This is a genomic window from Acinetobacter sp. ANC_7655 (assembly GCF_056784015.1).
The window spans coordinates 57,672-115,342 of the sequence record NZ_JBWYJB010000003.1; the positions used below are offsets into that span (position 1 = coordinate 57,672).

Sequence of the window (57,671 nt, forward strand, 5' to 3'; positions counted from 1 at the left end):
ATATCCGTGTGCGCTCTATCGTTGGACGATTCTTAGAGCACACACGTGTGTATTATTTTGGAAATGCAGGGCAACCACGACTGTATTGTTCAAGCGCAGACTGGATGGATCGTAATTTATTTAATCGTGTTGAAGTTTGTTTCCCTGTTGAGGATCCAACTTTGAGAAAGCACATTTATCAACATGGTTTATTGAATTATATGAAAGATAATCAACAAGCTTGGTTGTTAAATGGTGATGGAACTTGGTCACGTGCGCAATGCGATGAAGGTGAGACTCCTCATAATGCGCAACATAAATTGCTTGAACTCTTTAAATCTTAAATGATTTTTATAAAAAAAGGAGCCAAATGGCTCCTTTTTTGTGATGACTTATTAGCAAATATCAGCAGTAATGCGCTGTAGAATTTGTAAAAGGACATCAAATTCGCTTTGCAATGGCGTACTTTTACGCGTCACTAATGACAGAATGCGTGAAGGGGCATTCTCAATTGGTCGGATCACCAATTGATCATTATTTTTCAGCATATGTGTATTTACCGCAATCTGAGGTAGTAATGTAAAGCCCAGATTAGAACTCACCATTTCAACCAAGGTTGGTAATGAGCTCGCTTTAAGGCGATGATCATTCTTGCGTTCACCGATAGGGCATACACTTAAAGTATGGTCTCTTAAGCAATGACCTTCTTCAAGCAACATGAGGTGTGTCAAATCAAGGTCTTCTAGAGATTTAGTTTGCGCCGTTTTGTGGTCAGCTTTGTTTGCAACTAAGTACAAACTCTCTTTCGCAACTTCAGCGACTTTTAAGCCACGTGTGTCGAATGGGAGCGCTAACATGATCATGTCTAAATTGCCATGTTCTAGCTTTTCAACCAAATGTTCACTCTGTGCTTCATGAAGATGTAGTTGAATTTTAGGCAGCTCTTTATGAACTTCTTCTAACAATTGCGACAAAATAAATGGTGCAATCGTTGGAATAATTCCTAAATGAAGATCACCAGTAAGTGGTTCGCTCATCTCACGGCTCAGTCGCATGAGATCTTGAGCATCAGCAAGAAGGACACGTGCTCGTGCAACCACTTGCTCACCGAGAGGGGTTAAACGTACATTTTGGCGATCACGTTCAACGAGAACGCCACCCAATAAACGCTCGAGCTCCATAATCCCGCCAGAAAGCGTAGACTGAGTAACGAATGAGCGACGTGCTGCTTCTGTAAAATGCAACGTCTCAGACAGAGTCACGAGATATGACAGCTGTCTTAGGGATGGTAATGCAGCCATAGTGTCCTAGTGTTTATCATTTAAAATGTTTTGCAAACAAACCACTCAGTTGTGGGATGAAATGCGCAGGAATATCATGCCCCATTCCTTCGATTAATTCAAACTTTGCGCCTGATATTGCTTTTGATACTGCCTTGCCGTGGCTAAAAGGGAGTAGACGATCCTTTGAGCCATGTACAACCAGTGTTGGCTTTTGAATTTGCTTATCGATAGAAACTAATGAGCCTGTACATAATATTGCTAAAAACTGTTGAAGTACACCCGCTGGATGATAACTACGCTTATATAATTTACGCGCGTTTTGAATAACTTCCAATTGATTGACGTAACCAGGTGAACCAATCGTCTGAATGACTTTAATACTATGATTTACAATACCATCTTCATCATTCGATGCAGGGCGACCAATAAGACTAAATAATTGTTTTGGAAATGGTGGCGGAAGAAATGGCTGATTATTACTGGTAAATAATAATCCTAGTTTATCCACTTTTTCTGGATATTTTGCTGCCAATATCTGAGCGATCATTCCCCCCATTGATGCACCAATAATATGCGCTTTTTCAAGACCTAATCGTTCAATGAGTAACGCTACATCTTCAGCCATATCATATAAATTGTAAGGAGAGCCTTGATTTCCTAGACCAAAAGCAAATCGACCCATAAGTTTAAATGTATTGAGGCGAGGTCCCTTGTGCTTAATTTTTGTTGAGAGGCCAATATCTCGGTTATCGAAACGAATGACTCTGAAACCTTGGTCTATTAAAGATTTGCAAAAAAAATCTGGCCAAAAAAGCATCTGCGCACCCAGTCCCATGATGAGAATAATCGTAGGATGTTCAGCCTTGCCTCCAACTTCAATATGAAGGTCGATCCCATTGCCTAGACTCACTTTACTTTCTTGCATGAATGGAGCATAAGGTGAAACTTGATATTCTAGTGCGTTATTCATTTTTATTGTGTCCAAACTAAAAGGGTACTTTCATTTGAAAATACCCTAAATCTTTGAATAATTAAACGGCAGCTGGAATTAAATCTGGGACCAGTTTGGTCAATGTTAAACGTTGCTTCGCTGCTGTTGGTCCAAGTAGCACAAATCCACGAAGCGTTGATTCTTGGTCAAGTGCTTTAGCAATCATTCCGTCATCGAGTTCTTCAGTTTCCCAAGTTGCCTCCACACCTTGAGGTACAGGTAATACAGTCAGTGGTGCAGCAGGAGTTTTCACTGCAACTGGCATCGCTGGATAATGAACTTGTGTATTTTCACCAGACAATGTTTTAGCTAAAGCACGTGCTTGTTGCATAATTGGCATGACATACGGAAGCAGTAAACCATTTACTTCTGCACAATCACCTAATGCATAAATATCGGTTTTATTGGTTTCCATTAAAGTGTTAGTCACAATCCCACGGCTGGTATGGATTCCTGCTTCTTGAGCAACTGATGTATTGGGTTGCAGGCCAACAGCAGAAAGAACAACGTCAGCTGTAAAGCTCTGTCCATTTGCAAGCGTTACGGTATAGCTTTCGTCTGAGTTTTTAATTACCCGATCTACGGTGGTGCTTAATGCAAACTGAATACCTGTTTCTTCAAGATTTTGCTGGAAAGCATGTGCAACGTGTTCTGGTAGAAGGCGACCCAAAGGTTGTGGGGCAAGATCAATCACAGTCGCTTGATGACCAGTGTTCTGTAAATCGTTGGCAAACTCACACCCAATGAGGCCTGCACCTAAAATGACAACACGCTTGTCTTGTTTAATGTCGAGCTTAGAGCGAAATTCACGATAATCAATCAGTGAGTTAACTACATGAATATCATCAGCACCATCACCTGAAATGGCTAAACGAATAGGGTTAGCACCTACAGCTAATATTAATTTGCTGTATATAAGGTTTTCAACTTGTCCATTTTTTGTGTAGGTCAATTGATGTTGATCTGCAGAAATTGAAGTGACAGTCGCATGATGAATAATTTGCATATTCAATTGCGCAGACATTTTCTCAGCATCACCTAAGGCAATTTGTTCTGGCGCTTTTTTACCAACAAGTGCATTAGATAAAGTTGGTTTTGCATAGTTCACCGCATCATCTGAGCAAATCATAACAAGTGCTTGTTCAGCATTCAGTTTGCGAAACTCTCGCGCTAATGTGTAACCTGCCATGCCAGAGCCAACAATGATGATCGGTTGCATAGTACTCTCCAATACTGATAATTTTTTTAGTAAATAAGAAAAAAGACCATATCAAAATGGTCTTTAAAGGAAATCTGAATTAAATTTCAATCATTTCAAAATCTGCTTTTGATACGCCGCAATCTGGGCAAGTCCAATCATCTGGAATATCTTCCCATTTAGTGCCTGCAGCAATACCATCTTGTGGCCAGCCTTCTGCTTCGTCATAAATCCATCCACAAACGATGCATTGATATTTTTTCATTTGATTCTCCAAAAATACTGACAATTCCATTTATTGGTGTCAGCCAAAATCTTTCTCACACCTAGACTCAAGTGATATGAATTTTTATCGTTCATATTCAAGCAAATTTTTACGCAGTTCGAGGTGGAAAGTAAAGTAAATAACGGAGTTTAGCTGACTAAAAGCGAAGCTGAATGGCAGATTAGGACAAAACGCATGCTAATTATGCTAATGCATGATAAGACTGAGCATTAAATCTTTGAAATATTTGCCAAAATTATATGTATTATGATTTAAAAAAAATTGTCAGACTTTTGTCGCGTATTGATTTACCAGCTATTCATATAAAATTTATACTGTTTGTGTTTTATACTTGTTATTTAATTAAAAAATGGTTTATTAAAAATCAATAAGTTATATTGGTTGGTATTTTTTCTTAGCTTATGTTTGCTATATTTTTTGTCAATAATTCGTTAAAATTTACGCATTCTTTTGTCTAATTTTTATCTCCTATGTCTACTTCTTTGTCTACATCATTGTGGTCACACATTCGTACGGTCCAAGATTTTCCAAAACCAGGAATTTGTTTCTTTGATTTAACTCCTTTGTTCATGCAGAGCATTGCACCTTTAACTGACGCCTTAATCGAAAGTATTCCTGCGGAGCAATTGGCAGAGGTAGAGAGTTTCGTTGCGGTTGAAGCACGTGGGTTTGTTTTGGCGAGTTTGTTGGCGCAACGTACTGGTAAGGGGTTGTTGTTGGTTCGTAAAGCTGGAAAATTACCACCACCAGTAATTGGTGTGGGCTATAGCCTTGAGTATGGCATGGACCGTTTAGAAATGTCTGCGGATGTACAGGCTCAAAAAGTGATTATTGTTGATGATGTATTGGCCACAGGTGGTACATTAAAAGCAGTTAAGCAATTGATGGATAAATGTCAGCACACTGTTTTAGGGGCGAGTATTTTCCTTGATTTGCCAGACTTACACGCGGATTTAGGAATGAATATTTGGTCTGTTTTGGACGATAAATCAAAACCTCAAATTTAAGTCGAAAAGCCTTGTGATTCACAAGGCTTTTTTAATGTGATTGATGATTTGAGTGGCTGACTAATCCGATCAGGTAATTCAGGCGATCAGGGTTTTCCAGTTGATGACGGCCACCAATAATACTTTCAACGTACATGTATGGCTCTAATAAGTCAGAGGTACTATGCATATCAATCAGTTCATCACCGAGTTCGATATAAGCGATTTGAGATGAGGTTTTGGATTGAAGCTCCTCAATTGTAATCGCTGGATAATCAGGATCAAAAGATGGCATTAGGCTCGGATTTGCAATCACAGCAGGAAGTTGAAATCGATTTGACATCTTTAATGCCCAGTAACCACCTAGACTATGTCCTACTAAAATGTCTGGTTTAATTTTCTCGATCATATCGATATAAAAACGTTCAACAGCAGCGTATTTTAAATTTCGATAATCAACATTAATGCAATATTTATTTTTAGAAAGAATTGCCTGAAACTTGGTAGATTCTCTTGAAGAATCTAATCCATGCATAAACAATACTTTAGGGTCTTGAGTGTTCATAAGTCATCATTAAATCCATTCTATTTTTTATGATTGTTGAAAGTATACTTTTCCACAATTTATAGGATGATTGTAGAGTGCTGTATTCAAAGTACAACTTAGCTTTTGGTCTAAGAAATGTTCAGACCTAGACTTTAGTGGATGAAATTAAGCGTTTTTCAAATGGCTGATTATTTTCTAATGCTCAAGTACTTTGAATTCTGCTATGCTATGCAACTTCTTTTTTAAATAAAATTACGAGGCAGAGATGACGCAACAAAACGCTCAATCGACTTCTGAACAAGCCATTTCCGAAAACGATTTAATCGCACAGCGTCATGCCAAGTTAAAACAGATTCAAGATAAGGCTCAAGAGCAGGGTACGAGCCCTTGGCCAAACACGTTTAAGCGTGAACATTATGCACAAGACCTTCAGGATCAGTTTGCTGATAAATCAAAAGAAGAAATTGAAGGCAGTGAAAAAGTTTATGTCAAAGTTGCGGGTCGGGTGATGTTGAACCGCGGTTCGTTCATGGTGATCCAAGACATGACCGGCCGTATTCAGCTTTATGTTGCACGTAAAGAATTATCTGCAGAGACTTTAGACACCATTAAAGGTCTTGATTTAGGTGATATTATTGCCGTTGAAGGTTACATTGGACGTTCAGGCAAAGGTGATCTTTATGTGCATATTGAACATTTTGAACTCCTCACTAAATCACTCCGTCCTCTTCCAGACAAGTTCCACGGTTTAACAGATACAGAAGTAAAATATCGTAAACGTTATCTTGATTTGATCGTGAACGAAGAAACGCGTAAGACTTTTGAAATTCGAGCAAAAGTAGTTGCTGGTATTCGTAACTTCTTGACTGAAAAACGTTATATGGAAGTTGAAACGCCAATGATGCATGTGATTCCAGGTGGTGCTTCTGCGCGTCCATTTGAAACGCATCACAATGCCTTAGACATGCCATTATTCTTACGTATTGCACCAGAACTTTACTTAAAGCGTTTGGTTGTAGGTGGTTTTGAACGTGTGTTTGAGATTAACCGTAACTTCCGTAATGAAGGTGTGTCTACACGTCACAACCCAGAATTCACCATGATCGAATTCTACCAAGCTTATGCAGACTACAAAGACTTGATGGAACTGACAGAGCAAATGCTAGAAAAACTAGCAATTGATATCTTAGGTTCGACAGATGTACCTTATGGCGAAGAAGTGTATAGCTTCAAAGGTCCATTCAAGAAAATCTCAATGTTTGATGCAATTCTTGAACATAACCCACAATTTACACCTGAAAATGTAAATGATCGCGAGTTCTTAGCTGAGTTTGTTAAGAATGAACTTAAAGAGCAAGTGAAGCCAGGTTTTGGTCTAGGTAAGCTTCAAACGATTGTATTTGAGGAAACTGTTGAAACGAAACTTCGTCAACCGACCTTCATTACTGAATATCCTGCGGAAACCTCTCCATTGGCACGTCGTAACGATGACAACCCGCACATTACTGACCGTTTTGAATTCTTCATTGGTGGTCGTGAGCTTGCAAATGGCTTCTCAGAGTTAAATGACCCAATTGACCAGGCTGAGCGTTTCCAAGCACAGGTAGCTGAAAAAGATGCGGGTGATGATGAAGCAATGCACTATGATGCCGACTTCGTTGAGGCGCTTGAATATGGATTACCTCCTACAGCAGGTGAAGGGATTGGTATTGATCGTCTGGTAATGCTATTTGCCAATGCGCCAAGTATTCGCGATGTGATCTTATTCCCACATATGCGTCACAAAAATGCGTAATAGTGAAATTAAAAAAGCCCTTCTTTGAAGGGCTTTTTTAATTTTTCTTAACATAAAATTAAATTTAAATGTTTTTTAGTGTGAGTGTATTTTGAGGTTTTAATTACAAAATATTTAATTAAGGTGATAAAAAATATAGAAAATTATCATTAAAGCTAATCTGTTTAACTAGCTGTATGTTTATCAAAATATTTATACAGTGTTATTAAATGTATCTAATTAAATACTTAATGTAAAGTTAATGGATTTATAAATTAAAAATTCAAATAATCAATAAGATATAATCCTAAATTGATTTGTGATGAACCCGAATAGACTTATAAAAATCCTATCATCGAGCTTACTATTTTCTAGTCCATTGGTGTTTGCCAATGGCATTCTCCTCAACGATGAAAACCTAAGAAATGATTTAAATTGGCTGAATCAACAAGGTGTGATTCAAATAAGCACCTCGACATGGCCGCTAAGTGGTGATGAAGTCCAACGTGCCCTCAACAATACTAAAATTAACTCCATTGAACAACAAAAGGTTATTCAGGAAGTCGAAAGAGCGATTAAGCAGCAAAATGAAACATTAAAAGTGGATGTTTTCGCGGAGAGTGATCAAAAGAAAATCCCACAATCTTTTGCCGATCATCAAAAAGCACAATATGCGCTTGGTGCAGAGTTAAATCTTGGGGGGCAAAATTGGGATGCGAAGCTCAAAGTTAGAGGTGAAAAAGACCCTCAGATAGACAATGGGCAAGACGTTAACCTAGAAGGCTCATATCTTGCGGGTAAACTTTGGAATCAATGGCTCATTGCTGGTCAGATTCCAACCTACTGGGGACCTGGACACGATGGTAGTTTGATACGTGGAGATGCAAGTCGACCAGTATATGGTTTCACTCTACAGCGTGCTGAACAGTCTGCTTTTGATCATAAATGGCTATCATGGATCGGGCCTTGGCAATACCAAGCTTTTGGCGGCCAGTTAGATGATTATAAAGCAGTTCCTGATGCTAAAATTATTGGTTTACGTTTGACCGCACAACCACTACCTTATTTAGAGTTCGGTGCATCACGCATTATTCAATGGGGTGGTGAAGGTCGCCCTGAGGATTTAGGAACTCTCTGGGATGCTTGGATTGGTAAAGATAATGTTTACGGGGATACTGTTAATCCATCTAACCAGATTGCTGGATTTGATGCGCGTTTGAATCTAAGCTATTTATTGAACCAGCCAATCGGCGTCTATGCTCAATACGTGGGGGAAGATGAAGCAGGTGGCTTACCTGCTAAGAAAATGTATCAGGCTGGGGTGGATTATTCTTCATCTTTAAAAAAAATGCCTTATCAGGTTTATGCTGAGTGGGTAGACACCACTACAAATGGGAAGGCCCAAGGAATATCTTATAATCACAGTGTTTATACAGATGGATATTATCAACATGGCTATCCTCTTGCACATGCGATTGGAGGAGATGGTGAGATGATTTCTTTGGGTGGAAATATTCGTTTTGATGCCATGAATAGACTTTCAGGTCGCGTATTATTTGCAAAAGTAAATCAATCAAATCGAGATACCAATGTTGCATTTTCTGAGGAAGATGATATCCAAGCATTAGATTTAACTTGGACGCATTTTGTGAAGCCGAATTTGCCATTAAAGATTAATGGTTGGATTGCAGATTCAGATCGTCATGGTAATGATGCAGGTGCTTCTGTTGGTATTGAAATACCTTTAGATGTCAAAAAACTGGGACGTTAATATTCTTAGATTAGTATTTGAAAAAGCCACCTAAAAAGGTGGCTTTTTTTACATGAGACTTGTTTGTATCCGAACTTTCATTTCTAAGCTAAGTTGCGCGATATAATCCTTCATCCATGGGTAATTCTGTCCCATTGGATTTACTTTAGTGGCTGTGTCTAAAAAACTAAGCTCAGGCTGAATGAATAATTGCTTTTCTAAGCAGTCTTTAAATTGCTCAGCGTTCGCATATAAATCTGTTTCAACTACAAAAAAATGTTTTGGATAATTGTAAAAGGCGTAGCACAAATTAAAAGCTTTTTGATTGCCTTTTAAATGACCAATACTAATTTCACTTCTATGATCTTGATTGCTATGTGTAACGCCAATCAAGAACTTTAGTTTTTGATCAGTATGTTCAACAGCAAACTGTAAGCCAATTTGATCAGCAGTTAACTCGTGCTGAACAAAAATATTTAAAGCAGAACCATTTTCAGTAAACGGTTCTTGTAACACTAGAATTTGATGATGCTGATAAATATGACCAGCAATTTGAGCTCGCTCTAAATGTTGTTTAAGAGATTCAAGGCTAAGCATGGGAGATAAAAATAACTAATTTAGAGATTTTTTATATTGAATGAATCCTGTCTCGGTTGCAACACGATTATACAAAAGTCTAGCGTTATCATTGCTTTTATGGGTTAGCCAGTACACTCTATCATAATTATTTTTACATTCATCATAGCTAAATTCTATTAATTTCCTGGCTAAGCCCTGATTCCTGTAATTTGCATCAATAAACAAATCTTGGAGATAACAATAAGGGAGTTTAGTCCAAGTGCTTGCGTGAGAAATGAGATGTACAATTCCGACGACATTTTGATTTTTTATAATGGCATAGCCAAACATATCGGTTTGCGACGCATCAGATAATCGTTTGAAAGTCAGAGCCGCTTGTTGAGGATTCAATTCGGTCTTGTAGAATTCAAGGTAAGCAGACCAAAGGGCTAACCATTCTTGGTATTTTATATTTGAAAAGGCCTGTAATTGTTATCATAATTAGATTGTCTCTTTGCTTATATTCTATTTGAGTATATTAATATAAAAAAACGAGATAAAGCTCCGTTGTCTAAATCACTATAATGAATATAAATTTTCAAAAGTGTCATAAGTACACATATTCTAGCTGGTGTTGTCCATGTCATTAAATGAGGAAAGACTTACTCATCTTAAACAGCTTGAAGCTGAGAGTATTCATATCATTCGCGAAGTTGCTGCAGAATTCGAAAATCCAGTCATGCTTTATTCGATTGGTAAGGACTCGGCAGTTATGCTGCATTTAGCGCTTAAAGCATTCTATCCTGCAAAACTCCCTTTTCCACTGTTACATGTAGATACAGGTTGGAAATTTAAGGACATGATTGCTTTCCGCGACAATATGGCTAAGCAACACGGTTTCGATCTTATCGTCCACCAAAATAAAGAAGGTAAGGATGCTGGGATTAACCCATTTGATCATGGTAGTTCGAAATATACTGATATCATGAAAACTCAGGGTTTAAAACAGGCATTAGATAAATACAAGTTCGATGCTGCATTTGGTGGTGCTCGCCGTGATGAAGAAAAATCACGTGCCAAAGAACGTGTGTATTCATTCCGTGATGATAAACATCGTTGGGATCCTAAAAACCAACGTCCAGAACTTTGGAATCTTTACAATGGTAAAGTGAACAAAGGCGAAAGTATCCGTGTGTTCCCATTGTCGAACTGGACTGAGCTTGATATTTGGCAATATATTTACTTAGAAAGTATTCCACTTGTTCCATTGTACTTGGCGGCAGAACGACCTGTTGTTGAGCGTAGTGGTACATTAATTATGGTGGATGATGAGCGTATGCCTTTAAAAGAAGGTGAAGTTCCACAAATGAAATCGGTTCGTTTCCGTACTTTGGGGTGTTACCCATTGACAGGTGCGGTGGAGTCGACTGCTAACACCTTGCCAGAAATTATCCAAGAAATGTTGCTTGCAACCAGTTCTGAGCGCCAAGGTCGAATGATTGACCATGATGAAGCGGGCTCGATGGAAAAGAAAAAGCAAGAAGGTTACTTCTAGAATCTCTCTTGCGCAGCAGCGCTGCTCCTCTCTTTGTAAAAGAGAGGAGTTATCCTCCTTTTTCAAAGGAGGAACGAGGGAATTCAAATACACCGATTTCAACATATTTGTGGAGCTATGAGCCATGTCTCATCAATCAGATTTGATTAGCCAAGATATCTTGGGTTATTTAAAACAACACGAAAATAAAGACTTATTACGCTTTTTGACTTGCGGTAACGTAGATGATGGTAAATCAACTTTAATTGGTCGTTTACTTTACGATTCAAAATTGATTTATGAAGATCAATTGCAAGCAGTGACACGTGATTCTAAAAAAGTCGGTACAACAGGTGATGCACCTGACTTAGCGCTACTTGTAGATGGTTTACAAGCAGAGCGTGAACAAGGTATTACGATTGATGTAGCTTACCGTTATTTCTCTACAGAAAAACGTAAGTTCATTATTGCCGACACTCCGGGGCATGAACAATACACACGTAACATGGCTACAGGTGCGTCTACGTGTGACCTTGCGATCATTTTAATTGATGCGCGTTACGGTGTTCAGACACAAACACGTCGTCATACGTATATTGCAAGCTTACTTGGTATTAAGAACATTATTGTTGCGATCAACAAAATGGACTTGGTTGAGTTCTCTGAAGCACGCTTTAATGAGATTCAAACAGAATACGCAGGCTTTGTTGCACAATTGGGTGACCGTAAACCATCTAATATCATCTTTACGCCGATTTCTGCGCTAAATGGTGATAACGTTGTAAACAAATCACCAAATACACCTTGGTACACAGGCGAAACTTTGATGGGTACGCTTGAATCTGTAGAGATTAATCGTACTTCAGCTAAAGCTGACTTCCGCTTCCCTGTACAGTATGTGAACCGTCCTAACCTCGATTTCCGTGGTTTCTGCGGTACGATCGCACTAGGTGATATCAACGTTGGAGATACGATTACTGCGTTGCCATCAGGTAAATCATCTACAGTTAAAGAAATCGTTACTTTTGATGGTAACTTAGAACGTGCAGTTGCTGGTCAAGCAGTGACATTAACGTTAAACGACGAGATTGATATTTCTCGTGGTAACGTACTTGTACGTGCAGACCAAGAAGTACCGGCAATTTCTCGTTCTGTTCAAGCGACTGTTGTATGGATGGCTGACCAACCGCTTGCGATTGGTAAGTTATATAACGTGAAGATTGGTACGCAAACTGTTCCTGCTAAGGTAACAGCAATTAACTTCCGTACAAACGTAAATACGCTTGAAAAAGTTCAAGTTGAAAACTTAGAGCTGAATGCGATTGCGAATGTAACGATTGAATTTGATGCACCAGTCGTATTTGACCGTTATCAAGATAGCCGTTACACAGGTTCATTTATCTTTATTGACCGCTTAAGCAACGTTACAGTTGGTGCAGGTATGGTTGAAGAGGCAGTTGAGTGGACTGCACATAATGAGCCTGTAACATCAGAAGCACGTGCGGCGCGTTTGGGTCAAAAACCTGCTGCGGTAACTATATCAAATGCTGCAATTGTGAATGCACAAGTATTAGAAAGCTTATTGATCCAACAAGGTGTTGTCGCGATTGCTAAAGCTGGTTTAACTGCTGAGCAAGTTGCATTATTACGTGAAACTGGAGTGGTGGTCATTACTGATACTGCAACAGGTACGGATGCAAGTTTTGAAGTAGAAGCTGCTGAAGAATTGGCTGAGAAGATTGTGGAATTGGTTCGTCTTTAAGATTGACTGATTTAAAAAAACCCGCCTGATGGCGGGTTTTTTTATTTAAAAGTTAATAACGACCACACTAGCCCTAATGAGCTAAGATAGAATGAACATTAACGATAAATTCGAGATATGATGAAAATAGTAGCGTATTTGCTTTTGATGCTCTTAACGGCATGTGTTAATGCTCCGATACAACAAAAACACCCTAGTAAAGCTTGTTTAGAATACCAACAAATGATGACAGCGCCTATGCCTAGAGAAGCTATGCAAAAACTGCAAAAAAAATGCTTCGAATCTAAAGAATAGAGATTAACGGTAAAATTGAACTAAAAACTTAAAACATTTTCGTAGAGTAGAAAAGCTAAAAAATAAAATCATCGTTTAAAGTTAAATATTTTTTTATTGCTCATGAGTCTTGATTAAGATGGAAACTAATCCATTCTATTTAATATACATTTACTAAGAAAAATTATTAAATCATGCCTCAAGGTTCAAAATTTTAACGATATTGGATTAGTTTTGTGTGCTTGAAACTTGAAAAATATAGGAATAGTGATTGCATTGGTGCTAAATTAAATGAGATGAAATGATTAGGCGCTACAATGAATAAAGCACTCCCAAAATTTCACCCCAAACATCTCAATTGGCTGATGCCGTTAATTTTGTCATGTTTGATGAGTGGTTCAATTTCTTTAATTAATATTGTAATGAATCGTGGATTTTTTGATGGGATCTGGGCGGTCTGGATAAAGACGTGGGCAATGTCTTGGTTAATCGCATTTCCATTGATCTTAATATTTTTACCTGTGGTAAGAAAAATCTTAATGCATTTTGTAAAAACTATGCCATAGCCCTTGAATGAAAGGTTTGATTAGCATTTAAAACAACAATTATAAAATTCTATGATCTTGCAACTGTTAAAAAATCGGGATAATTTTGCAGGTCGATAAAAATTACAACCTAAGGATTGGCATGACATATAACTCAGTGTTCAAGGAAAACTTATTTCAGAATCAGGTCATCATTGTGACAGGAGGTGGTTCTGGTATTGGACGTTGTACAGCTCATGAGCTTGCATCATTGGATGCACAAGTGATTATTACAGGGCGTACCCAAGAAAAACTCGATAAAGTTGTTGCTGAAATCATGGAAGATGGTGGCAGAGCCTATGGCATCGCTTGTGATAATCGTGATGAAGCACAAGTAAAAGCCATGATTAGCGAAGTAATTGAAAAATTCGGACGAGTTGATGGCTTGGTGAATAATGCAGGCGGACAATTTCCAGCGCATTTAGAAAAAATCTCAGCCAATGGATTTGATGCTGTCATTCGAAACAATCTACACGCTACATTCTATCTTATGCGCGAAGCTTACAATCAGTGGATGAATAAGCATGGTGGAAGTATTGTCAACATGACTGCTGATATGTGGGGAGGTATGCCGAATATGGGACATTCAGGCGCAGCCCGTGCAGGGGTTGATAATCTGACCAAGACAGCTGCTGTCGAATGGGGTAAATCAGGAGTTCGTGTGAATGCCGTAGCACCTGGATGGATTTTGTCATCAGGTATGGATACATATACTGGTGAAATGGCTGAAAAAGTGATTCCAAGTATGGCGGAGAAAGTTCCTTTGCAACGCATGGGAACAGAAGCTGAAGTATCATCAGCGATCGTCTATTTGTTGTCTGAAGCATCTAAATTTATATCGGGTGTCACGATACGGATTGATGGCGCAGCTTCTCAAGGCACACGTATATTTCCATTAAGTCCGGCTGAGAATAATCAAGCCTATGATGGATTTCACCGTTCTTTTTTACCCGAAGTGATTCAAAATTTAAAAAAATAAGAAATGCCCAATTGAAGCTTTAAACTTAACAATTGGGCATGTAAATTTAAAGTTTCTTACTGAATCGTGACTGTCACGGGTTTACCGTACAGGGTGTAGCTATAATTCGGAGCAATCGTGTATTGATAGCTCGGCATGACATAGGCTTTGCCTGTTTCACTAAACGTAATCGACTGACCATTTTTACTATATTTGGCAGAACCAGGCAGAACAATCATTGAATTAAAGTTTTGTGCTGAAGCCTTACCTATCTGAGTAACTTTTTCTCCACTAAAAACAACAGGCTGTCCCACTTTCGCAGTAATTTGACCTGGAGTATTGATCTTGACGACTAAATCAGAAGATTCATGAGCATAATCGGTGGTTAAGCCATGTGTTCCTTGTACATACATACGATTAAAATCATCTTTATTGGTACGGAATGTCCAAGGCCAGAAAGTTACGCCACGTAAGCTCGCCATTGACATTAACTCTTTGCTTAATCCTGCAAAAGACGGGTTAAATGTAGAAGAATATTTTTGAGTCGCGTCTAATATTCGACGTGTGTTTACAATATTGCTTTGTGCGTTCGGCGTACTCGTTAAGAAGCCTGTAGAAACACCCGGTAAGGTATTTTTCATCTGTAAGATTTGATCACCATTAAAACTGATGACAATCGATTGATCATAGGCATTGTGCTTATCTAAAAGTTCTTTAATCTTCGCTACAATTTCAGGCTTAGCACTTTTAATTTCGATGAAATTGGTCACATGGGGGTATTTTTTGACTGCAGCCAAAACCTCATCCATGGTTGGAACTGGGCGACCATTGGGAATCGTACGTAACTGACGAATTTCAGCTAAGGTAAGATCTTCAGTATTTCTATTATCACCTGTGGTACGAGTTAATGTTCCATCATGCATCAGGAAAACATGACCATCTTTCGATAGATAAACATCATATTCAACTGCGTCAGCACCCACCTCAATAGCTTTAATTGTTCCTTCTAAAGTATTTTCATCCTCTAAAGCTGGAATGCCACGATGGCCTGTGATGAGGGGTTTTCTTAACAGGGTATTCGGTGCCATCTGCTTCATAATGTTTTGGAAAACATCTGGCTGTTGTGTATAGATCCCATTAATACCAGTGCTTAAAATATCAGCTGCTTTGAATGCATCAATGCCATCTTTTTGATCTGGATGAAGTGTGCTTGCCCAAGGTGTAATTAATAAGCGTTGTAGATGAGATACGACTTCTGATTGCACTAAGTGCGGCGGTAAAATGACAATTTTTGATAAAGAAGAATTGGTATTATGAGCAATTTTTACAATATCTGATTTACTATTGGTTAAACCAGATTGTTTTGAATAGTCGAGTGCTGTACGCAATACAGGGATTTCAACACGAGCTTTACGTAAGAGTTCAGGCTGATCCGACACCAAGGTGATATCAGCGAGATCATAGTTTTCTGTCAACGTTTTCAGATTACGAATTGTTTTTTCTGAATTGATCGTTAATAGCGGAATATGACGTCGTGTTGAATCATTTAAATAATCTTTTAAATGAGTAATTTTCTTTTGATCTTGGTTAAGAAGATTGAGTTGCTCATCCAGTTGGTAGGCAACATGAGTTGCTAATGGAGCTGAGTTCAGTGTAGTTGCGCCAGCAGGCTGAGCGAGTGCTGGTGCCATAGAGACTGGCAATTGCTGATCGATTAGATCTGTAACTCGATTAGACTCTGGTAGGGCTTCAAGTTGCTCAGTCACTTTAATTGAATCTACACGCATCAAAGCGCCAGCTGTAGAAATGCCAATGCCACCCTGATTTAAATTGTAAGGTAGCGTGCTATCGAGTACGAGTTCATCATTAATATAATGGCGTACGCGTTGGCCATGTACGATGACTGTTGCTTTGTAGGTTTTATTTAACTCAAAATTCTCTTTATATGCAGATTTCTGTAAAACATTCCATGTGTTGTTAGGTTGACGCATAGAAAGTTCAAGACCACTTGCAGCGGTTGCATCAACACGAAATGCAAATTGGTAATACGGCGTAAAAGCTGGATCAGCATATTGATCAGCGGCACGATAGATGATGCTACCCCAACGCCCGCCATTGTTATTTTCTAAGAAAGCAAAATCCATATCGATACGATAATTACGATGTTGCTGTAGTTCGGTTGGCAACATGATGGTCGTCATTTGTGTATCGTGCGCCGTACCATTGATGAGTAGTGCTCCATCTTTAACTTCAATATTACCTGGATTGCTACGAAGTTGAGTCCAATTGTTTGGAATAGTAGTTAAAGCATTGAAATTTTCTTCAAAAAGTATTTCGGGTACAGGTACTTCAATGTCTGGTGTTTCTGGTTCAGGAGATGGATTAGGATTTTCCGTTTGATCTGGATTTGATACAGCATTTTTTTGATCATCATCGGAGCAAGCCGTTAAGCTTAATGTTAATAATATTGCTGACGTCAGTGTTGTAAATTTCATCATTAAAAAGTACTCGAAAAGTATGTCCCTAAGCGAGACACAATCTAAGTACATAAAATGACAATTCTATGGATTTGTCATAAAGTAAAAAAAATATTACATATTAAATATTTATGAAATTCATCAGTTTTAAATACTGTCGTGTTTAAGCGGTGAACATCATTAAAAGTCCAGTTGAAATCTTATGAAAAGATAAGGGAAAATGCGATTTTCGAAAAAAACCAACTCAGCGAACTGAATTGGTCTTCGAATATCAATGAGATTTGCTTATTGAATGGTCACAGTCACGGGTTTTGCATAGATCATATAGGTGAAATTGGGTGCTATGGTGTATTGGTAGCTTGGCATGACATAGGCAGTACCACGTTCACTGAAACTCACAGATTGACCATTTAGACTATATTTTGCAGAGCCTGGTAGTACGAGCATCGTATTGAAGCTTTGGTAACTAGATTGACCCAGTTGCGTTAATTTTTGCCCAGCGATTTGTAAAGGTTGACCAACAGTTGCTGTTATTTGTCGTGGAGTTTCAATTTTGACCACAAAATTTGATGCATCTTGTGCATAATCCGTGGTCAACCCATGTGTACCTTGAATGTACATACGATAGAAATCATTTTTTATTAAACGGAACGTCCAAGGCCAGAAGGTTACACCACGTAAACTTGCCAGATACATGACGTCCTGATTCAAACCACTATAATTCGGATTGAATGTCGAAGAAAATTGTCGTGTTGTTTCCAAAATTCTTCGAATGTTTAGAAAAGTAGTTTGTTCCTTTGGTGGATATACCAATAAACCCGTTGATACACCTTTTAGAGTGTTCTTCATTTCAAGAATTTGTTGCCCATCAAAACTTATGACAATGGCTTGACCATATGCATCATATTTATCAAGTAAATCTTTAATTTTCAAAATTATTTCGGGTTTTGCACTCTTAATCTCGATAAAATTGGTCACATGTGGGTACTTTTTAACTACTGCAGCCAATACTTCATCCATCGTTGGTATGGCAAGTCGCTGCCCGGTCGTTTTTAGTTTACGAACTTCTTCGAGCGTCATGTTCTCAATATTTTTTGCGATACCCGTTGTGCGTAAAACCGATTTATCATGCATTAAAACGACATAGTCATCTTTCGTCAGATAGACATCATATTCCACGGCATCAGCACCAACTTCTATCGCCTTAAGAATACCTTCAAGCGTATTTTCATCAACTTGAGACGGGACTCCTCGATGACCTGTAATAAGTGGTTTACGAAGTAGGGTGTTGGGCGCCATTGAGCGCATGATGGAATGAAATAATTCAGGCTGATGTGTATAAATGCCATTTACTCCTGTTGTTAATATCTCAGCAGCTTGATAGGCATCAAGCTTAGGACTGGTCTGTCCAGAAGTATTGTGGGTAAAACCTGCCCAAGGTGTGATCAATAAACGTTGTAAGTGTGCAACTACATGAGACTGAACCAAATGGGCTGGTAAAATCACAATTTTAGAAAGTGATGTATTGGTTGCCTGTGCAATTTTCACAACACTATTTTGATCTGAAATTAAATTGTCCTTTTCAGACCAATCCAATACTGTACGGATTTCTGGAATCTCTACACACGCTTTTCTTAATAGATATGGATCATCAGAGACTAGCGTGACATCACTAAAATCATAATCTGAAGACAAAGATCTTAATTCAGCCAGTGTGTTTTCAGAGTCGATATGCAGAAGAGGAAGTGTTCTTTTGGTTTGATCAGAAAGAAGACTTCTAAGGTGCATCGAGGTCTTATTGTCGAAATCTTTTAAAAATAATTGTTCATCAAGTTGGTAAGCAATATAAGTGGCGGTATGAGCGTTATCAATTGTTAATGAGTCGGCTGGTTGTGCTAAAGCGGGCGCCATTGCAACTGGATATTTGTGATCAATGACATCTGTGATCCGATCTTGAGTAGGGAGAGCATCAAGTTGTTCAATCACCCGTATTGTGTTGACCTTCATCAGCAATCCTGCTGCTGAAAGTCCAATGGCACCTTGGTTTAGGTTGGTGGGTAATTCCCCATCAAAAACCAATTGATCATTCAAGTAATGACGAACACGTTGATCATGAACAACAACTGTAGCCTTATAAGGCGTATTTAAAGCGATGTTTGATTCGAATTTGGATGTATTGATGACATTCCATGTGTTATTCGAACGTCTAAGTGCGAGTTCTAGACCATTATAAGCAGATGCATCTGCACGAATAGCAAATTGGTAGTATGGTGTATATTCAGGTTGAGCAAACACATCTGAAGCTCTATAAATAATACTTCCCCAACGAGTACCGTTATTACGCTCAAGGTATTCAAATTCTAACTCAATTTTATAGTTGCGAAGCTTTTGAAAATCCGAACTTAACATGATCGTGGTGGGTTTAATTAAATCTTTGCGACCATCAATCAGTAAGGCACCTTCTTTAAATTGAATGTTACCTGGATTTGAAGGTAGGATATTCCAATCAGAAGGTATTGAATAAATTTCAGTAAAATCCAGATTTAAATACGTTTTTGGTTGTGGAATATTGATCGGTGTTTCAGGTTCGAGATCCGGTGGTAGAGATGGTTTTGGATCTTCAGGTTGAATTGGTATGGGTGGCTCAGGGGCACTTGGTGTGGTTGATTTAGGTTGATCTTCCCCAGAGCATCCTGCTAAACCGAGCATGAGCGATAGTGTGACAACTAGAGTCTGCTTTTTCATTTTAAAATTCTCGAGTGTACGATCCATGACGACCTTAAAATCTAAGATATTAAGGTTACAATTCCGTTGTAAATCAAAAAAATACGAAGCTTTGTTTGTATTATTGAGTTATTTTAATATTCGTGTCTGAGGCAAGGTTCAAAATAAAAGATTTAAAACTTGCCATCCACCAATAATGACACGAATGATCCCCAAAGCGACGAACAATATCATTTCAAAAAAACAGAAAAATAAAAAAGTCCAACCTGCTGCACCATCCACTTTGCTCGCATCGTATTCAATGTATAGCAATAACAACACCAGCCCAATTTGGAAGTAGATCATCGCAATTACTGCTGAATCCCATGGAAAACTTAACAAAAAAGTCCAACAGATGATGACCAAGGCAGCAAAACTGCATGGCAAAATAAATTGCAGCAAGTAACGCATATTATTTTCCCCAAAAAATAATGATTCGTTTTCATCCTTATACATAAGTAATACAGGACTTTATCAATGCGATCAACTATGATGAAATTGATTGAAATGAATGAAAAGTATTGTAAATAAAGGATTTGATTATGGCACAAAGCATGCAACATGTGATCATTACTGAACCAGGCGGCGTTGAGAAGTTGGCTTATGAAACGGTTGATATTCCGCAACCTAAAGACAATGAAGTCTTGGTGAAAGTACATGCTTTCGGCATTAACCGTCCTGATATTTTACAGCGCCAAGGTTTATATCCAATGCCTAAAGGGGTCACACCTGTACCTGGGTTAGAGGTATCAGGGGAAGTCGTTGCAGTAGGGGCTGAGGTAAACGCCTATCAGGTGGGGGATCAAGTGTGTGGACTCACCAATGGTGGTGGTTATGCGGAATACTGTGTGGTGCCTGAATCTCAGCTGATTAATATTCCTGCAGGGGTGAGTCATATTCAAGCTGCTGCAATTCCAGAAACATTTTTTACCGTTTGGGCGAATATTTTTCAAATGGGCAAAGCTAAAGCGGGGGAAACGGCTTTAATCCATGGCGGAACCAGTGGGATTGGAACAACAGCATTAATGTTGTGTAAAGCATTTGGCTTAAAAACTTTTGCGACTGTTGGCTCAGATGAGAAAGTAAAAGCAATTCAAGATTTGACGCATGCAATTAATTATAAAACGGAAGACTTTGAACAGGTCATTCAGCAAGCGACGGAAGAAAATGGCGTAGATATTGTCTTAGATATGGTTGGAGCGCCTTATTTAGCCCAAAACTTGAATGTATTACGTCGTGATGGGCGTTTGGTTTATATCGCATTTCTTGGAGGAGCTAAAGCTGACGGCGTAAAATTAGGTCAAATCATGATGAAGCGTTTAACCATTACTGGCTCAACCATGCGTGCACGTACCACAGCAGAAAAAGCCAAAATCGCTCAAGATTTAAAGACACATGTTGCGCCGTTATGGGCAAAAGGTGAATGTCTACCGATGATTTATAAAACTTTTAATTTTGATGAGATTCAAGCGGCTCATTTGGCAATGAATGCAGGTGATCACATTGGTAAAATTGTGGTGAAAGTCTTGGATTAATCTCAACCACCTATGTTCGATTGAGTCAGCGCTGAGGATGAATAATCTGCTTCGTCCCAACAGACTTTAGATTATTCATCTGCTAACCAATTCTTAGACTGTTCATTGCTTGCGTCCAATCTTGGCAAGAACAGCGCGGACAATCTTGAAGTGGTTGTTGAAGTTCAGTACAGAATCCACAATGTGTACACGCATATATTACGCTAGGTTTTACCTTGTATATTGATTGAGCTTGATCTGGAAAAATTGGTAAGCCATATTTAACTTGCTCATCGGGATAAAACAAAATACTGAAATTCCCATCGGACTCTAATAGACCGACTCGAATTTGACCTAAATGCTCAACAGATTGACGACGCATTTCCGAAAAGAACTCATCATGCGACATATTGCCTTGTTTGAATGCTTCAAGGACGAGCATGCCATCTTTCACGATGTAGCAGGATTTACCTTCAACCAAGTCTTCGAAAGGCTGATATTTCATCATTAACCACGTTGTGGTGCGGTAAAGCAAGATGATCACACTCATGACGACTACGGCTTGAATTAAGGGTAAATCCTCCGTAAACATTGGATCTCCAGCAATCGATCCAAGACAAAGAATAATGGCAACTTCAAAGATGGAGAGTTGTCTAACCCCTCGCTTGCCAGTCAAACGAAGAAAAAGAATGATGAGTAAATACATCACCACACATCGGATTAAAATTTCAAAAACAAACACCCATGTGGTGTCGTAAAAAAAGATAGAAGCAAAATCCATTTGTTCCTCAATTTTCTAGGTGATTCTACTTAAGCTATCAAGCGCCAAAAAAAAGAAATACAGAATTATTGTCGAATTATTATGACTTTATGTAGATGTGGTGCGTGACTTGAATATTAAATCATGTTGTTTAAAAGATAGGGAGTGGAATTACAGTTGTTAATGTTAATCAGGATTTTGAATATATGAGATAAGGTTGGCATTTTTTATTCATTACAATGATCCGAAATGTTTGTTATGTATTTGTAATATTCTGTTATATTCTTATGGTTGCATGTTTCGGTGTTTAACCAAGAGTTAAGGTGTATTTTGGATTCATTCCGTAATCGCGTTCTGTTCATATTTGCTGGATTAACCATTATCCTTGGGATATGCGTATCGCTGTATATTGGAAATATCGCATCTCAGCACTTGGCTAAAGCCAGTGGACAGACCCTACATGTCGCAGCAAAAAATATCAGTAATGCCTTGGCAGCTTCTCTTGCCGAACGCGAGCGCGAAATGGTGCTGCTCAGCCAATCTCCATTCTTTTCAGAAGCAAGTCTAGATGATCCACGTGTTCGTACACGCTTGGAACAAGTCAAAAATGCGTATGTCTATTATGCTTGGATGGGGGTAACAGATTTAAACGGTGATGTTCAAATTGCTGCGGATGGTATTCTTGAAGGTGAAAACGTTTCTTCACGGCCATGGTTTAAGGCAGGTTTACAGGGTACATACTTAGGTGATGTGCATGAAGCTGTGTTATTGGCAAAAAAAATTCAAGCTTTAAATCCTCATGAGCCGATGCGTTTTATTGATTTCGCAACACCAATCTATGATCCAAATACTCAAAAATTAAAAGGTGTGTTAGCTGCACATGCAGATTGGGAGTGGGCACGTCATATTCTCAATAAAGCATTATCTCAAACAGCATCTCAGCGTGGCATAGAAGTCTTTATCTTAAACAAACAGGGTGAACTGCTGTATCCATTTAAAAGTATTGGACGAGTCAAGCCACCTCAACTTAAAGTCAACGATGCACTTTATTATATTGATGATTGGAATGAAGGGCAGGATTTCTTAACCGCAAATATTGCGGTGGAGTCCGAGACTAAAAGTGATATTGGTTGGCATGTGGTAATTCGTCAACCTTTGGCGATTGCTTTGGCAGATATGCGTGATTTGCAGTTCAAAATCTTCCTGATTGGTTTATTCGTCTCGCTGTTTATCTTTTATGTGATTTATCAACTTGCCAATAAATTGAGCAGACCCATTGAGGCTTTAGCTAAATCGGCTTATGCGGTCGAACAGGGAGACGTGCATACGGCATTTCATAGTCAAAGCAGCATCCGTGAAATCCAAGGATTATCACATTCTCTACAAAGCATGACGCAAACCTTATTGGAACAGAAACAACAATTGCTTGAGGCAAACCAATCTCTAGAGCGTAAGGTTCAAGAGCGCACTCGAGCACTTGAATTGGCTAATCTTGAGTTGATTCGATTGTCACGACATGACGCATTAACAGGTTTACACAATCGCCGTGCTTTAAACGAACAACTTGAATACTTATTTGGTCAACATAAAAGAAATCAAATTGGCTATGCAGCACTTATATTGGATGTCGATTATTTTAAGCAAGTCAACGATCAATATGGTCATGATCAAGGGGATCAAGTGTTACAACAAGTAGCAAAAATCCTTGATCAAGCAACGCGTGAAACCGATTTTGTGGCACGTTATGGTGGTGAAGAATTTGTAATTTTATTGCCTGCAACACATCTGATGGGTGCGCAAGTTTTGGCAGAGAAAATTCGTACATTGGTGGAACAAGCTGTTATTTTGGCAGAGAAAACTTTGACCGTCAGTATTGGTGTCAGTGTGACTGATCTCAACGATGCTGATGCTTATGCCATTCTTAAACGAGCAGATCGACATCTTTATCAAGCAAAAGCCAATGGTCGAAATCAAACTGTGATCGATGCTTAAATAAAGCATCCACATTTTGTTAAACTCAGTATTCTCTCATTGGACTAAACACCTGACGTGACTTCATTCGAAATTCAATCCAGTTCTTCTGCACAACTTGTTCAAGATCATAAGCTACGGGTTTTGATTAATCAGATTGAGCAGCAAAAATTACAATTATCCGCATGGCAACACGCCCAAGAAGAAATTCGTACCTACACGCAGAAGAAACTTATTCCTGTCTATCGTGATGTTTATCAAGTGCTGTTTCAGCAATTACAAAGTCTATGGAATAGCCTAAGTCAAATTGATTTAAATAAGTCGTCTCAAAAGGTTGTGGAAGAGAAGTGTTTTAACTTGACCCAAATGTTGAGCAAATCAAATATGCTCAATGAAACTCAACTTGAGACAGTTGAAAAATTACATATTTATTTCGAACAGGTGTTTGCTCAACCACGAAATAAGCAAGATAAAAAGAACAACTTCGAATCTAGTCAAGCACCAGATGCTCATGGTGAACAAAATGATTCAACGATTGATGACGATTCATTGTGGGACAAAGCGCAGTATCAACAAGCAAGGCAGCAAGCCAAACTTAAACGGCAGCAAGATAAACAAGCCGAAGCAGAAAAGTTAGTGAATCAATCCCTGAAAACAGTATATCTCAAAACAGCTTCTATCATTCATCCAGACCGTGAACCGGATGAATCCAAGAAGGCTGCAAAGACGGCATTATTACAACGTGTTAATGAAGCTTATGAACAAGAGGATTTATTCACGCTATTGAAGTTACAACTTGAAGTCGAGCAACTTCAAGTCGGTATACAGAAAGCTATTCAGCAAGATCAATTGAAGTACTATCAACAAGTATTGCAAGCACAGAGTTTAACTTTAGAAAAGCAAATCCAGATATTGATTAATAGCTTAGTGTGGTCAAACAAGGCAAAAATTGAAGTACAAAAAACTCAAGGTGCTTTAAATATTCAAAAGCTCTATCAACAGATTGACCAAGATGTTTCATCGTTAAAACAACAACTCAAATTGGAAAAGCAGCGTTTAATGGAAATGTCAAAAGCTTCCGGGTTAGCATTTTTGATTGAACATTCACTTCTTTGAATCCAAAACATACGAGCTATAAATAGCTGTTACTGACATCTACTCATTCCGTATTTCTCAATGATTGATTGTCCTATTATTAAAAAATTAATATTATAATTTATATAAAATGTGTATTTTGTCGCATTTATTTGATGTATTGACCATAATATAACGATAATGTTCTAAAAACTAAAACTAGGAATAACATGAAAAGTAAAAAAGTCTCAGACATTATGATTGAAGTGTTGGAACAAGTCGGCGTAAAGCACTGTTACGGCATTGTTGGAGATACGCTTAATCACTTTACCGATTCTTTATCGCGTAGTTCTATTCAATGGATCAATGTTCGCCATGAAGAAGTAGGTGCATTTGCAGCAGGTGCAGATTCATTGATGAGTGGCAATTTAACAGTATGTGCTGGCTCATGTGGTCCTGGAAGCTTGCATTTTATTAATGGTCTGTACGAATCACACCGTAATGGTGCGCCTGTGGTTTTGATCGCAAGCCAACTTTCAACCGAACAAGCAGGCTATTTAGATTTTCCCCAATATGTCGACTTTAAAGAAATTTATAAAAGTTGTTCTGTATATTGCGAGGAGATCAAAGCAGCCAGTCAAGTCAGACATGTGATGACATTGGCCTGTCAGGCAGCACTGAATAAACGTGGCGTAGCGGTGGTCATTATGCCAACCAATATCAGCAGTCAATATATTCAGGAATCATTGGATTTCAGGGTACATCATCCGCAGCCTGAAACTACGCCTAATCCTGCTGAACTTCATCAGATTAAAAACTTCATCAATGCTCATCAAAAAGTCACGATTTATGCGGGTATTGGAGCTCAGCATGCTCACGATGAAGTGGTTGAACTTTCGAAAAAATTAAATGCACCCGTTGTGCATACCTCACGTGCGAAACATTTTATTGAATATGATAATCCTCATAATATGGGGATGAATGGTATGTATGGTAATAAAGCAGCCTTACATGCGATTAATCATAGTGAGGTATTGTTACTGCTTGGAACGGACTTTGCGTGGCCACAGTTTTATCCTAAACACGCGAAGATTATTCAAATCGATGTCGATGCTACTCATTTAGGTCGTCGCTATCCTATAGATTTTGGTGCTGTTGGACATATTGCACCAACGCTGCGTGCATTAATCCCTTTAGTTGAAAACAAGCAGAACCAACACTTTATTCAAGAGTGCTTAGATTTAAAGAAAGTTGCAGATGCAGCTCGTTTGAAAGAAGAGCGTATAGGTAAAGATGGTTTGATCCACCCGCAATATGTGGTGGCGCTTCTCAACAAATATGCAGATGATGATGCATTTTTCACTGGAGATGCAGGCTCATCGAAACTATGGATGCTTCGTCACATCGATACCAATGGTAAGCGTAAATTGCTATGTAGTTTACTGCACGGTACGATGGCAAACTCGATGCCTCAAGCACTCGGGATTAAAAAAGCCTTTCCTGAACGTCAGGTGATTGCGCTATGTGGTGATGGTGGTCTGAGTATGCTGTTGGGTGATCTCATGACCATCGTACAGGAAAAGTTGCCGATCAAAATTGTTGTCTTTAATAACCATTCGCTCAATTTTGTAGAGCTTGAACAAAAAGTTGATGGCTTACTGGATAATTTTACCAAATTAGCGAACCCTGATTTTGGCAAAGTCGCTGAAGCGATCGGGATTTATGGCATGACTCAAAAAGATGGTCATGGTTTGGAAACAGCTATTCAGAAATTTTTAGCTCATGATGGTCCTGCACTAATCGATATTCATACCAACCCTGTAGAGTTGGTGATGCCACCAGAACCAAAATTTGAGCAAGTGAAGGCGACTTCATTGTATGCGATGAAGGCGGTTTTAGCTGGTCGAGGAGATGAGGTAAAAGATCTAATCGTGAATAATTTTATAAAATAAAATCGTTCGTCTCTTTAATCATTTTTTATGACAGTTTCTTCAAGTACTCACGGGATATTTATATCTGCTAGGCTTGAAGAAGCTTTTTTATACCGTTAAGTAAAATTCTAATAAAGAATACAGTAAATTTACAATAAAAAATATCTTAAAAAATAAGTATTAACCCTTCATAAAATCATTTTGATCAATATCGTCATTGTTCAAACTGCTCATAGTTTCTATAACTGTGTTCTATTTTTGATTCAGTCATGATCAAGATGTGGAGTTCATTTGATCTATGAGAATATCAAATAGATCAAAATAATAATGGTAAAAATCACATAAATTAATGAACGGTTCGCGTATTAAGGTTTAATGATGAGAAGTTTTTTTCAAGTATTTTCACTTTCTATTCTTTCTTCAAGTGTATGGGCAGGTGCAGATTGGGATTATTACCACCCTGAACAATGGAACAAGCTAAGCCCGAACTATGCAGCTTGTTCTGGTCAGAATCAGTCACCAATTAACATTGAGCGTTCTGTAAAAGCGGATTTGAAACCATTGCAGTTTAGCTATCAAACTTTGATTCAACGTATTCATAACAATGGTCATACGGTTCAAGTCGACTTTAAAGAAGGCGGAGAGTTGATGCTGGATGGTGATCGTTTTCAACTCAAGCAGTTTCATTTGCATACCCCAAGTGAAAATAAAATCCATGGCAAACAATATCCGCTAGAAATCCATTTTGTACATGCCAATGCCAAAGGAGAGCTGGCTGTCGTGGGGATGATGTATGCACAAGGTGCAGAGAATCCGCAATTGGCAAGAATATGGAATTCATTACCGAAGCAAAAAGGGCAAACAGTTGAGTTAAAACAGCCCCAGTCTGTTAATCATTTATTGCCAAAGAATTTGGATTATTATCGTTTTAGTGGGTCGCTCACCACACCTCCATGTTCCGAGGGTTTTCGCTGGCTAATTTTAAAAGAGATTCAAACAGCCTCAGCCAAACAGATTGAGGACTTTGCAGAATTACTGGGACATCCGAATAATCGACCTATTCAGCCGTTGAATGGCCGTGTAGTTGTGGAGAATTGATAAAAAGGGAGTGGGGGAAATATTGATAGAGCATAGAATTCTCTAATAATTTTCTCCTCTCCCTATGGGATGATAAGCAATGCTTTGCAAGGGGATGAGGGATAGAGCAATAGTTAAAATCTGAAAAGCAACGGTTGATGTCTATGACGGAAGAGAGTGGTATCGGGATGTTGTTGGAATGTGGGATATTTTAGTTTTTTTTATTTTTAGTTTGAATAAGTGCAGTAAGGTACGTTATTTTAAAGATGACAAGACTTATGTCTAAATTAAATGTTCATTCATTTTTATATACATACAAAAAGAGAAAAAGAATAAATGAGTTTTTTCATCATCTTAGCTTTTATTGTGGTTGCAATATTATTCACAGCTTATAAATTATTTGGTTCAAATTTAGCGCACCGTACCGTTGTCGAAGCTCAACAGGAGAATCAAGAGCCTAAGAGTCGGTCAGGTTTTGTTAAAGTGGATTTAACTGATGCTTCAACAGTCGTCATTTCATTGGCACAGGATAGTTTCATTCGCTTTAAAAACCAAAATCGTGTAATGAGTGTTGAAACCGTACAAGAACCCAAAAATAATCGATATTGTTATTATGCTTGTAATTTTGGTGATGATCCTTATGAAAGGAATATTGAGCTGAATTTAGAACTGAATGGTAAGAGTTTCCAATTTGAAAAAGTCTATGATCTTTCCCTTAAACAAACCAATGAGATCATTGAGGGAATTGAGTTCGAGCAAAGGTGGTCGAAAGCGAATAGTTCATTAGAAGATGCTTTTCAAGATTACAAACGCTTTATGCAGGATTTACTTGATTTAGGATGTCAAAACTATTTTGGTCTAGATGATATTCGTTATAAAAAAGAAGACTACAACAAAATTCTAGTTTCTGGTGATCATACTTGTCTCGCCCCTGATCTCATTCAATTTGATGAATTTAAATCTGTATTAGAATCCGAAGACTTTTTATCTCTTGATAGTTACTTTTATGTGGGGGATTTTGAAATTTCTATTTTTTATAACCGTGATTACTCAGCCACATTTGAGATACGGTACTTAGCTTCAATATACAGTGCTTTAAGTTTTTATGGTGCTGATGATTTATATCTAGATGAATTATCAATCAATGAAAAACAAATAAAACTAGAAAAATACAGACAAGAGTGTTTATTGGGTCGTAAGGAAGAAGAGGAGGAGATCAAGAAAGCAGGGTTTGAAGTTGATGAAGGTTATAACGATCCTTTCATTCAATTTAAGATTTAGCTTAATTCAAGCAAAAAATAATGAAGATCATAATGAAAAGTTCTCTCCCTATGGGAGAGGAGAATGAAAAAGATCCCCAACTATTAGAATTCGCCAAAAGCATGCGCCACACCGCCACCGATGCTGAAAATCTGATGTGGCAACTTCTACGTGCCAAGCGATTTATGAATCTTAAATTTCGCCGTCAGCATGTGATCAAACCTTATATTGTGGATTTTTACTGTCATGAAATTGGTTTAGTGATTGAGTTGGATGGTAGTCAGCATGGATTGGATGATGCAATTGAATATGATGCTGACCGGACGAAGCTTTTAGAAGCTTTGGGTTTAACTGTTGTACGGTATTGGAATCCTGATGTGTTGAGTCGGACGGAGGTGGTTTTAGAACACTTATGGCAAGTATGTTCCGATTTGCAAGTGAATAAGGGATGAAAGCTCCTTCTCCCTTTGGGAGAAGGCGGGGGGAGGGATTCTTAAAAAAATTTAAAAAAACCTCTCCCTAACCCTCTCCTAAAAGGAGAGGGAAAACTCCATTGTGAAATTCATATTGGTATTAAATCAAATGATGCTCCCTCTCCCTTTGGGATGAGAAGCGCTGCTTCGCAAGGGGGTGAGGGCTATCTTTTTAAATTAATAATATCTTTTAAAGCCTGTAAAGTACTATTTGAACTCTGTGCTTCAATTTTATTTTTTTCCAATTCGATAGTTGTTTCATCTTTTTTAAGAACAAAATTTCTTTCTGTTTTTAGTAAGGTCTCTAAAGCATTCGACAATAATTTAAAATTTCCATTATCTTTAGCAAGATATAATGCTAAAAATTTGTTTTCTAAGTTGGTAAGCTCATTGTTTAAATATTTAATATCATCTAAGCTTTTCTTATATAAGTTTAAGAAAAAGAATGAAAATATTTCAATAAAAATTAATAAAAATGCTCGAGGTAAAGTTTCTATTGCTAATTGGTGTATATCTGAATAAATAGTATTAGTAAAAAAAACTTTTTCAGCAATTAATGCTATTGCTACAATGCTTAGTAGTATTCCAATATATAATTGAAAATTCCCTGTTAATCTGACATAGCGAATTTCTCTTTTAATACGGGAGATTGATACATCAGTGATTTCTTCGAGATTATTTATTTTTATTTTATTTTCAAGATTAATTAGATATTCACTAGTTATATTTTCCTCAAATTGCTGATTTAACTTAATGATTAAATCTTTTTTTTCTTCCTCACTAATTTTTAATGTTGATGCTAATTTTATCTCAGCTAATTTCTTAAGTTCACTTTCAAACTCTTCAACTTTTTTATTAATCCCATCATTTTTTGAATCTTTATTTTTGTCTAGAAATTTATTAAAAAGCATAAAACCGAATACTGCGAACATAGTGATCGGTATTAGAAAGATATATAAATAGCTAGATAAAGTTTTTAGCATATCTGGTATGTGATTATTTGCTATGAGTTCAAAAGAAAGATTTCCTATAAGACTCATGAGTATAGTTATAAAGGTAATTAGTAATACATGATGTGATTTTTCTTTCATATTAAAATAATAAAGGGCTGAATAATCAGCCCTTTATACTACAAATTTGGTTAAATTAACAACACATTACAGCGCTGCAATTTGCTCCATATTCGCTTTAATTTTCGCTAACTGATCAGCAAACTCAGCAAGTTTTACTTTCTCGCCTTCAACCACAGCAGCAGGTGCTTTCGCCACAAAACCTTCGTTAGAAAGTTTGTTGGCAATTTGGTCATGCTGTTTTTGAACCTTGTCTAAGTCTTTTTGTAGACGACCCAACTCCGCTTTCGGGTCAATTAAACCCTTCATTGGAACGAATACAGACACATGACCTACAACAGAAGATGATGACAATGGTGGTTGTTCAGCATCAGCCAAGAACGTAATGCTTTCAACTTTTGCCAATGCTTTAAACAATGGTTCAATACGGGCAATCTGTGCTTTTTCTGCATCCGTCGTGTTTTGAAGTAGAACAGGCAACAAGCGAGCATTACCTAGACCCATCTCACCACGGATATTACGTACCGCACCAATCAAACCTTGAAGCCATTGCATATCAGCTTCAGCTTGTTCATTAATTAACGCTTGGTCAGCAACAGGATACTGCGCCAGCATAATCGTTTCGCCAGAAATGTTTAACTTCGGCGCAAGCGTTTGCCAAATTTCTTCTGTTAAGTAAGGCATTAATGGATGTGCCAAACGTAAAGATGCTTCCATCACAGAAAGAAGAACACGACGCACTTCAGCTTTACGCTCAACCGATACGTTTTCATCATTCAGAACAGGCTTAGTCAGCTCTACATACCAGTCACAGTATTCATTCCAAATGAACTCGTAAATCGCTTGTGCAGCCAAGTCTAAACGGTAGGTTGCAAATGCTGTTTGCACTGCTTGTTCCGCTTTTTGTAGACGGCTCACGATCCACTGTTCAGGCAATTCCCAAAGGTCTTGACGCACCTCTTGACCAATCACTTGCTCTTCGCAGTTCATCATCACGAAACGAGTTGCGTTCCAGATTTTATTCGCAAAGTTACGGTAACCTTCAACACGTTTCATGTCGAATTTAATGTCACGACCTGTGTTTGCAAGCGCACAGAATGTGAAACGAACTGCATCTGTACCGTAAGATTGAATACCTTCAGGGAATTCTTTACGTGTTGATTTTTCAATCTTCGCTGCTTGTTTCGGGTTCATCAAACCTGTTGTGCGTTTTTGTACTAAAGTTTCAAGATCCACACCGTCAATCAAATCTAATGGGTCAAGTACGTTACCCTTAGACTTAGACATCTTCTGACCTTCGCCATCACGAACCAAACCGTGTACATACACAGTTTTAAACGGCACTTGTGGCGTACCATCTTCATTTTTCATGAAGTGCATCGTAAGCATAATCATACGCGCAACCCAGAAGAAGATGATGTCGAAACCTGTTACAAGAACATCAGTCGGGTGGAACGTATTTAAGAAGTAGTTTTCTTTATCTTTCGCTTCGTCACCCGTCCAACCTAAAGTTGAGAACGTCCAAAGACCCGATGAGAACCATGTATCAAGTACATCTTCATCTTGATCTAATTGAACATCGGCAGGAATGTTGTTTTTCTCACGAACTTCAGCTTCATTGCGACCTACGTAAACATTACCTTCTGCATCGTACCAAGCAGGGATACGGTGACCCCACCACAATTGACGAGAGATACACCAATCTTGAATGTTGTTCATCCAAGCCATGTACATGTTGCTGTACTGCTCAGGTACAAATTTGATGTCGCCATCTTTTACGGCTTTGATTGCAGGTTCAGCAAGCGGTGCAATCTTCACGTACCATTGGTCTGTTAATAACGGCTCAACGATTACACCTGAACGGTCTCCACGAGGTGGTTTCAACGTGTACGGTTGAATTTGGTCTAACCAACCTTCGCTTTCAGCTTGTTCTACTAATTTTTTACGTGCTTCAAAACGCTCTAAACCAACATAGTCCGCGGGGGCAGGGATGGTTTTAGAAATTTGCTCGCCCGCTTTTGCGATATATTCAAACTCAGCAAGCACTTCAGCATTTTTGTTGAAGATGTTGATGATTGGCAATTCGCAACGTTTACCCACTTCATAGTCATTGAAGTCATGCGCAGGGGTGATTTTTACACAGCCTGTACCGAATTCTTTATCAACATATTCATCTTTAACGATAGGAACCGCACGACCTGTGATTGGTAGGATGATGTTTTGACCTACAAGATGCGCATAACGTTCATCATCAAGTGCAACAGCAACCGCTGTATCACCTAATAAGGTTTCAGGACGAGTGGTTGCAACAACGATGTGATCTTTACCATCGTGGGTACGAAGTGATTTGTCTTCAAAGAAGTATTTAAAGTGCCAGAGTGAGCCTGCTTCTTCTTTATCAGACTCAACTTCAAGGTCAGAAAGCGCAGTTTGGAGTTTTGGATCCCAGTTGACTAGGCGTTTACCACGGTAAATCAAGCCTTCTTCGTGAAGTTTTACAAACACTTCTTTCACTGCGTTTGATAAACCTTCATCCATGGTGAAGCGTTCACGTGACCAGTCGACAGAAGAACCTAAACGACGAATTTGACGGGTAATGTTACCGCCAGACTGTTCTTTCCATTCCCATACTTTTTCGATGAACTTTTCACGACCAAGATCATGACGGCTAATGCCTTCGGCACCCAACTGACGCTCTACAACCATCTGCGTTGCGATACCTGCATGATCCGTACCTGGTTGCCATAGGGTGTTGAAGCCAGACATACGTTTATGACGTGTCAAAGCGTCCATGATGGCATTGTTAAAACCATGACCCATGTGCAAGCTACCAGTGACGTTTGGTGGCGGAATCATGATACAGAAAGACTCGCCTTTTTCAGACGGCTTAAAGTAACCGCGTTCTTCCCAAGTTTGGTACCATTTTTTCTCGATCTCGGTCGGATCGTAGGTTGTAGCAATATTTTGCGCTGAATCAGTCATAGTTCGAACAGATCAAAAGTAGATAAAAAATTGCATCTATTGTAGCAAAAAAAATGCATGGAGAGGCACGTTAAGCAAATGCATTCTCGTTTCAAATCACACACAATCGAACAGTAATTGATTTTGAATAACACTAAAGCCAGCGTCAACTCGCGGAAACGGCCTGACAATAAAGGATAACAATCGCATGACCTATACTATTTCTTTGCGCTTACAACCTGAAACTTATCAGCAATATCAAACCATTCACCAAAAACTCAATGCAGGAGATCGTGAAGCGCAAGCTAAAATTCTTGGAGATAATCTGTCCAAAATTGCTTGTGAGATTATTGATCAAGCCTTTGGCACACTGGTCAAAGATTCTAATGCAAAGGATCAAGACTCAGCAAAAGTATTGAAACAAGTGCAAGATGTAATCTTGAAATACATGCCTTGGTCGGTATCATTTTTTGGTAATGATCGCTTAATGCCTATGGTGAATCATGTACAAAGTTTGATGTATGAACAAGATGGAAAATACTATATTTCGTACCCAGTTGAAAAAGTTATTGTGAATGAGCTACTGGGCTGTGCAGAACGTATGCGTGAAGGTCAAAACCAATATGTTGCCCCTGGCTTAAAAGCATTCACTAAAGTGGTTGATCAAGGTGTTACGAGCTTAATTCGTGAACCTAAAAAAATGCTGAAATTTAATATGGTGGTGGATAAAACCTTAAATGGTGTGATCAGTCTGACCACAGGATTGGGCTATAAGCGATTTGAAAATTTAAGCAAAATTCATGATGCACAAAGTATCGTGAAGTACTTTGACCATTTTTTGGTTTTTCTTGATAATGAAGGACAGCAAAAAGCAAAATTAAATGCTTAAACCATAAGGATAAAGGGAATGGCAAAGTTGGAACAGCTTGATCAGAAAGTGGTATGGATTACAGGCGCATCATCGGGTCTTGGTAAAGCGTTGGCTGCTGAATGTGCCAGTTTAGGGGCACAGGTTATTTTGACGGCTCGTCGTTTTGAAGAGCTAGAAACGGTTAGACAGTCTTTGGCGCACCCAGAACGACATATTTCCATTAAAGCGGATATCACAGATGAATCCCAAGTTCGTCATGCTTATGAACAAGTTCTCCAACAAAAGGGACGTATTGATTGGTTAATCAATAATGCAGGTCTATCACAACGTGCATTAATTAAAGATACGACCATGCAAACTGAACGTGCGATCATGGAAGTTGATTATTTTTCTCAAGTCTTTTTAACTAAAACGGTTTTGCCGACTTTTCAGCAACAGAAGTCAGGACGAATTGCCTTTATCTCAAGTGTCGCTGGGTTATTGGGCACACAATATCGTGCGACTTATTCGGCAGCCAAAGGTGCGATTCATATGTGGGCGAATAGCTTACGTGCTGAAGTTGCGCAAGATGGTGTGGGTGTCTCGGTAATTTTCCCAGGATTTGTGAAAACCAATGTGTCCTTTAACGCATTAAACGGTGAAGGAAAGCCCCAAGGTTATCAAGATGAGGCTATTGAAAATGGTTTAGAAGCAGAGGAATTTGCTAAACAAACCGTACAGGCATTATTGAAAGGGGATGAGTATATTGTCGTGGGTGGGGCAAAAGAAAAATTAGGCGTCTTTATTTCACGGTTATCACCAGCAATACTGTATCGAATGATCCGAAAAATGAAAGTAAAGTAAATTTTAATGATCATGCACTTATCGATGAGAAAAATTTAATCAACTATGTTTGGGTTTTTATCTCAATGATCATGCGAGTGATAAGGGATTTAAAGACTCCTCAAGTAAAGTGTACGGCTTGAGTGACTACTACATACTTGTAGAGAAAAAGAGAGACTTTTAGTCTCTCTTTTGTATAGCAGTTCCGTAAGCGAAAACTTCAACCATTCCACCTTGAAGACCTAAATCAGTGGTGCTGAGTCTTAATCCTAAGATTTCAGTTGCACCCATTTTTTCTGCTTCAAGTTTAAGTCTAACGATAGCTTCACGTCTTGCACGTTCAACAATACTTTCATAACTGCGTAAGCGTCCACCAAAGAAATTTTGGATTTGCGCAAGTACAAACTTAAAATAATCATGCGAAATCACAACATTACTGCTGATCATTTGTCCATGGTTTTCAGAAGTTTTAAAACGCTGACTATCTAACTTGATATAAGCTAAGCGCGCTTCTTGTTCATCAAGTTGCTTAAGATGCTTTTGTTCATTATAGCGACCAAATCCAAATCCAATACAAAATAGGATGAGAAAGATAACCACCTGAAAAATGATACCATCCATAACGAATCCTTAAGAGGTGAATGGATCAGGAATTTTAGGTGCATTCGGTGTGACATACACAGCTGTGCCATAAACAAATAATTCGGAAGCACCTTGGGTAATATTGGAAGTCGAGAAACGAATTCCGACAATCGCATTCGCCCCTAAGCCACGCGCTTTATCAATCATACGGTTCATTGCTTCTTGACGAGACTCTTCAAGTAATTCCGTGTATGCGGTAAGTTCTCCACCGACGATATTCTTAAGTCCTGCGAGTAAATCACGTCCAACGTGTTTACTTCTGACGGTACTACCATATACCACGTCAAATTGTTGTTGAATTTGATGACCAGGTACAGATTCTAAATTACTTAACAGCATGTGATTGAAGTCGTTATAAAAAGGATAATTAATGACAAAATATCAGTATTTGGGACAATAAAAAAGCCCACCGAAGTGAGCTTTATTCAAACAAAAAATTACTTCTTGTCGTATTTTAAATCTGAGCTTGAAGGCTGATAAATCACTTGATCCGTAGTATTAGTTTTTAAGCCACCACCGAGTGATTTATAGAGCTCGATTTGGTTGTTAAGGTTCGCTTGTTCAAGCAGCAATAAACCTTGCTCAGCACTATACGATGTACGTTGCGCATCTAATACAGTTAAGAAACTGTCAATACCAGCGCGGAAGCGGGCATTTGAGAGTTTGTAGGTTGTATTGGTCGCATCAACTAAACGGCGTTGTGCAGTTAAACGTTCACCGATATTTTGACGCACTGCCAAAGCATCATTCACTTCACGGAACGCAGATTGAATTGATTTTTCATAATCAGACAATGCGATCTGTTGCTGTGTTTCAGAGACTTTAATATTGGCACGACGTGTACCCCAGTCAAAGATTGGTATATCTAGACTAGGACCAACAGACCAAACAAAAGCACCAGACTTGAATAAATCACTTAAGTCTGTTGATGCATAACCTGCTGAACCTGTGAGGCTAATGGTTGGGAATAAACGCGCTTTTGCAGCACCGATATTCGCACCAGCCGCACTTAGCTGATATTCAGCCGCTTTAACATCTGGACGGTTGTTGAGTAGATCACTTGGCAAACCAGCCGCAAAAGCAGTGGTTGATGTCACACGTGTGATTCTCTCTTTAGGCAATAAATTGTCAGGTAGTGGTTGACCTACAAGGAGGTTTAACGCATTAACCGCTTGTGCAATTTGAGTCTTGTATTCAGCAACATCGCCACGTGCCGTCTCAACAGAAACTTGAGCCTGACGAAGCGGAACTTCACTGTCGATTCCCACATCAAAACGTTTTTTGTTGAGATTGTAAGATTCAAGTTGAGCTTTCAGCGTCTGTTCAGCGAGCTTAAGATTCGCTTGCGCATATGAGTAAGCCAACCAAGCTTGAGCTGTTTGGCTAATCAAGGCAATTTGAGTGGCATCACGTGCGCTTGCAGTTGAAAGATAAGTGTCTAGGGCATTGTCTTTCAAGCTTCTAACACGACCCCAAAAATCAATTTCATAAGCCGTTAAACCTAAACCTACATTATAGGTTGTTACTGGGCTTGGCGAATTGACCGTGTCTTGTCGTAAAACACCACCACTTGCACCAATCGTAGGCAATTGATTGTTTTGGCTGATTTGAAATTGTTGACGTGCTAATTCGATATTTAGCGTCGCTTTACGAAGATCACGATTATTTGCCAAGGCTAAATCCAAAACTTGGATTAAGCGTTGATCTACAAAAAAATCCTTATAACCTTGCTCCGCAATAGATGGACCAGAAGCATTGCCAAGATAACTTCCTGGAATATTGGCTTGAGTGACCGGTTCTGGACCACGCATGCTTTGACATGCTGTCAAGGCAAGCGCAATTGCAGATACCGCAATGCTACGACCTGTAATAGACCATACGTTTTGCATCACGAAATTTGCTCCTGTTTATTTTGTTTTGGTTTTGTTTTAAAGATACTTCGGATCCATACGTAGAACACTGGAATAAAGAAGATCCCTAAAAGTGTTGAGCTGATTACACCACCAAGTACACCATAACCCACGGAATGTTGACTTCCTGCACCTGCGCCAGAAGCGAGAGCTAGAGGAAGAACACCAAAACCGAAAGCCAATGTGGTCATAATGATTGGACGCAAACGCATTTTCGCGGCATGCAAGGTTGCTTCGAAGAGTTCTTCACCTTGATCTTGAAGCTCTTTCGCAAACTCTACAATCAAGATCGCATTCTTCGCGGACAAACCAATCACGGCAATAATCGCCACTTGGAAGTAGATGTTATTTGAAAGGTTTGGATCTTTCAAAATAATCATTCCTAAGAATGTTAAGGCAAGTGCACCAACAATACCCAATGGCACAACCATGAGTACAGAGAATGGGATAGACCAACTTTCATATAAGGCTGCCAAGCAGAGGAAGACAATCAATAACGAAAGAGCATAAAGGAATGGTGCTTGTGCGCCAGACTCACGTTCTTCGAGAGATAAACCTGTCCATTCGTAATCGAAGCCTTGTAAGCCCATTGAAGGAAGCTTTGCAATGATTTCTTCAACCGCGGCCATTGCATCACCCGAACTCACACCTGGAGCTGGAGTACCTGTGATGTTCATGGAAGAAACGCCGTTATAACGCTCTAAACGTGGTGAACCATAAGTCCATTCGCCTGTTGCGAACGCTGAGAATGGAACCATCGTACCTTGGTTATTGCGGACATACCACTTGTCTAAGTCTTCAGGCATCATACGAGAGCTCGCTTCACCTTGGACATACACTTTTTTCACACGACCACGATCGATGAAGTCATTAATGTATGAACCACCCCATGCCATACCCATCGTACTATTGATTTCAGCAATGCTGACTCCCATAGCACCTGCTTGAGCATGATCGACGATGACACGATATTGAGGCGTATCTTCTTGTCCGTTAGGACGAACACCTGTTAAGCGCTGATCTTGAGAAGCTAAGCCGAGTACAGCATTACGTGCTGCTAATAATTGCTCGTGACTTTGACCTGCAGCTGCTTTTAACTGTAGGTTAAAGCCTGCACTCACGCCTAACTCCGGCATTGCTGGAAGTTGAAGAGGCATGATATAGCTGGCATCTTTCACAATCATATTCAGTGCCATACCACGTTGGATAATTGCACCGACCTGAGATTCAGGAGAGGTACGGTCTTTCCAGTCTTTCAACTTAATGAAGGCAAGACCCGCATTTTGACCAATACCCGTGAACGAGAAACCAGCAACACTAAATACAGATTCAACATGTTCTTTCTCGTTGTTGAGGAAGAAGCCTGTCATTTGATCAATTGTTTTGCCAGTGCGTTCAAGCGTTGCATTTGGTGGTAGCTGAACGAGTGTCATCACCACACCTTGGTCTTCATCTGGTAAGAATGAAGAAGGAAGGTTGACAAATAACCAGCCCATCACAGCAATCACAACACCATAGACCAATCCTGCAAATAGCTTGGCATGTGTTAAACGGTTTACGCCGTTTTGATATTTCACCGAAATTTTGTCAAAACCATTGTTAAACCAACGGAAGAAACGGGCAAAAATGTTATTGCTTTGAGGTTTGTTGGCATCATGTTTTTTCAACATGGTCGCACACAATGCAGGGGTAAAGGTTAATGCAACAATCAATGAAAGAATCATTGCTGTAACGAGCGTGATAGAGAACTGACGATAAATTACACCTGTCGTACCCCCCATGAATGCCATAGGTACGAATACTGCAGTTAAGACAGAGGTAATACCAATCAATGCACCAGAGATCTGTCCCATCGACTTTTCAGTCGCTTCCACAGGTTCAAGGTGCTCTTCTGCCATCACACGTTCAACGTTTTCTACGACGACAATCGCATCATCCACCAGAAGACCAATGGCGAGAACCATAGCGAACATGGTTAATGTGTTAATCGAGAATCCGAACATGTTGATCACAGCAAATGTACCCAATACAACCACTGGAACAGCCATTGTTGGAATAATGGTTGCACGCCAGTTTTGTAGGAACAAGAACATGACCAAGAATACGAGGATAATTGCTTCAATTAAGGTTTTCACAACACTTTTAATTGAGAGCTCAATAAATGGTGTTGTATCAAATGCAAGTTTGTCCACCATACCTGTTGGGTAGTTTGGACGTAATTCTTTTAAACGATCTTCAATCGCTTGGGCTGTATCTAATGCGTTTGCACCCGTTGCCAAACGAATCGCTACACCACCTGCAGGTTGACCATTAAATTTAGAGTCAAATGCATAATTATCTGCACCTAATTCAATTTTAGCGACATCACCTAAACGAACTTGTGCACCATTTGGTGAGTTCTTAAGGAAAATATTTGAAAATTGTTCAGGTGTTTGTAAAAGACTTTGAGCAGTTACAGTCGCATTTAAAACTTGACCTTGTACAGAAGGTGCACCACCTAACTGACCTACCGCCACTTGCGCATTCTGAGTTCTTAATGCATTTGCAATATCACTTGGTGTAACTTGCAAGTTGGCCATTTTGGATGGGTCCATCCAAATTCGCATAGCATATGAACCACCAAATACTTGCACTTCACCAACACCAGTCACACGGCTAAGTGGTTCAGAGATATTTGAATTTACATAGTCTTTAATGTCATTTGCATCTAATGCATCTGACTCAGAATAAAACGCAATAACTTGTAAGAAGCTTGCGCCAGACTTGGTAACTTTTAAACCTTGACGTTGTACGTCTTCAGGCAAAAGTGCAGTCGCTGATTGAAGTTTATTTTGAACTTGTACCTGTGCAATATCAGGATCGATACCTTGTTCAAAGTTTAGAGTAATGGAAGCTTGTCCATTACCAGCACTGTTAGATGAGATGTAACGTAACCCATCCAAGCCATTCATTTGTTGTTCAATAATTTGCGTTACTGTATTTTCTACAGTTTCAGCAGATGCACCCGGATATGTTGCAGAAATCGATACCGTTGGTGGTGCAATCGTTGGGTATTGCGCAATTGGCATCTTGGTGAGGGATAAAATACCCGCCAACATGATGACCAATGCAATCACCCAAGCGAAAATTGGGCGATGGATAAAAAAGTGAGCCATTCAGTCTACTCCTTATGCATTTGAAGTAGCTTTTTGTTCAGATTGAGCTGCTGGCTTTGCTTGTTGACCATCTTTGCCGGCTTGAGGTGCTGCAGCTTGAGGTTGATAAGGTTTAGCTACAACTTGTTGTTCAGGTTTAACTTTCGCCACACCATCTACAATGACCTTGTCACCTGTATTTAGACCTTTGGTCACAATCCAATCTTTACCTTGTACACCTGCAGTCTCAATTGGACGTACTTCAACTGCACCTTTCGCGTTCACGATCATCGCAGTCGCTTGACCTGTTGGTGTACGGGTCACAGCCGCTTGAGGCACTAAAATCGCATTAGGAATTACACCTTGCACAATTTGAGCATTAGTGAACATTCCTGGCAATAATAATTGGTTCGGATTTGAGAACACAGCACGAAGGGTAACTGTCCCTGTTTCTGGATTTACACTTGCATCAGAGAATGCAAGATTACCTTCAATAGGGTAAATGCTGCCATCTTCAAGTTTTAAACGAACTTTAGTATTGTTGCTGCGGTCGATGCTGCCTTGACTCAACTGTTGACGTAAGCGAAGAAGCTCTGCACTTGATTGGTTGATATCAACATAGATTGGATCAAGCTGTTGAATTGTCACCAATGCTTCAGGTTGATTAGCCGTTACCAATGCACCTGCAGTCACACTAGAGCGGCCTGATTGCCCTGAAATTGGTGAGCGAACAGTAGAATAACCTAAGTTAATCTGCGCATTTTTCACCGCTGCTTCTGAAGCTGCAACATCTGCTTGTGCCAATTTTACTTGTGCTTGTAGATCATCAAATTCTTGCTTAGACACAGCATTGATACCGACAAGTTGGCGATAACGGTCAGCTTTAACTTGAAGCGCATTAAGATTGGCTTTTTGACGAACTAAGGCTGCTTTTGCACTGTCTAGGTTCGCACGGTTGGTATTTGCGTCAATTTCGTACAGAGGTTGTCCTTCACGCACAAAACTACCTTCAGCAAACAGACGCTTTAAAATCACACCGCTTGCTTGCGGACGTACTTCAGAAATTTGATAGGCTGAAGTTCGACCCGAAAGCTCGACAGTTTGTTCAACACTTTGTGGTTGAGCAACGATGACACCAACTTCAGTTGGCGGCATTTGCTGTTGTGCAGCGGCTTGCTCTGCATCTTTTGGATCTTTGCTACAACCCACAAGTGCAATACTTGTTGCAAGAGCACAAGCAGTGAGGGCAGGGGCCCAAAGCTTTGCCGACATCATTATTCCACCTCGTTAGATTTTTCTCTAAAAATAATTGTTTGCTTTGCTATCCGTTGTGATAGGACTAACCACAGTATAGTCAGCCATATCAACGCAATACTCCAACCTGCAACAACATCTGTCGGGTAATGAGCACCGAGATAAACCCGTGAAAAACCCATGCCAACAAACCATATACAGGCAGCGACAAAAATGATTCTACTTTGATGATGGTTTCGAAAGATCATGATCATCAAACCAGCAATCACTGCTGCATAGAGACTATGTGCGCTTGGAAATGCGGCTCCATAAGTTTCAACGATTTGATAAATTGCATTTGGACGAGGTCGGTCGAAAGCATATTTGAGTAACCAGCCAAGACAGGCACCACCAACGAGACCAAGTGAGATAAATAGACAGTTAGCATATTGTTTTAATCGCCATTGCTGTAAGGTCCAAATCGCCACGCACATCAGCATGATCGGTAAACCGCCAACATGAGACAATAAAACCGCAATTCCATCTATGAGGGGATTGCGGTGTTGACTCATCCATGAAACAGCAGTGAGATCGAGCTGTTGTATCGTTGGAATATAGATTCCTATACTACTTATCGTTATTCCTAAACAACCTATTAAAATCAGTAAGTAAGGCATATAAAATAACCTAAGTTATATTATAGTGGCATACATTTATTGCATGAATGCGTCAAAGTGTACTCGCCAGTACACTTTTTTTCAAGTCAGTGTAAAAGCATAATTTATAGTAATTTCATTACAATGTGCATCTTATTTTTAGCACAAAAAATAACACAAATATCTAATGAGAAGATTTCTTTGGTGAAATTGGATCTTCGACCTCTAAAGGTTGTTTTGGGGGCCAGAAAAAGTCCATTGGTCGTGTAACAAAGTGAGTAAATACTAATTTTGCCAGAGGTTTCCATTGTTCAAAACGAACACGTCGTGCGCGTAATGCCACAATAATAGTGAGACTAAAGCTGACAAATAAGTTGGTCAAACCAATTAATAATACACCAAGGAATGAAACAATAATGAGCCCTATTTCAGGCGTGCCATTGATACTCAATAGGCCCTGCATAAAGTTTGCTGAAGCAAAGGCAATATGGCGAATATCTAAAGGCAGACCAAGAATAAAACCAATTGTCCCCATGCTGCCTAGCATGATTCCGAACAGGAAATTCCCGGCTAGTGCTCCTAAATTACGTTCAATATAGTTTGCAAACTTTTCCAGTCTGTCAGTACCTAGCCAGTTTTTTAAGCGATGATGTGCTTTTAAGCGAGGTCCTACTTTACGATACACTGCCATGTTGTCGAAGTAACCTGCGATTAAACCAGATAAAAATAGACATACACCTGCAATAGCTGCATGTGGTACTGCTAGGGATGTAAAAGGATTTAAACTATGAAGTAAATATGTTGCTTTACTGTGATTGAGTAATTGTTCACCCAAAATCAACGGCCACATCATGGTGATCAATGCTGCAACCGGGATTGCAATGGAAATATTGCCGAGAATAGCGACAAACTGCGTACGGATAATATTGATAATCAGTGCAGCAAGTTCTGCGATTTGTGCAGTTCGAGACCCTTTCTTTTGTTGAACTGTCGCGGCTAGGGCAGCTGCAGTCATAGCAGGTTGTTTGGTTGCAACCGTAAAATGGAGTACATGGATCAACATGAAACCTAATGCATAGTTCATGCTATACGCGAAGGCTTGCATGATAGGTGCCATGGCGATGCGCGCAGTGAGAATCTTCAAGGTCGCCATGATAGCGATAATGACACCTGCACCTGCGGCTGATTTGTACATACTGAAAAAACCAGCTTTATTGGTACTTACATAATGTTCGCCAGTTTTACTGGCATTTTCAGTGACTTGTAATGCGATTAATTCACTGTTTGTTTTTAAAAGCTCTCGAACACTTCGCTCCTCATAGTGAGCCGCAACTAAATCTTGACATAACTCAGCTAGTGCTAAGTATTGAACTTTTCCAGTTTCAGTCAATAAGTTCAGTAATAGTTCAATACGATCTAAACATTGCTCAAGCAAAGACAATAAATAAGTGAGACTTAAACTCACCCCAATTCTTTTCGTAGCACGACGAATCTTCAAAACGACATCGCGGCACTGCTCGATCATCACCAAAGCCTGGTTGGCGTCGGGTACGACCATTTCAGTAAGATCATCAGCTTCACTATAATGTTTTTTGTATAGCTCAATAAATTCAATGATTTCACGATTCTGAACCAAAAAAGGTGACTCATATTCAGTCAGTTCTGGTTGTGCATTAATAAACTCAGGATAAAGTCCAATACCGCTGATACGGTAAGATAAAACTGTAATGGCTTTAATCATGTCGCGTTTGATGCCAAATTTTGCATCTAAGCTGCCATTACTTTGATTGACAATCTGAAAAAACTGAATCCATTGCTGATCTTCAATATTTTCTAGCCAATATTTATCGCTACGCAAATGAAAGACACGGAAGACTAAATCTTTTAGATCAGTTTCATCGGTCAAAAGGGGAAGAACATGCGCTCCCATTCGTTGACCCAACTGATTCCAAAAACCATCTAGAGAAAGAATCCCACTGTCCGCATAAATAGTGGTTTGTTTATAGCGATTGATCAGATGAACGATATAGGCTTGAAAAGTGGTGCCAGCAGTCGGCGTAATTAATAACGCTTGTATCAACGCCTGAAATTTTTGATTAATTTCTTCTAGGTTATAACTGTCTGATGGACGGATGCGATTAACGAGTTCAATGAGTATGTTTTCGTCTGGAGCAGCTTGATGATGGTCAAGTTGCTCCTGCATTTGTTTAAAAAGATCATTAAAGTTTATATGCATACGCAAATTTTTTTAGTTGAAGTTTATTGGATTCGATCTAATGCTAATTGCGCCAAATTATCAAGCGCTTGACGATAAATACTTTCAGGCAGTTGTAACAATGCCTCACGAGCTGCTGTAGTTTCTTCAACAGCACGTTCGCGACAGTAATCTAGTGCACCAGAGTTTTGAACAATCTGAATCACTTGATCCAAATGTTCAGTACCACCTGTAGTGATGCTACGACGGATAATATCGTGCTCTGCTCCAGAAGTTTTTTGTAGAGCAGCAATCAGTGGCAGTGTTGGCTTACCTTCCATTAAGTCATCACCAATATTTTTACCAAGTGTTTCTGCGTCAGAGGTGTAATCGAGTATGTCATCTATGATTTGAAATGCATTCCCGAAATGACCTGCGTATTTTCTGAGTGCTTCACGATATTGATGTTGATTGGCAAGAATCGCAGCGCCTTCAGTCGCCAATTCAAACAAACGAGATGTTTTGCCGTGAATAATATCTAAATACGTCGCTTCAGTGGTTTCAGGTTGATGTTGAGATTGCAGTTGAAGTACTTCTCCTTCGGCAATTTCACATGTTCCTGTTGAGAAGTCTTTTAATAACACCATATTGTTCAAATCTACGAGCAAATCGAAAGCTCTAGAAATCAGGAAGTCTCCAACAAGTACAGCGGTTTGGTTATTCCATGTTGCATTCGCTGTAGGACGACCACGGCGTAACCCAGACTCATCTACGACATCATCATGTACCAGTGTAGCGGTATGCAGCATTTCAATAATTGCAGCTAACTTTTGGGCATGCTCTAGGTTGGTTTCACCGCAAGCGCGAGCAGCCAATAAACACATAATAGGACGCATGCGTTTACCACCTGCCTCAACCACATGTTTGCTGACTGACATCACCAAAGCAACTTTAGAGCTGATTCCTTCATTAATAAGTTGGTCCATCGCAGCAAAGTCTGTAGCAACAGGTGCGAGAATGTCTTGCTTAAAATCGATGGCCATAACAATGAAGTCCTTATACAAACAGTAGATGTTACTCAGCTAGTGTAACAATTTAAGTGAAAGTTTTGGTCGCTTTGCCACATGAATATGCATGATTTTCTTAATGTTGTTCAGTTTCTATTCATGTTTGTGATTTAATTTTCATAATACCAATAAAACTTGATATGTTATTTGATATTCGAAGTAGTTCATTTTGTGAATAAATATAGTTTAATCAATCAGCAAATTGTTATTTTCATGTAAGAAATAGATATTTCGGGTTGAAAGTTAACTTTTAGACAAAAGACCTTGTTGTTTATTTCATTATCACTTAAAATCCTTGCCCTTGAATAACCCCCAGTGGCGTTCGTTTTAAGATCGATATATTCCTTTATCGGCACGACGACACGGGCCTGTTGGAGTACATTATGTACGCAGTAATCCAAAGCGGTGGTAAACAACACCGTGTTGTTGAGGGTGAAACCCTTAAAGTTGAATTATTGAAAGCTGAAACTGGTTCTACTATTACGTTTGATGACGTATTAATGTTAGTGAACGGTGATAGCATTCAAATTGGTGCTCCAGTTGTTGCTGGTGCTAAAGTAACTGCTGAAGTAGTTAGCCATGGTCGTCACGACAAAATCCGCATCATCAAAATGCGTCGTCGTAAACACTATCGTAAACAACAAGGTCACCGTCAATGGTTCACTGAGTTGAAAATTACAGCTATTTCAGGCTAATTACGAGGAGTAAATAGACATGGCAACTAAAAAAGCCGGTGGTTCGACACGTAACGGTCGTGACTCAAATCCTAAAATGTTAGGTGTTAAAATGTTCGGTGGTCAAGCTGTGACTGCTGGTAACATCATCGTTCGTCAACGTGGTACAGAGTTCCACGCTGGTGCTAACGTTGGTATGGGGCGTGACCATACTTTATTTGCTACCGCTGATGGCGTGATCAAATTCGAAGTTAAAGGTCAATTTGGCCGTCGTTATGTATCTGTTGAAACTGTATAAGTTTTATCAGGCATAACCAAAAAACCCACTCTTGAGTGGGTTTTTTTATATCTGAAAGAAAGTTTTTGAACTTAAGTGAATCTTCATCATGATGAAGTATTTTCAACAATTTAGCTAAATAACAATACAAAAGTTCTTATTTTCTCAATTATTAGCGATCAAATTTGGTTTAAGATGACTCCATATCAAATGATGATCAATAACAAAAGGTGGGATCATGACAATGCTTCGTAAAACGATTGGTGCAATTACAATGAGTGCTGCAATGATGGCACCAGTCGCAAGCACTCAAGTTTTCGCAGCGCCAGTGGCTGCTTCGGAGCAACAAGCGACCGCAAACTTGGTTCGTCAATTAAACGGAATAAAAAGTTTAACGGCAAATTTTGAACAAACAACGAAAGCAACTAAATCTAGTAAAGCACCACAAAAACAAGGTTTGAGTGCTCAACATATGAATCAGACTTTTACTGGGGTGATGAAAGTTGCTCGTCCAGGTAAGTTCTATTGGGAAACTACAGCACCAGCAAAACAAACAATTGTGACTTCTGGAAAGATGATTTGGATCTATGACCCAGATCTACAGCAGGCAATTCGTCAAAATATGGATGAGCAAGTTGCCAATACACCAGCATTATTATTGTCTGGTAACACTAACCAAATTATGCAGTCATATCGTGTAACACAGCCCAATAAAGCTAAAACTTATTACACGTTATATCCTAAGCAGAAAGATGGTGCCTTTCAGAGTCTGACCATTAGTTTCGGTGCAAATAAAGCGCCAAGCTTAATGATTTTAGAAGATTCATTAGGACAAACTACACACGTTAAATTTAGTAATGTGAAAGTAAATGCAGGTATTCCGGATTCAACATTTAACTTTACACCGCCTAAAGGCACAGACATTATTGACCAATAATATAAAAGCAGCGTTTATCGCTGCTTTTTTTAACTACAAATTTCAACTGAATTGATGTCTGCTAGAATTTATAGTCTCTGTGTTAAACACTCATTTTATTGGAGGCTATATGCTAAATCACATGAATCAGTTTAGAAAAGTGAGTGTTATTTGTGCATCAATGATCATGTTAGGCGCTTGTCAGCCTAAATCTGATACAGAAACTAAAAAAAGCAATGAGACTGCTGCGCAAGCAAAACAATCAGAATCTTGGTATATCGAATCGAAGAACGTCGAATTAAAGCCTAAACAGAAGCAAGTATGTGATGAGGCAGGGTGTACAGAATATTCATTCCAAACGGTTGAAACTAATCATCCGTGGATTAATACGTATTTTAAAAATCGAATTGAAAAAGCAGACCCTATACCATTCCAATCGGCTACTAAGAACACAGAGACAAGAACTGTGGATCCGCTGAAGTTGAGTCAGAGTCAGACTGTGGTACGTTATTTAAGTCAACATCAGAATATAGCGAGTTTTGAATATCTGAGCTATGTATATCCTGCTGGTGCAGCACATGGGATGTACCACAAAGAATATGTTCATTTCGATTTAAAAACTAAAAAAAGAATAGCACTACAAGATTTAATTGTGAAAGGTCAAAATAAAAAGCTATTAGAAACACTTTATAGTGCTAATAGTATGTGGCTTACAGATCACAATATTGAACAAGATAAACTCGAATTAAGTGACAATTTCTATTACGGAGTTGATGGTATCGTCTTTGTTTATCCGCTGTATGAACTCGCGTCCTATGCTGAAGGAATGTCTGAACTCACTTTACCTTATGTGAGTGTGAATGGTTTGATACAGTCAGAATATCTTCCAAACCTACCCAAACTCGCTGCTGAGTAATTGACTCTATTTTAATTTGATTCAATAAGCTTCAGCTGTCAGCGCTTCGACTGTATTTTTTTCAACGAAGCGCTTACACTATAGGCAGTTTTTTTCCCTGAAAAGATTAACCATGATCGACCCGAAATTACTTAGAAATAATATAGAGGCTGTAAATTTAGCCTTAGCTAAACGTGGCGTGCAACTCAACGTAGAAGAATGGGCATCTTTAGAGGCTCGTCGTAAAGAAATTCAGTCTAAGACTGAAGCTTTACAAGCAGAACGTAATTCGGGTGCTAAACAAGTTGGTCAAATCAAAAAAGCAGGTGGTGATGCCTCTGAAATCATGGCTCGTATGAGCGCGATCGGAGATGAAATTAAAGCCGCTGAGCTTGCGTTAACAGAACTACAAGCTGAAATTGAAGCAAAATCACTTTCTATTCCAAACCTACCTCATGAGTCGGTGCCAGAGGGCAAAGATGAGAATGACAACGTTGAAATTTTAAAATGGGGTACGCCTCGTGAATTCAACTTTGAAATTAAAGATCACACTGATCTTGGTGAGTGGATGGGTGGACTCGAGTTTGAAACAGCGACTAAGTTAACAGGTACTCGTTTCAGTGTGCTCAAGGGCCCGCTTGCACGTTTACAACGTGCACTAACGCAGTTCATGTTAGATACACATACATTGAAAAATGGCTATACAGAAGCTTATGTACCGTATTTAGTAAATGCTGATTCATTACGTGGAACTGGTCAGTTGCCTAAATTTGAAGAAGATTTGTTCAAGCTTCAAGGTGACAAAGAATATTACTTGATCCCAACTGCTGAAGTACCTGTGACTAACTTTGTGCGTGATGAGATTATTGATCCTGAGCGTCTACCGTTAAAATATGCTGCTCATACACCTTGTTTCCGTAGTGAAGCTGGTTCTTATGGTCGTGATACACGCGGTTTGATTCGTCAGCACCAATTTGACAAAGTTGAAATGGTTCAAATTGTTAAACCTGAAGACTCTATGCAAGCATTGGAAGAGTTAACAGGGCATGCTGAGGGTATTTTACAGGCGCTTGGATTGCCATATCGCAAAATCATCTTATGCGGTGGTGATATGGGCTTTGGTGCAACGAAGACTTATGACTTGGAAGTTTGGGTACCAAGCCAAAATACCTATCGTGAAATTTCATCGTGTTCAAACATGGGGGATTTCCAGGCTCGTCGTATGAAAGCTCGTTACCGTGCTGATCAAAAGAAAACAGAGTTTGTTCATACTTTGAATGGTTCAGGTTTAGCAGTTGGTCGTACTTTGCTCGCGGTAATGGAAAATTATCAACGAGAAGATGGTTCGATTGAGATTCCTGAAGTCTTGCGTCCTTATATGGGTGGACAAAGTTTTATCGATTAATCGATAAAACACAAAAAAGCTAACTCAATTGAGTTAGCTTTTTTTTTTTTTGAGTGTTTTAATGAATGAGTTGAGCACTGCCTGTTTGCCTTTCAATAATTTTTTTTAAGGTCTCACTCGGTTTTTCGCCAAATGCATCTTTATACTCAAGTGAAAAACGACCTAAATGTGTAACACCCCATTTATAAGCAATTTCAGTAATATTAATTTTATGCGTAGACTGTGAAATTTCATTATAAATACATTTAAGTCGGTAATGGCGTATATAAGCATTTGGACTGCATTTTAAATATTTTTTGAAAATTGTATTCAGCTTTTTTTTGCTTAATCCAGATGCATATTCTAAATCTGAAATTTCAATTTTTTGATGTATATTTTTTTGTATGAATTCTAACAAGCGAGTAAAGAAGTCAGGATAATCTAAAGTATTTTTATAAATTAAATCACTATAGTTATTGGGTTGAGATAATAATAATGACTTCACAATAATATATTCAAAATCTGAGCGCATTTCTTGAAAAAATGAAGTATTGGTAAAATTGTTTGTGAAATTTTTAATACTGTCAATTAAATCCCACCATGCTTTAATTTTCGGGTTGTTTTGATCCATCACATTTTGAAATACCAAAGGTTCGGTAACTGGCTGAGAGATTAAATCTGAAAGTATTTTTTCAACAAAAGTCTTTGAAAAAGAAATGAATGTTTGCACACAGTCTTTGTCAATAATTAGTTCAAATTTATCTTCAGGTGAAACAATGGATGCTTGATCATAACAGGCGTAAAAAGTTTGACCATCTTTTTTAAATAGTGGTCGCCCATTTTTAGGGCGCGTTATACAAAAGTGGTTCATATTTTCATGCGTATGCGTTTTGAAAATTACATCTTTACCATATGTTAAATCCCCAATAATCATACGACCGATTTGCGATCCATTAAAACTAAAATCCAATGGTTCATATTGATTAAAATCGACTAAATCATGTGGGCCAATGATTAAATCAAGACAATGGTTGGCATCATGAATATTCTGCGTATGTGATTGAATCGTAGAAATAGACCTGTGTTGCTGGCTATACATAAATACCTCTATCCTTAGCTTGCTTATCATTACTTATGCAAAAATCAATCCATGATTTTGCTTTTTTTGTTTTATCTCAAATAAATAAATTAATCTAAAATAGTAGAATATAAAAATACTCTTTTGGTACTAAATTAGATTAATTTGATATGTTATTTAAAAGTGGTAAGCGACACGTAACATAGGGCTACTCGCGGTCGCTCCTGAACCAGCAACACCAGATGCATCATTACCATATTTATTTTTCCAGTATTGATAAGCAATCCCAGCTTTCAATTTTGGTTGATTGGCAGATTTATCTTTAAGTAAAGAATACATTAAAGACATGTCTACAAAGATTTCACTGGCGGTAGGCTCACCAAAAGGATCTTTCCCTTTGGTACTCATCCAAACACCTATGCCTTGATAATTCCAATTCGATTGCATAATAGGAAAATCCCAAAGCACTTGAAGTGCTAAGTAAGGATCATAGGTATATTTTTTACTCAGTACATTAGCATCATTGCTCTCGTAATAGCCTAGCAAACTGAGATTAAGATAGCCTGGTGTATTTAATGTAACACTTGGACCAGCAACATACATTTGTCGATTTGAACCATAATCATCATTCTTTGTATTCCAGTCAAAACCTACTGTAAAACCATATGTCTTGAACCAACTAGAATCATTCGGTTTGTGTTGCGTGATACTTGGGATATCTAAGGTATGACGATAAATTGCATATGCCTCTTGAGCTCCTCGACCAGAAGCTTTGTTTGCATTTGGTTCAGCTGAGGATTGATGCATATTGAGTTGAAAAAAATTGGTGCCATATTTATAGCCGCTTAGGTGTACAAGACTAAAAATATATTTGTCAAAATCACCGTCTTTAAATGGTTCTGAGAAATCTTGACCATAACTGACAGCCAGTGAAGTATCACTCCAATTTGCCGCTTGAACTGCAGTGCCTAATGCAAAGCAGATTGATCCAGTGAATAACCCCTTTAAAATATAATTCACAGCTAAATTCCCTCTTAAAATAAATAAGCCGACAGTGAAACGGTCGGCTTAAGTGGTGGATTAACGAATATTATGCTTTTCCAAAATTGGTAAAACATGATCACGGAAATACGGAAATTCGCGGCTATAATCGAGGAATGAAAGAGTCGTTCCTCTAAAACCAGCTTCATGTAAATCTAAAATACCTTGCGCGACTTGTTCAGGTGTACCGACTAATGGAAAGCCACCATGGCCTACACTCATTGCATCACGAATGGATTGTTGAACCTCTTTTGGGAAACTTTGAGCATGTGCAAACATTAAGCTCATCAGATTGTCAACGGCAACAGTATCAGCATTGTTTAATTGACGATCCCATTCTGCTTTGGCTTCCTCTTGTGTAGGTCTGCAAATGACATGGGAGAAGGTCATCACATTGACTTCTCGGTTTACGTCGCGACCTGCTTGTTTAAGCTCATCAATTTCAATCTTGCTTCTGCCCAAGTCTGAAGCTGGTGTAAAAAGAAAGTCCGCATTATTAACGGCAAATTCACGTCCATTTTTTGAACCAGCAGCATTGAAGATAGGCGGATGTACAAGTGGTTTTGGTTTTCCATAAGTTCCTTTGGTTTTGAAAAACTTACTTTCAAAATCAAATTTTTCTTCACTGGTCCATACTTTTTTAATCAGGTCATACCAGTCTTGTGCATAACCATAACGAGTTTCGTGATCATCAGGTAAATGTAGACCGAGTGCTTCATATTCAGGTTTATTCCAGCCTGCAACAATGTTGAGTCCAATACGACCTTGACTAATCTCAGATAGCGTTGCAATCTGCTTGGCAACTACAACTGGATGATTGGGGACAGTCTGAATTGTCGCAAAAACTGTAATGTCTTTGGTTAAAGCCAATAATGCGGCCGCCCAAGTCATGGTCTCTAAAATTGTTCCCTGAAAGTCTGTTTCACCGCCATAGCCTGTAAAGCGAGCAATCGGTAACATGAAGTCGATACCAGCTTCATCTAGCATTTTTCCAAGTTCGAGATTCTTTTCCCAGCTCGCACTCCATCGATCTTCAAGAGTTGAAATGGTCATTCCACCTGAGCAGTTAGAAGCAAATGAGCCGAGTAGAAAGCGATTATCATTGAAAAAGTGATGTTGATTCATTTTAAAAAATCCTTAAATTTCGTGAATTCGCTATACACCAGCAAATGCTTGATGAAGATTTGCTTGTTTATATTGCCCGTTATGGAACACCAATGGATTTCCAAGCTGATTACGGCAGGCTTCAATTTGTCCCACAATAATGTAGTGATCCCCAGCTTCATGAAGCTCATACTGACGACAAACAAAAGTGGTTAAGGATTTATTTAGAATGGGGATGCCCATATACTCATCAACGTCATCTAAGCCTTCGAATTTGTCATCAGAAGATTTTGAGAAATGCTTAGACTCTTGATACTGATCTTCACTCAAGATATTGATGGCAAAATATTCTGCCTGTTTGAAATCTTCGAAATGTGTCGCAGATTTTGCGATGTTCCATAAAATTAAAGGTGGATCAAGCGATACAGAAGTAAATGAGTTCGCTGTCATTCCAATTTTTTTATGATTTGAATCTAATGCAGTTACTACTGTAATCCCAGTTGCATACTGACCTAAGAGTTGGCGTAACGAGCGTTGCTCCAACTGTATTACAGGTGTCATTTCATTTAACATGATCATAATCCTTCATCTTAATTCTGATTGTCAGAATGAGTTCCTTTATTCGCCAATCGGTTTATTTTCACTGGATGGCCAAGTTGGCATCAGTTCATTTGAGGGTAAAGTTTCATCTAAAAGTTTCTTGGCAGTTTCAACACCTGCAACAGGTAGTCCAGTTGGATCTAATACGCCAATTTGCACCAGTAAACTTGCCTGATCCCAATAGATATGCTCATGACATAGTTTCGGTCCACGGAACTTGATAATGCCGAGCATTGGAATCTCTACATATTTTCCTGTCGGTTTAATTCCAGGAATTAACCAATCAATTTCCTCATCATGAGTAAAACTCATAATGAATTCATCAACGACTTGAGTTGCGCCTACAGTTCGTGAAATAGGCGTCAGTTTCATATCTTTTGGATTGTTATGAACAAAATGGTATTGATAGAAGCGAGCTAATTGTTTGTAGCCGACGCCACCTGTCAATGTTGGAATGTGATTGACATAAGGCTCTGCCACCATTGTTGCCATCGTGTCTGGAACATTTCGAGTGTCAAATTCAAATCGAACATGCTCTTCCCATAGCGCAGCAAGGTCGTAATTTGGTCCTATTGCTTTGCGTAAAGCTGTAATGGTTCTTTCATGTGCCATGAGTGCACTAGGCTTGTGATAATGCATACTCTGTGGGCGAGCAAAGGCATGATCGACATCTGGATAAATATATGTTTCGACTTTTGAGTTGTTTTGCAGAGCAAGTAGGATTTGTTCACGAGTGTTAGAATCACAGAATTGATCTTGTTCAGCAAAATGAAGAACCAGTTTGGATTGAATGTTGACTGCTTCTTCTAGGTTTTGCTCGATTCCTACACCGTAGTAAGAAACAGAACACTTTAAATCTGGAATGCGGCAAGCTGCGAGATATGCCAATTTACCGCCTAGGCAGTATCCGACCAATCCAGTACCTGCATCTTGATCAACTGTTTCAAGGGATTTGAGTGTTTCAATTGTAGATTTGATATCCTCAATACCCAGATCTTGATTAAATTGAGTATATAAGTCATATGCTTTTTGAAAGTCTTCTTCGGTATAACCGAGTTCTACATTAGGTTGAATACGCCAAAATAAATCAGGAACAATAACGGTATAACCTTCTTCAGCCAAAAAGTCTGCCTTTTGACGCATAACTTCATTAACACCGAAAATTTCCTGACATAACACAAGACCAGGACCTTTACCTGCTTCAGGTACTGAAAGATATGCTTTAAACGAACCTGCTGATGAATGTACATCAATATATGAACCAGCCATCTCGATAATCTCCTTTACTGTTGAACTTATCATCGGCATCAGCAGGATTTTTGACTATCCAAATAGAGTTCAAGTTTTATCCGTTTTAGGTCCCTTCATCGATATGCATCTGTTAAAAAAGCTACCACTTGCTTACTTTTAAGCAGCTTGAGTCGTGGAGAAGGTGCTAAAATAGAGTGGGCATATGAGGATCGATTCAGTGGATATTTTTCCAATTTCATTAAAATTGCAGCAGCAACCTTGTTTGATTGTCGGTGGAGGGCATATTGCTTATCGCAAAGCACTGTTACTGCAAAAATCAGGAGCAAAAATTTCGGTTATTTCACCTGAGATTGAGGCGCAACTTTTAGAAATTGTCGAGAAAAGCTCTGGTCAATATATTCAAGCTCATTTTGAAGATCACGATTTAAAATTAAACGATTACCGTTTAGTGATTGCTGCCACAGATCAGCCTTTAGTGAATCAACAAGTTTTTGAAGAATGTGAAAACTTAAATGTATTGGTGAATAGTGTTGATGATCCACCACATTGCCGATTTATGGTCCCTGCAATTGTTGATCGCTCTCCACTTGTTATTTCAATTGCGAGTAATGGGACATCCCCAGTATTGTCCAGACAGATTAGAACTCAACTTGAGACTGTAATCCCGCATGGAATCGGAACATTAGCTAAAATCTCTGGTGAATGGCGAAAACGTGTAAAACAAAAAATTGAAAATCCTGATGAACGCCGTATCTTTTGGGAAGAGCTGTATGCTGGACCTTTCAAAGAGCATGTATTTAATAATAATCTGGCTGAAGCAGAAAAAATTATTCATCAGTCTTTAATAGAATGGAACAAACCCAAAGGTGAAGTTTATTTAGTTGGGGCAGGTCCAGGTGATCCCGAGCTTCTCACCCTCAAAGCTTTAAGGTTGATGCAACAAGCAGATGTTGTGATTTATGACCGTTTAGTTTCTGGTGCTATTATGGAGTTATGCCGCCGGGATGCTGAAAAAATCTATGTGGGTAAAGCAAGGTCAAATCATGCTGTTCCACAAGAAGGTATTAATGCTTTACTCGTGAAATATGCGAATGAAGGCAAACGTGTCTGCCGTTTAAAAGGAGGAGATCCTTTTATTTTTGGGCGAGGTGGTGAGGAAATTCAAGAACTCTATGAGGCAGGAATTTCATTTCAGGTCGTTCCCGGAATTACCGCAGCATCAGGGTGTTCAGCATATGCGGGTATCCCTTTAACTCATCGTGATTACGCACAAAGTGTTCGCTTCTTGACTGGACATTTGAAGGAAGGTTCTCCTGAACTTCCATGGAATGAACTCGTGTATGAACACCAAACATTGGTACTGTACATGGGGCTTGTTGGATTAGAAAAAATCTGTGAAAAGCTTATTCAACATGGTCAACGAGCAGACATGCCTGTTGCTTTAATTTCTAAAGGTACGACACCAGAACAAAAAGTTGTTGTGGGGACTTTGGCAGATATCGCTTCGAAAGTGTTAGAAAATCAAATTCAGGCGCCAACTTTGACCATTATTGGTGAGGTGGTGAAATTAAGAGAACAGTTGAAATGGCAAGACGAACTGTAAAAGTCTGCTATAAAGTTGAGAAATTATTGTGATTCATGTTGTTTTATACGAACCAGAAATTCCTGCAAATACAGGAAACATTATCCGTTTATGTGCAAATACAGGAGCACAATTACATTTGGTCAAACCGCTAGGTTTTGAGCTGGATGATAAGAAGTTAAAGCGTGCTGGATTAGATTACCATGAATGGGCTCGCATGCAGATATGGGATAATATTGAAGCATGTCTGGAAAATCTAGCGAGTCAAGGTGTGGATCAAGATTCGATTTATCCTTTAACGACCAAAGGTACCAAAACACCACATACCTCGAATCTGAATAGGCCAGTTGCTTTACTCATGGGGCCTGAAACGCGCGGACTACCTGAACATGTTCGTATGATGTTCCCAAAGCAACATTGGATTCGTTTGCCCATGGCGCCAAATTCTAGAAGCTTAAATTTATCTAATGCTACGGCAGTGATTGTTTATGAAGCATGGCGACAACAAGGATTTAAAGATTTAACTTAAGTCAGTAAGGTCATCGA

At 38.9% G+C, this 57,671-nt stretch carries 50 protein-coding genes (1 of these 50 only partly in view); 24 read left to right on the forward strand and 26 right to left on the reverse strand.

All coding sequences use genetic code 11. The features are described from left to right. Positions 1–323, forward strand: the final stretch of a protein-coding gene (gene ppk1, locus AC1M9N_RS05500; RefSeq protein ID WP_035266707.1) for a polyphosphate kinase 1. Its footprint begins 1,756 nt before the window's first position; 323 of the gene's 2,079 nt are visible here — the last part of the coding sequence; the start codon falls outside the window, past its left edge; its stop codon occupies positions 321–323. A gap of 51 nt (positions 324–374) precedes the next feature. On the opposite strand, the gene oxyR is transcribed toward ppk1, so the two are convergent. The 4 genes from oxyR to rubA form a co-directional block, all read right to left on the reverse strand. Further along, positions 375–1,280 carry a LysR family transcriptional regulator OxyR gene (gene oxyR, locus AC1M9N_RS05505; protein WP_481588886.1) on the reverse strand — a complete coding sequence of 302 codons (906 nt, stop codon included), beginning with the start codon at positions 1,278–1,280 and terminating at the stop codon, positions 375–377. A gap of 16 nt (positions 1,281–1,296) precedes the next feature. Further along, positions 1,297–2,232 carry an alpha/beta fold hydrolase gene (locus tag AC1M9N_RS05510; protein ID WP_092766881.1) on the reverse strand — a complete coding sequence of 312 codons (936 nt, stop codon included), beginning with the start codon at positions 2,230–2,232 and terminating at the stop codon, positions 1,297–1,299. A gap of 61 nt (positions 2,233–2,293) precedes the next feature. Continuing rightward, the gene (locus tag AC1M9N_RS05515; protein WP_481588887.1) at positions 2,294–3,472 is read right to left on the reverse strand and encodes an NAD(P)/FAD-dependent oxidoreductase; all 1,179 of its coding nucleotides are present in this window, start codon (positions 3,470–3,472) and stop codon (positions 2,294–2,296) included. A gap of 79 nt (positions 3,473–3,551) precedes the next feature. After that, positions 3,552–3,716, reverse strand: a complete 165-nt coding sequence (gene rubA, locus AC1M9N_RS05520; RefSeq protein WP_000760495.1) for a rubredoxin RubA — start codon at positions 3,714–3,716, stop codon at positions 3,552–3,554. Between the two features lie 491 nt (positions 3,717–4,207). Here rubA and AC1M9N_RS05525 point away from each other — a divergent pair, with 491 nt between their 5' ends. Next, a complete protein-coding gene (locus AC1M9N_RS05525; protein WP_035266671.1) occupies positions 4,208–4,744 on the forward strand; it encodes an adenine phosphoribosyltransferase in 537 nt (178 codons plus the stop codon). Positions 4,745–4,775: 31 nt separating this feature from the next. Here AC1M9N_RS05525 and AC1M9N_RS05530 read toward each other — a convergent pair whose 3' ends face one another. Further along, on the reverse strand, positions 4,776–5,288 hold the full coding sequence (locus AC1M9N_RS05530; RefSeq protein WP_035266673.1) for a YqiA/YcfP family alpha/beta fold hydrolase: 513 nt from the start codon (positions 5,286–5,288) through the stop codon (positions 4,776–4,778). Positions 5,289–5,535: 247 nt separating this feature from the next. On the opposite strand from AC1M9N_RS05530, the gene lysS reads away from it, so the two are divergent. Both lysS and AC1M9N_RS05540 read left to right on the forward strand, forming a co-directional pair. Further along, positions 5,536–7,065, forward strand: a complete 1,530-nt coding sequence (gene lysS, locus AC1M9N_RS05535) for a lysine--tRNA ligase (protein WP_092766879.1) — start codon at positions 5,536–5,538, stop codon at positions 7,063–7,065. Positions 7,066–7,366: 301 nt separating this feature from the next. Then, a complete protein-coding gene (locus AC1M9N_RS05540) occupies positions 7,367–8,815 on the forward strand; it encodes a capsule assembly Wzi family protein (protein ID WP_481954401.1) in 1,449 nt (482 codons plus the stop codon). 48 nt (positions 8,816–8,863) lie between these two features. On the opposite strand, the gene AC1M9N_RS05545 is transcribed toward AC1M9N_RS05540, so the two are convergent. Then, entirely contained in the window at positions 8,864–9,391 is a 528-nt protein-coding gene (locus AC1M9N_RS05545) for a hypothetical protein (RefSeq protein WP_092766877.1), read from the reverse strand. Between the two features lie 15 nt (positions 9,392–9,406). After that, positions 9,407–9,823: a GNAT family N-acetyltransferase gene (locus AC1M9N_RS05550; RefSeq protein WP_481588965.1), complete on the reverse strand. Its 417-nt coding sequence runs from the start codon at positions 9,821–9,823 to the stop codon at positions 9,407–9,409. 169 nt (positions 9,824–9,992) lie between these two features. On the opposite strand from AC1M9N_RS05550, the gene cysD reads away from it, so the two are divergent. From cysD to AC1M9N_RS05570, 4 genes are all read left to right on the forward strand, one after another. Continuing rightward, positions 9,993–10,907 (forward strand): sulfate adenylyltransferase subunit CysD, encoded by a 915-nt coding sequence (gene cysD, locus AC1M9N_RS05555; protein WP_035266686.1) that lies wholly within the window; start codon positions 9,993–9,995, stop codon positions 10,905–10,907. A 124-nt stretch (positions 10,908–11,031) separates the two neighbouring features. Then, positions 11,032–12,648 carry a sulfate adenylyltransferase subunit CysN gene (gene cysN / locus AC1M9N_RS05560; RefSeq protein WP_481588889.1) on the forward strand — a complete coding sequence of 539 codons (1,617 nt, stop codon included), beginning with the start codon at positions 11,032–11,034 and terminating at the stop codon, positions 12,646–12,648. A gap of 590 nt (positions 12,649–13,238) precedes the next feature. Then, positions 13,239–13,487 (forward strand): DUF2798 domain-containing protein, encoded by a 249-nt coding sequence (locus tag AC1M9N_RS05565; RefSeq protein WP_481588890.1) that lies wholly within the window; start codon positions 13,239–13,241, stop codon positions 13,485–13,487. 121 nt (positions 13,488–13,608) lie between these two features. Beyond that, complete coding sequence (locus AC1M9N_RS05570; protein ID WP_481588891.1) at positions 13,609–14,484, forward strand: SDR family oxidoreductase; 876 nt, start codon at positions 13,609–13,611, stop codon at positions 14,482–14,484. Positions 14,485–14,540: 56 nt separating this feature from the next. Here the strand turns inward: AC1M9N_RS05570 and AC1M9N_RS05575 are convergent, their stop codons facing one another. The 3 genes from AC1M9N_RS05575 to AC1M9N_RS05585 form a co-directional block, all read right to left on the reverse strand. Beyond that, positions 14,541–16,961, reverse strand: coding sequence for a glycerophosphodiester phosphodiesterase family protein (locus tag AC1M9N_RS05575; RefSeq protein WP_481588892.1), 2,421 nt, complete (start codon positions 16,959–16,961; stop codon positions 14,541–14,543). 264 nt (positions 16,962–17,225) lie between these two features. Further along, the gene (locus AC1M9N_RS05580; RefSeq protein ID WP_481954402.1) at positions 17,226–19,685 is read right to left on the reverse strand and encodes a glycerophosphodiester phosphodiesterase family protein; all 2,460 of its coding nucleotides are present in this window, start codon (positions 19,683–19,685) and stop codon (positions 17,226–17,228) included. Between the two features lie 138 nt (positions 19,686–19,823). After that, the gene (locus AC1M9N_RS05585) at positions 19,824–20,114 is read right to left on the reverse strand and encodes a hypothetical protein (RefSeq protein ID WP_481594399.1); all 291 of its coding nucleotides are present in this window, start codon (positions 20,112–20,114) and stop codon (positions 19,824–19,826) included. 131 nt (positions 20,115–20,245) lie between these two features. Between AC1M9N_RS05585 and AC1M9N_RS05590 the strand changes: the two genes are divergently transcribed. Further along, positions 20,246–21,238, forward strand: coding sequence for an NAD(P)H-quinone oxidoreductase (locus tag AC1M9N_RS05590; RefSeq protein WP_481954403.1), 993 nt, complete (start codon positions 20,246–20,248; stop codon positions 21,236–21,238). An 82-nt stretch (positions 21,239–21,320) separates the two neighbouring features. Here the strand turns inward: AC1M9N_RS05590 and AC1M9N_RS05595 are convergent, their stop codons facing one another. Further along, complete coding sequence (locus AC1M9N_RS05595; protein ID WP_481611753.1) at positions 21,321–21,998, reverse strand: YetF domain-containing protein; 678 nt, start codon at positions 21,996–21,998, stop codon at positions 21,321–21,323. A 309-nt stretch (positions 21,999–22,307) separates the two neighbouring features. On the opposite strand from AC1M9N_RS05595, the gene AC1M9N_RS05600 reads away from it, so the two are divergent. The 6 genes from AC1M9N_RS05600 to AC1M9N_RS05625 all read left to right on the forward strand — a co-directional run bounded on the left by AC1M9N_RS05600 (position 22,308) and on the right by AC1M9N_RS05625 (position 29,742). Continuing rightward, complete coding sequence (locus AC1M9N_RS05600) at positions 22,308–23,969, forward strand: sensor domain-containing diguanylate cyclase (protein WP_481593897.1); 1,662 nt, start codon at positions 22,308–22,310, stop codon at positions 23,967–23,969. Positions 23,970–24,026: 57 nt separating this feature from the next. Then, positions 24,027–25,064 (forward strand): molecular chaperone DnaJ, encoded by a 1,038-nt coding sequence (locus tag AC1M9N_RS05605; RefSeq protein ID WP_481609819.1) that lies wholly within the window; start codon positions 24,027–24,029, stop codon positions 25,062–25,064. 188 nt (positions 25,065–25,252) lie between these two features. Then, on the forward strand, positions 25,253–26,974 hold the full coding sequence (locus AC1M9N_RS05610) for a thiamine pyrophosphate-dependent enzyme (RefSeq protein ID WP_481954404.1): 1,722 nt from the start codon (positions 25,253–25,255) through the stop codon (positions 26,972–26,974). 357 nt (positions 26,975–27,331) lie between these two features. Beyond that, positions 27,332–28,051 (forward strand): carbonic anhydrase, encoded by a 720-nt coding sequence (locus AC1M9N_RS05615; protein ID WP_481954405.1) that lies wholly within the window; start codon positions 27,332–27,334, stop codon positions 28,049–28,051. A gap of 315 nt (positions 28,052–28,366) precedes the next feature. Beyond that, positions 28,367–29,311 (forward strand): hypothetical protein, encoded by a 945-nt coding sequence (locus tag AC1M9N_RS05620; protein ID WP_481954406.1) that lies wholly within the window; start codon positions 28,367–28,369, stop codon positions 29,309–29,311. A 32-nt stretch (positions 29,312–29,343) separates the two neighbouring features. Further along, the gene (locus tag AC1M9N_RS05625; RefSeq protein ID WP_481954407.1) at positions 29,344–29,742 is read left to right on the forward strand and encodes an endonuclease domain-containing protein; all 399 of its coding nucleotides are present in this window, start codon (positions 29,344–29,346) and stop codon (positions 29,740–29,742) included. 185 nt (positions 29,743–29,927) lie between these two features. On the opposite strand, the gene AC1M9N_RS05630 is transcribed toward AC1M9N_RS05625, so the two are convergent. Further along, a complete protein-coding gene (locus tag AC1M9N_RS05630; RefSeq protein ID WP_481954408.1) occupies positions 29,928–30,854 on the reverse strand; it encodes a hypothetical protein in 927 nt (308 codons plus the stop codon). Between the two features lie 66 nt (positions 30,855–30,920). Beyond that, on the reverse strand, positions 30,921–33,815 hold the full coding sequence (locus AC1M9N_RS05635) for a valine--tRNA ligase (protein ID WP_481954409.1): 2,895 nt from the start codon (positions 33,813–33,815) through the stop codon (positions 30,921–30,923). Between the two features lie 187 nt (positions 33,816–34,002). On the opposite strand from AC1M9N_RS05635, the gene AC1M9N_RS05640 reads away from it, so the two are divergent. Beyond that, complete coding sequence (locus tag AC1M9N_RS05640) at positions 34,003–34,683, forward strand: hypothetical protein (protein ID WP_481954410.1); 681 nt, start codon at positions 34,003–34,005, stop codon at positions 34,681–34,683. 18 nt (positions 34,684–34,701) lie between these two features. Next, complete coding sequence (locus AC1M9N_RS05645) at positions 34,702–35,508, forward strand: SDR family NAD(P)-dependent oxidoreductase (RefSeq protein ID WP_035266703.1); 807 nt, start codon at positions 34,702–34,704, stop codon at positions 35,506–35,508. A 159-nt stretch (positions 35,509–35,667) separates the two neighbouring features. On the opposite strand, the gene AC1M9N_RS05650 is transcribed toward AC1M9N_RS05645, so the two are convergent. The 8 genes from AC1M9N_RS05650 to sdsA all read right to left on the reverse strand — a co-directional run bounded on the left by AC1M9N_RS05650 (position 35,668) and on the right by sdsA (position 46,299). Beyond that, the gene (locus tag AC1M9N_RS05650) at positions 35,668–36,108 is read right to left on the reverse strand and encodes a YbjQ family protein (protein ID WP_092766865.1); all 441 of its coding nucleotides are present in this window, start codon (positions 36,106–36,108) and stop codon (positions 35,668–35,670) included. Between the two features lie 9 nt (positions 36,109–36,117). After that, positions 36,118–36,468, reverse strand: coding sequence for a YbjQ family protein (locus AC1M9N_RS05655; RefSeq protein WP_092766864.1), 351 nt, complete (start codon positions 36,466–36,468; stop codon positions 36,118–36,120). A gap of 98 nt (positions 36,469–36,566) precedes the next feature. Then, on the reverse strand, positions 36,567–38,018 hold the full coding sequence (adeK, locus tag AC1M9N_RS05660) for a multidrug efflux RND transporter AdeIJK outer membrane channel subunit AdeK (protein ID WP_035267849.1): 1,452 nt from the start codon (positions 38,016–38,018) through the stop codon (positions 36,567–36,569). After that, a complete protein-coding gene (locus AC1M9N_RS05665; protein WP_035267851.1) occupies positions 38,018–41,194 on the reverse strand; it encodes an efflux RND transporter permease subunit in 3,177 nt (1,058 codons plus the stop codon). Before AC1M9N_RS05665 ends, adeK begins: the two co-directional genes overlap by 1 nt. 12 nt (positions 41,195–41,206) lie before the next feature. Beyond that, the gene (locus AC1M9N_RS05670; RefSeq protein WP_035267853.1) at positions 41,207–42,448 is read right to left on the reverse strand and encodes an efflux RND transporter periplasmic adaptor subunit; all 1,242 of its coding nucleotides are present in this window, start codon (positions 42,446–42,448) and stop codon (positions 41,207–41,209) included. Next, complete coding sequence (locus tag AC1M9N_RS05675; RefSeq protein ID WP_035267854.1) at positions 42,448–43,083, reverse strand: phosphatase PAP2 family protein; 636 nt, start codon at positions 43,081–43,083, stop codon at positions 42,448–42,450. Before AC1M9N_RS05675 ends, AC1M9N_RS05670 begins: the two co-directional genes overlap by 1 nt. A 163-nt stretch (positions 43,084–43,246) precedes the next feature. Then, positions 43,247–45,298, reverse strand: coding sequence for a site-specific recombinase (locus AC1M9N_RS05680; RefSeq protein WP_481954411.1), 2,052 nt, complete (start codon positions 45,296–45,298; stop codon positions 43,247–43,249). A gap of 23 nt (positions 45,299–45,321) precedes the next feature. Next, the gene (gene sdsA / locus AC1M9N_RS05685; RefSeq protein ID WP_035267858.1) at positions 45,322–46,299 is read right to left on the reverse strand and encodes an All-trans-nonaprenyl-diphosphate synthase; all 978 of its coding nucleotides are present in this window, start codon (positions 46,297–46,299) and stop codon (positions 45,322–45,324) included. Positions 46,300–46,706: 407 nt separating this feature from the next. Here sdsA and rplU point away from each other — a divergent pair, with 407 nt between their 5' ends. The 5 genes from rplU to serS all read left to right on the forward strand — a co-directional run bounded on the left by rplU (position 46,707) and on the right by serS (position 50,490). Then, on the forward strand, positions 46,707–47,018 hold the full coding sequence (gene rplU, locus AC1M9N_RS05690) for a 50S ribosomal protein L21 (RefSeq protein WP_035267860.1): 312 nt from the start codon (positions 46,707–46,709) through the stop codon (positions 47,016–47,018). Between the two features lie 19 nt (positions 47,019–47,037). Next, entirely contained in the window at positions 47,038–47,295 is a 258-nt protein-coding gene (gene rpmA, locus AC1M9N_RS05695) for a 50S ribosomal protein L27 (RefSeq protein ID WP_035267862.1), read from the forward strand. 217 nt (positions 47,296–47,512) lie between these two features. After that, positions 47,513–48,211: an outer membrane lipoprotein periplasmic chaperone LolA gene (gene lolA, locus AC1M9N_RS05700; RefSeq protein ID WP_035267863.1), complete on the forward strand. Its 699-nt coding sequence runs from the start codon at positions 47,513–47,515 to the stop codon at positions 48,209–48,211. A 109-nt stretch (positions 48,212–48,320) separates the two neighbouring features. Then, positions 48,321–49,106, forward strand: coding sequence for an RsiV family protein (locus AC1M9N_RS05705; RefSeq protein ID WP_481954412.1), 786 nt, complete (start codon positions 48,321–48,323; stop codon positions 49,104–49,106). Between the two features lie 112 nt (positions 49,107–49,218). Further along, complete coding sequence (serS, locus tag AC1M9N_RS05710; RefSeq protein WP_179997729.1) at positions 49,219–50,490, forward strand: serine--tRNA ligase; 1,272 nt, start codon at positions 49,219–49,221, stop codon at positions 50,488–50,490. Between the two features lie 58 nt (positions 50,491–50,548). Here the strand turns inward: serS and AC1M9N_RS05715 are convergent, their stop codons facing one another. The 5 genes from AC1M9N_RS05715 to AC1M9N_RS05735 all read right to left on the reverse strand — a co-directional run bounded on the left by AC1M9N_RS05715 (position 50,549) and on the right by AC1M9N_RS05735 (position 55,561). Then, entirely contained in the window at positions 50,549–51,568 is a 1,020-nt protein-coding gene (locus tag AC1M9N_RS05715; protein WP_481590631.1) for an AraC family transcriptional regulator, read from the reverse strand. Between the two features lie 156 nt (positions 51,569–51,724). Continuing rightward, a complete protein-coding gene (locus AC1M9N_RS05720) occupies positions 51,725–52,567 on the reverse strand; it encodes a hypothetical protein (RefSeq protein WP_035267867.1) in 843 nt (280 codons plus the stop codon). A gap of 60 nt (positions 52,568–52,627) precedes the next feature. Then, positions 52,628–53,713, reverse strand: a complete 1,086-nt coding sequence (locus tag AC1M9N_RS05725) for an LLM class flavin-dependent oxidoreductase (protein WP_179997731.1) — start codon at positions 53,711–53,713, stop codon at positions 52,628–52,630. A 30-nt stretch (positions 53,714–53,743) separates the two neighbouring features. Beyond that, complete coding sequence (locus AC1M9N_RS05730) at positions 53,744–54,265, reverse strand: flavin reductase family protein (protein ID WP_179997732.1); 522 nt, start codon at positions 54,263–54,265, stop codon at positions 53,744–53,746. A 45-nt stretch (positions 54,266–54,310) separates the two neighbouring features. Next, the gene (locus AC1M9N_RS05735) at positions 54,311–55,561 is read right to left on the reverse strand and encodes a dienelactone hydrolase family protein (RefSeq protein ID WP_481595838.1); all 1,251 of its coding nucleotides are present in this window, start codon (positions 55,559–55,561) and stop codon (positions 54,311–54,313) included. A 199-nt stretch (positions 55,562–55,760) separates the two neighbouring features. Here AC1M9N_RS05735 and cysG point away from each other — a divergent pair, with 199 nt between their 5' ends. Together cysG and AC1M9N_RS05745 are read left to right on the forward strand one after the other, a co-directional pair. Next, positions 55,761–57,146: a siroheme synthase CysG gene (gene cysG / locus AC1M9N_RS05740; RefSeq protein WP_481954413.1), complete on the forward strand. Its 1,386-nt coding sequence runs from the start codon at positions 55,761–55,763 to the stop codon at positions 57,144–57,146. A gap of 28 nt (positions 57,147–57,174) precedes the next feature. Continuing rightward, on the forward strand, positions 57,175–57,654 hold the full coding sequence (locus tag AC1M9N_RS05745; protein ID WP_481954414.1) for a tRNA (cytidine(34)-2'-O)-methyltransferase: 480 nt from the start codon (positions 57,175–57,177) through the stop codon (positions 57,652–57,654). Positions 57,655–57,671: the final 17 nt, after the last annotated feature.

What these genes read in the sequence shown, in the direction of transcription:
- rpmA (WP_035267862.1), top strand. Translation starts at nt 47,038, where the DNA reads ATGGCAACTAAAAAAGCCGGTGGTTCGACACGTAACGGTCGTGACTCA.
- AC1M9N_RS05735 (WP_481595838.1), bottom strand. Translation starts at nt 55,561, where the DNA reads ATGGCTGGTTCATATATTGATGTACATTCATCAGCAGGTTCGTTTAAA.
- AC1M9N_RS05650 (WP_092766865.1), bottom strand. Translation starts at nt 36,108, where the DNA reads ATGGATGGTATCATTTTTCAGGTGGTTATCTTTCTCATCCTATTTTGT.
- AC1M9N_RS05510 (WP_092766881.1), bottom strand. Translation starts at nt 2,232, where the DNA reads ATGAATAACGCACTAGAATATCAAGTTTCACCTTATGCTCCATTCATG.
- sdsA (WP_035267858.1), bottom strand. Translation starts at nt 46,299, where the DNA reads ATGGCCATCGATTTTAAGCAAGACATTCTCGCACCTGTTGCTACAGAC.
- cysD (WP_035266686.1), top strand. Translation starts at nt 9,993, where the DNA reads ATGTCATTAAATGAGGAAAGACTTACTCATCTTAAACAGCTTGAAGCT.
- AC1M9N_RS05715 (WP_481590631.1), bottom strand. Translation starts at nt 51,568, where the DNA reads ATGTATAGCCAGCAACACAGGTCTATTTCTACGATTCAATCACATACG.
- oxyR (WP_481588886.1), bottom strand. Translation starts at nt 1,280, where the DNA reads ATGGCTGCATTACCATCCCTAAGACAGCTGTCATATCTCGTGACTCTG.
- AC1M9N_RS05570 (WP_481588891.1), top strand. Translation starts at nt 13,609, where the DNA reads ATGACATATAACTCAGTGTTCAAGGAAAACTTATTTCAGAATCAGGTC.
- rplU (WP_035267860.1), top strand. Translation starts at nt 46,707, where the DNA reads ATGTACGCAGTAATCCAAAGCGGTGGTAAACAACACCGTGTTGTTGAG.
- AC1M9N_RS05655 (WP_092766864.1), bottom strand. Translation starts at nt 36,468, where the DNA reads ATGCTGTTAAGTAATTTAGAATCTGTACCTGGTCATCAAATTCAACAA.
- AC1M9N_RS05620 (WP_481954406.1), top strand. Translation starts at nt 28,367, where the DNA reads ATGAGTTTTTTCATCATCTTAGCTTTTATTGTGGTTGCAATATTATTC.
- AC1M9N_RS05625 (WP_481954407.1), top strand. Translation starts at nt 29,344, where the DNA reads ATGAAAAGTTCTCTCCCTATGGGAGAGGAGAATGAAAAAGATCCCCAA.
- AC1M9N_RS05670 (WP_035267853.1), bottom strand. Translation starts at nt 42,448, where the DNA reads ATGATGTCGGCAAAGCTTTGGGCCCCTGCCCTCACTGCTTGTGCTCTT.
- AC1M9N_RS05590 (WP_481954403.1), top strand. Translation starts at nt 20,246, where the DNA reads ATGGCACAAAGCATGCAACATGTGATCATTACTGAACCAGGCGGCGTT.
- AC1M9N_RS05565 (WP_481588890.1), top strand. Translation starts at nt 13,239, where the DNA reads ATGAATAAAGCACTCCCAAAATTTCACCCCAAACATCTCAATTGGCTG.
- AC1M9N_RS05575 (WP_481588892.1), bottom strand. Translation starts at nt 16,961, where the DNA reads ATGATGAAATTTACAACACTGACGTCAGCAATATTATTAACATTAAGC.
- AC1M9N_RS05530 (WP_035266673.1), bottom strand. Translation starts at nt 5,288, where the DNA reads ATGAACACTCAAGACCCTAAAGTATTGTTTATGCATGGATTAGATTCT.
- AC1M9N_RS05585 (WP_481594399.1), bottom strand. Translation starts at nt 20,114, where the DNA reads ATGCGTTACTTGCTGCAATTTATTTTGCCATGCAGTTTTGCTGCCTTG.
- AC1M9N_RS05645 (WP_035266703.1), top strand. Translation starts at nt 34,702, where the DNA reads ATGGCAAAGTTGGAACAGCTTGATCAGAAAGTGGTATGGATTACAGGC.
- AC1M9N_RS05635 (WP_481954409.1), bottom strand. Translation starts at nt 33,815, where the DNA reads ATGACTGATTCAGCGCAAAATATTGCTACAACCTACGATCCGACCGAG.
- AC1M9N_RS05545 (WP_092766877.1), bottom strand. Translation starts at nt 9,391, where the DNA reads ATGCTTAGCCTTGAATCTCTTAAACAACATTTAGAGCGAGCTCAAATT.
- AC1M9N_RS05725 (WP_179997731.1), bottom strand. Translation starts at nt 53,713, where the DNA reads ATGAATCAACATCACTTTTTCAATGATAATCGCTTTCTACTCGGCTCA.
- AC1M9N_RS05525 (WP_035266671.1), top strand. Translation starts at nt 4,208, where the DNA reads ATGTCTACTTCTTTGTCTACATCATTGTGGTCACACATTCGTACGGTC.
- AC1M9N_RS05675 (WP_035267854.1), bottom strand. Translation starts at nt 43,083, where the DNA reads ATGCCTTACTTACTGATTTTAATAGGTTGTTTAGGAATAACGATAAGT.
- adeK (WP_035267849.1), bottom strand. Translation starts at nt 38,018, where the DNA reads ATGCAAAACGTATGGTCTATTACAGGTCGTAGCATTGCGGTATCTGCA.
- AC1M9N_RS05595 (WP_481611753.1), bottom strand. Translation starts at nt 21,998, where the DNA reads ATGGATTTTGCTTCTATCTTTTTTTACGACACCACATGGGTGTTTGTT.
- lolA (WP_035267863.1), top strand. Translation starts at nt 47,513, where the DNA reads ATGACAATGCTTCGTAAAACGATTGGTGCAATTACAATGAGTGCTGCA.
- AC1M9N_RS05640 (WP_481954410.1), top strand. Translation starts at nt 34,003, where the DNA reads ATGACCTATACTATTTCTTTGCGCTTACAACCTGAAACTTATCAGCAA.
- AC1M9N_RS05630 (WP_481954408.1), bottom strand. Translation starts at nt 30,854, where the DNA reads ATGAAAGAAAAATCACATCATGTATTACTAATTACCTTTATAACTATA.
- AC1M9N_RS05610 (WP_481954404.1), top strand. Translation starts at nt 25,253, where the DNA reads ATGAAAAGTAAAAAAGTCTCAGACATTATGATTGAAGTGTTGGAACAA.
- serS (WP_179997729.1), top strand. Translation starts at nt 49,219, where the DNA reads ATGATCGACCCGAAATTACTTAGAAATAATATAGAGGCTGTAAATTTA.
- lysS (WP_092766879.1), top strand. Translation starts at nt 5,536, where the DNA reads ATGACGCAACAAAACGCTCAATCGACTTCTGAACAAGCCATTTCCGAA.
- AC1M9N_RS05540 (WP_481954401.1), top strand. Translation starts at nt 7,367, where the DNA reads ATGAACCCGAATAGACTTATAAAAATCCTATCATCGAGCTTACTATTT.
- AC1M9N_RS05705 (WP_481954412.1), top strand. Translation starts at nt 48,321, where the DNA reads ATGCTAAATCACATGAATCAGTTTAGAAAAGTGAGTGTTATTTGTGCA.
- AC1M9N_RS05615 (WP_481954405.1), top strand. Translation starts at nt 27,332, where the DNA reads ATGAGAAGTTTTTTTCAAGTATTTTCACTTTCTATTCTTTCTTCAAGT.
- AC1M9N_RS05730 (WP_179997732.1), bottom strand. Translation starts at nt 54,265, where the DNA reads ATGTTAAATGAAATGACACCTGTAATACAGTTGGAGCAACGCTCGTTA.
- cysN (WP_481588889.1), top strand. Translation starts at nt 11,032, where the DNA reads ATGTCTCATCAATCAGATTTGATTAGCCAAGATATCTTGGGTTATTTA.
- AC1M9N_RS05580 (WP_481954402.1), bottom strand. Translation starts at nt 19,685, where the DNA reads ATGAAAAAGCAGACTCTAGTTGTCACACTATCGCTCATGCTCGGTTTA.
- AC1M9N_RS05680 (WP_481954411.1), bottom strand. Translation starts at nt 45,298, where the DNA reads ATGCATATAAACTTTAATGATCTTTTTAAACAAATGCAGGAGCAACTT.
- AC1M9N_RS05515 (WP_481588887.1), bottom strand. Translation starts at nt 3,472, where the DNA reads ATGCAACCGATCATCATTGTTGGCTCTGGCATGGCAGGTTACACATTA.
- rubA (WP_000760495.1), bottom strand. Translation starts at nt 3,716, where the DNA reads ATGAAAAAATATCAATGCATCGTTTGTGGATGGATTTATGACGAAGCA.
- AC1M9N_RS05665 (WP_035267851.1), bottom strand. Translation starts at nt 41,194, where the DNA reads ATGGCTCACTTTTTTATCCATCGCCCAATTTTCGCTTGGGTGATTGCA.